This is a genomic window from Cognatishimia maritima, assembly GCF_900129685.1.
GTDB classification, from domain to species: Bacteria; Pseudomonadota; Alphaproteobacteria; order Rhodobacterales; family Rhodobacteraceae; genus Cognatishimia; species Cognatishimia maritima.
On the sequence record NZ_FQWM01000001.1, the window covers coordinates 886791 to 941942 of the forward strand.

A 55152-nucleotide genomic window follows, 5' to 3' on the forward strand; every position below is an offset into this window, starting at 1 on the left:
CGTCGGTTATCCTGAAGATCCCTTTGCCAAGGACGCCTAATTCGCGACCAGTGATGCCAATCTGATCGGCCGCTGGAATACGCCAAATTGACGTTTGCCGTAATCCACAGCAACTTACTTGATTTCACAGACGCGAGCCGTCTAATTGCGGTTATGGCCAAGCTCTACTTTCAATACTCGACAATGAATGCCGGCAAGTCGACGGTCCTCTTGCAAGCCGCGCACAATTACCGCGAACGCGGCATGACGCCTTTCTTGTTGACCGCGCAATTGGATGATCGGGCCGGTGAAGGGCGCATTGCTTCTCGGATTGGGATATCGGACGAAGCGCAGACCTTCACGGCTGATGAAGATCTGTTTGCGGTGCTAGAGGACCGAATGGCCCAAGGTAACGTCGCCTGTGTTTTTATCGACGAGGCACAGTTTTTGACCAAAGACCAAGTCTGGCAGTTGGCCCGCGCAGTGGATGACCTGAATGTGCCTGTCATGTGCTATGGGCTGCGGGTCGACTTTCGCGGCGAACTGTTTCCCGGTTCCTCTGCCCTATTGGCGCTCGCCGATGAAATGCGTGAGGTCCGCACCATCTGTCATTGCGGCAAAAAGGCCACCATGGTCGTGCGACATGATGCGGGCGGCAAAGCGCTGCAAGATGGCGCGCAAGTGCAGATTGGTGGCAACGAAACCTATGTGTCGCTCTGCCGTCGCCATTGGCGCGAGGAGATGGGGCAATAACCCCATATTCTGCAGTCTATTGCCGCTGACGCTAGCATCAACCACATTTATTGCTTAAGTTTCATGTGCACGACCAGTGAAGGAACTGCGCATGAAGTTTTCGTTCTTGTCAGAATACCAAATTCGCAAAGCCGAACATGAGGGCCAGCTAGACAACCTAAAGGGCGCGGGCAAACCACTCCCGGCGTCTGGTGATGGCGATTTTGCGGAGAGCGTGGGTTTTCGCATTATGGCGGAGGCTGGCGCGCTGCCAAAAGAGATCGAACTGAAGCGCGAAGAAGAAGCACAATTGAAGGTGCTTCAGGGCACAACCAACCCTGACGCGCGCAAAGCAGAGATGCAGAAGCTGGCGGATATCCAACTTCGCCGCGCCATCCAAGAAGAAGCGCGGCGCAAGTATTATTCGCAAGGCTAGCCGGTCACCTAGACCCCATTTGGCAGAGGTTCACCAGCAGCAAAGGCTCTGAGGTTTTCAACCGCCATCAAACCCATGTCGGTCCGCACTTCCAGCGCTGCCGTGCCAAGGTGCGGCAGCAACGTCACGTTTTCCAAGGCGATAAGTTCTAGCGGCACATCAGGTTCGTTCTCATAAACGTCTAGCCCAGCGCCGCCGATTTCGCCTTGCTGCAACGCTGTGATCAAAGCCGCTTCATCCACAATCTCACCGCGCGCAATGTTGATGAGAATCGCATGCGGCTGCATGGCTGAAAAGACCTCTGCATTGATCAGATGGTACGTTTCTTCCCCGCCGGGAAGCGCGACAACCAGCACATCCACTTGGCCTGCAAGTTCAGTCAACGTGGCCACCTGTTCAGCCGGGAAGTCCATCTCTTTGGTCGAGCGGTTGACGTATTTGATCGTCATGTCGAACCCAAAATGCGCGCGTTTTGCAATGGCCTGACCAATGCGCCCCATACCGACGATGCCCAGTGTTTTTCCGGTCATATGCAAGCTGAGGAACTGGATCGGATGCCAACCACGCCATTCGCCACGTCGCACCAAGCGCTCCCCCTCGCCGGCACGGCGGCAGGTCATCAACATCAGCATCAGCGCGATATCCGCAGTTGCGTCGGTGACAGCACCCGGTGTGTTGGAGACCTGCAGACCAGCCGCATGCGCCGCCTCTACGTCGATATGATTGTAGCCAACACCAAAGTTTGCGAGCACTTTCGCGCGTGGGTTCGGCACATCGGCAAAAATCTCTGCCGAATAGTGATCCCCCAAGGTTGGCAATACAGCATCGAAGTCGCGCAGGCTCGCGCGCATTTCATCGGCGCTCATCTTGCTTTTGTCTTGACGGACCGTGACGGCAAATAGCTCTTGAGCCGCCGCGATGACGGGATCAGGTAAAGGTCGGGTAATCAGTAGCGATTTCAATACAGGCGCCCTCCTATTGGCACGTCTTTGTCAGAGGTCAGCAAAACAACCTCTCCGTCCTCATCAGGCAATCCAAGCACAAGAATTTCGGACATGAATTTCCCGATCTGGCGCGGTGGAAAGTTCACCACAGCGATGACCTGTTTTCCAATCACGCTTTCGGGCGTGTAATGTTTTGTGATCTGGGCCGAAGATTTCTTGACCCCCAGTTCACCCCCAAAATCGACCCAAAGTTTGATCGCCGGTTTGCGCGCCTCAGGATAGGGCTGCGCGTCGACGATCTTGCCGGTGCGGATGTCGACCTTCAGGAAATCCTCAAACATGATCTCAGCCATTGGCCAACTCCTTCGACCGGTTGGTTGCCGCCGCGACGGTTCGACTGATCAGATCGGGCAAACCCTGCGTTTCGTTCATCAGCACCTCAAGACCTGCCTGCGTTGTGCCGTTGGGACTGGTGACATTGACGCGCAACTGGCTGGGGCTTTCTGTGGCGGCCTCCGCCAGTGCCCCGGACCCGGCGACCGTTGCTTTGGCCAAGGCCATCGCCAAGTCTGCGGATAGCCCCTGCGCTTCGCCTGCTTTGGCAAGGCATTCAATCATATGGAACACATAGGCCGGGCCAGACCCCGACAGGCCGGTGACAGCATCCATCTGACTTTCGTCCTCCAAACGCACCACCTGCCCGACGGAGCAAAGCAATTGCTCTGCCAGATCAAGGTCGGCATCTGTGGCTTTCGCATTCCCGATGATCGCGGTGATCCCTTTCCCCACAGCTGCAGGTGTGTTTGGCATGGCGCGGATGATGGGTGTCTCTGACCCAAGAATATCCTGATAGGTCGAGATCGAGATGCCCGCCGCAACGGACAAGAAAACTGTAGTGCCATTGCCCATGGCCTTTAGGACCGGCAGCGCGTCGCCCATCATCTGCGGTTTGACCGCAATCAAGACAATTGCCGGGGCTGCAGGCAAATCGGCATTCAGATGCACTCCACTGCCATTCACCCAATCAGACGGATAAGGATCCTGCACATAAACAGATTTTGCAGGCAAACCATCGTTCAACCAACCCTCAAGCATGGCTGATCCCATCTTGCCGCATCCCAGCAATACGAGGCCTTTGTCGGCCAAATAGGTCATATCCATTTGCGGCTCCTTCTACTTGGGTCGCACTTTGGCGTGAAACGGCAAAGGCGTCGAGGGCTGAATCCGCCCATTTTGATCCCAATCAAGGCTGCTCGCGCAATATCTTGTAAGATACTTATTCAAGGGAGGGAGAACACGATGCTGAAAATTACACAGAACGGGCCAAACCGGATTGATATCGACCTCAATGGGCAGATCGACGCCGTGAATATGCGCGTCGCGCTGGATGAGATCATGGCGCTTTCGGAAGGTATGGAAAACGGGACGATGCTTTACCGTATCCCCGAATTCACTATGCCGACTCTGGCGGCCATTGGGGTCGAGATGACCTATCTGCCGCGTCTTTTTGTGTTGCTTGGAAAGTTTGACCGCTGCGCGGTCCTGACAGACGCCGCTTGGCTAAAGAAAGCGGCCGAAATCGAAGGCGCGCTTATTCCAGGCATCGACATCAAAAGCTTCGATCTGAACGAAGAAGAGGCCGCTGAAAAGTGGCTATCTGACGGAGACTGAAGGACAAGATTGAAGGGCGGCATCCCCGCCCTACTCAAATCCGAAACTTTGGCTTACGCCCGGCCGTAGGCCTCTGCGATGGCGACCTGCATGGAGTCTTCGACTGTGCGGCCGCCCCAAGTCGCAAGCTGCATTGCTGGATAGAACCGTTCCGCGCTTGTGATCGCGACGTTGATCATCGTATCGATTTGATCAGGGCTTGCCACCTGCCCGCCTGCCAAAACCAACCCGTAGCGATAGATCATCAGTTTCTGTTCGTTCCAGAAGGTGAACCCGCCCGCCCAGCATTGGTCATTGATGCTGTTCAGAACCTCATATAGTTCTGCCATCTTGTCCGCCGGGGGTTCCATCTCAAAGGAGCAAACCATTTTCAGGGTTTCATCAAACCCTGACCAGGCCAGCGTGATGGAATAGGTCCGCCACTGCCCATCAACGGCCATCGCGATTTGGTCATCCGCGATCCGATCAAAGGTCCAATCGTGGTGTTCCGCAATATGCTCTACGATATCAATAGGATGAATTTCTTCTTCAAGAAACTGCTCTGAAATTGCCATAGCGCCACCTCTTTCTTGGTTTGCGCCAGGACGTGGCAGCGTCATCTAGCGCTTGGTGCCTGCTCGAAAGGGTGTGTTTTTTTCGACCCCTCTCACTAGATATGGTAGGTGGCTAGGACCGCACTAGTAAAGTGAAATATTTGTGGATAACGCAATTTGTTGTGGATTGTTTCATGTGGAAACGCAAATTGTCGTGTTATTATGCAAAATATTGTACCTTCAAAGAAAAAGGGCCGCGCTCATCGGCACAGCCCTAGTTCAATTCATATGTCCTAGGGGACGATACGAAGGTTCACTTCCCCTCAAGCGCTTCAATGCGCGCCTTGAGCGCTTCGTTTTCTTCGCGGGCTTTTTGCGCCATGGCGCGCACGGCGTCGAATTCTTCTCGGGTGACGAAATCACGATCCGCCAGCCAACGATCCATCAAGGATTTCATGGCATTTTCCGCCTCATCCTTTGCGCCCTGCGCGACGCCCATGGCGTTGGTCATCAGTTGGGACATGTCGTCCATGAACTTATTGCGTGTCTGCATCTTTCACACTCCGCCTAGGTGTCATTCCAATTGCCCCTATATGGGGACAAAAGGCGTCGGCCTCAAGGTTGACTTCCCCCCAGCGCCAAAGGCACAGAGGCAGTTATGCAGGCCATGATCCAATTCCCCGAAATATCGCCCGAGATTTTCTCGGTCTCTTTTGCCGGTTTCGAATTCGCGCTGCGCTGGTACGCGCTGGCCTATATCGTGGGCATCCTCTTGGCGTGGCAGATTTCTCGCCGCGCGCTTGAGACGGCGCGTTTGTGGCCCGCGCGTGGTGCCCCGATGGATCGTCTTCAGCTGGAGGATTTCCTGACCTGGGCCATTGCGGGCGTTATTCTCGGCGGTCGTCTTGGCTTTGTGCTGTTTTACCAGCCTGATTATTACCTCGCCAATCCACAGGACATCCTGAAAATCTGGCAAGGTGGGATGGCGTTTCATGGCGGGATGTTGGGCGTGGTGATTGCGGGTTGGATCTTTGCCGCCCGATATGGTCTGCCAAAATTGTCGATCGCAGACGTCGTTGTGCTTGGCGTGCCCGTTGGGCTTTTGCTGGGGCGGATTGCCAACTTCATAAACGCTGAACTTTGGGGGCGGCCCACAGATTTGCCTTGGGGCGTCGCCTTCCCCGGATTCGATGCTCAAGCTTGCGGACAAATTGCCGGACTTTGTGCGCGTCATCCCAGCCAGCTTTATGAGGCGCTGCTTGAAGGCGCGGTCCTGCTGACGGTGATGCTCTGGCTTGCGTGGCGCAAAGACGCTTTGAAGGCACCCGGCACCATCACCGGTGTGTTTTTTACGGGCTATGGCACGGCCCGCTTTTTGGTAGAGTTCGTGCGCCAGCCTGACCCGCAGTTTGTCTCTGAAGGCAATCCACTGGGTCTTGCCCTACATCTAGGCGGCTACGGATTGACCATGGGGCAGATTCTAAGTCTACCGATGGTGCTTGTGGGCTTGTGGCTGATCCGGCGGGCTGCAAAGGTAGCCGCATGAGCCTGAAAGACATCTTGATCGAACGAATCCGCACCATCGGACCAATGCGGGTTTCTGACTATATGTCTGAATGCCTGCTGCATCCACAGTATGGCTATTACACAACCCGCGATCCGCTTGGGGCCAAGGGCGATTTCACCACGGCACCTGAGATGACACAGATGTTTGGCGAATTGCTGGGGCTGTCGCTGGCACAGGCCTGGATGGATCAAGGCGCGCCCTCACCGTTCATACTAGCAGAGGTCGGGCCAGGGCGAGGCACTCTGATGTCGGACCTTTTGCGTGCAACCCGCCAGGCGCCCGGCTTTCACGACGCGATGGAGCTTCATCTGATCGAAGCGTCACCGACTTTGCGTGCAAAACAGCGCGAACTGCTGGGCGACGCCACATGGCATGATCATGTGTCGACCCTGCCAGACGGGCCATTGTTTCTGATTGCGAATGAGTTTTTCGATGCACTGCCCGTGCGGCAATTCATCCGCGAGGGCGATCTGTGGCGCGAACGGCTTGTTGGCTTTGAAAACGCCCAGATGTGTTTCGGGCTTGGCGCTGCTGTTGATCAACCGATGCTGCGCCATCGGCTTGAAGACACCGAAGACGGCCATCTGGTCGAAATTTGCGAAGCTACCCCCCCGATTGTGCAAGAAATCGGTGCGCGTATTCAAAAGCATGGCGGCGCGGCGCTTGTGATAGATTATGGCGATTGGCGCTCGCAAGGGGATACGATTCAGGCCGTGCGTGGCCACAAAGAAGTGGACATGCTGGACTTTCCGGGGGACGCCGACCTGACAGCGCATGTGGATTTCGAGCTGATCTGCGCGGCGGCACCCTGCCGATTTTCGCGCGTGACCCCTCAGGGCGTGTTCCTGGAACGGCTTGGCATCACCACCCGCGCGCAGGTCCTTGCGGAACTGATGGAGCCCGTGCAGATCGAAGAACACGTTGCCGCGCATCGGCGCTTGACCCACCCCGAAGAAATGGGAAATCTGTTCAAAGTGGTCGCCCTCTATCCCGAGGGACAAAACCCACCACCCGGAGTGGACGCATGAGCCTAGAAATCCTGACAACCGCAAGCCTAGAGCCCGTAAAGCACGGGTTCCTGACGCGCAAAGGCGGGGCGTCGTCCGGAGTGTTTGCCGGGCTAAATTGCGGCCTTGGCAGCAGCGACCAATCTGAAATGGTGACCATCAATCGCGACCGAGTCGCGGCAGCGTTTGGTGTCAGATCGCTTGCACGCGTGCATCAGGTACATTCCGCAGATGTTGCCAAAGTCACTGGTCCAATATCCGAGGCGGTGAAAGCAGACGCCATGGTCACCAAGACCGAAGGCGTCGCGCTTTCGATCCTGACAGCGGACTGCCAGCCCGTGCTGTTCGCAGATCGCATGAATGGTGTGATCGGCGCAGCCCATGCCGGATGGCGCGGTGCGCTGGATGGCGTTTTGGAAAACACGGTTGAAGCGATGATTGAACTGGGGGCCGAACGCGAAGATATCTTTGCCGCCATTGGCCCAACCATCAGCCAGCGCGCCTATGAGGTTGGACCAGAGTTTCTGGAAACCTTCCTGTCAGATGACTACGACAATGCCCGGTTTTTTGCGCAGGGCCGTGGCGACCGATATCACTTTGACCTGCCCGGCTTTGGCCTGCATCGCCTGCGCGAGGCAGGCATAGGTGGCGCGGAATGGATACGCCATTGCACCTACAGCGATCCCGGCCGTTTCTTTTCCTATCGCCGTTCAACCCACAATCAAGAGGCCGACTATGGCCGCCTGATATCCGTGATCCGGCTTTAACGCCGCGCTATTACCACCGCAAATCCGCATAAAAATTGGATTCTCGCCGCACCGCCGCCCCAATTCAGAGTCAGATTGTTCAGGAACAGAGAACAATCCCGGTCGGGCGAGTCGGAGAATCACAATGTGTAAACAACGCTTTTTGCAATCGATCCTGAAAACCTCAGAATCCCCAGAGGTGGTTCTACCCTGGGCGAAGAAACGTCTGAACGTTTCAGGCAAACCCGTAACACTGAAGCCCGCCCTACCAGCCCGCAAAATCGCCTAGGCGACACCCCAGAATTTCCCCCGGAGTTCACACTCCTACCTCCCCCAGAACTCCCCGCTTGGTTGACCCAGCGGGGATTTTTTTTGCACCAGACTTAGGCTGCGCGCGCGCCAAGGTCGGACACGGTTGAAAGCCAGCGCACAACGTCACCTTGTTTTGGGTGGCTGGCCTGCGCAAAAGACGTGATCTTGGTCTTAAGGCCAATGAATCCAAGCACTTGGCGGCGCAGCTGCCATTTCAGCGCGTTCTTCAGGAAAAAGCGGAAATACCAGCCCGGCGAATCTGATGTTAATAGCACGCGGGCTGTGCGCCCACCAAACATTGGCTTGGGCAATTTGCCCCGCGTATCAAACATCTGACCCGGCAGGAAACTGCGGTCAATCAACCCTTTCAGCTTGGCGGGCAGCCCACCCCACCACATTGGCGTCGCAAGAACCAGATGTTCCGACCACTCCAAATTTTCGACAAAGGTCTGCAAATCCGGCTCAAGCGGTTTGATCTGCTTGTAGCTGCCAAACTCAAAATCCATATCAAACGTCATATCTCGAAGATGCATCAAGCGGACCTCGTGCCCCTCTTCTTTTGCTTTCTTGGCATAGGTCTCCGCCAAACTGCGCGTAAGTGACGATTCTGCGGGGTGCCCATCCAGCACAAAAATTCTCTTGGTCGACATGTGACCTCCATCAATAAATTGACCATGGTCACTTTCTTAATCAACAAAATTGACCATGGTCAATAACGAATTTGACCGCGGTCAAGAAAAATGGCACGAAGGGCTATGGTCAAAACTCAGAAACGAACGCTGAAAACGCGCGCGAAATTGCTGGAAGCCTCTGAAAACATTGTTCGATCAGGCGGATACGAAAACCTGCGCGTTGAACAGGTGGTGGCGCAGGCAGGTGTCGCGAAGGGCACGTTCTTTGCACATTTCAAGGACAAAGATTCGCTGATGGAGGCCTTGATCGGGCCGCGACTGCATGAGTTTCTCGATGAAATCGAACGGCGCAATGCCCCCGCATCGGTCGATGATCTCCTCAACGCGCTGCGCCCGATCATCCAGTTTGCGATGTCTGAACGTTATGTCTTTGACGTCATCTTGCGCCACTCAGGCGCAGCCGCAAAAGCAGAGATCGACCCAATCGCCGGAGCAATCAATCGCATGGGCGAGGTTCTGGCTGTTTGGTTGGCCAACGCCCCATTCCGCAAGGACATATCCCCAGCCCTGCTAGCGGATGGTATCGGGGCTTTTTTGTTTCAGGCGCTGGCATTGCATTTCTGCGCAATCCACAACGCACAAAGCATCGACGAGCGCATGCGCATTTATCTAAACGCATGGCTCCTGCCGTCCAACTGAACTAGGAATTATGCGCTGCGGTTGATCCGGTCTTCCAAGACGTCAAAGGGAACACCCGGTTCGTCCTTGGCGTCGCGGATCACAAGCGAGGTTTTCACGCTTGCCACATGCTCCGCTTTCAGCAGGTCTTCGGTCAGGAAACGCTGGAACGTAGACAGATCAGGCGCGACGCATTTCAGGATGAAATCCACCTCGCCGTTCAGCATGTGACACTCCCGAACCAAAGACCATTCGCGGCAGCGGGCCTCGAACGCCGAAAGGTCTGCTTCGGCTTGGCTGTTCAGGCCAACCATGGCGAAAACCTGAACTTCAAACCCCAACTCGCGTGAGTCGACATCGGCATGATAGCCCCGAATATAGCCAGATTCCTCAAGCGTGCGCACACGGCGCAAGCATGGCGGTGCAGAGATCCCGACCCGCTTGGCCAGCTCAACATTTGTCATCCGGCCATCCGCCTGCAGCTCTGAAAGGATTTTTCGGTCAATGGGATCGAGCCGCGTGCCAGCCATTCAAATTCTCCGTAAAATTTGCAGTTCTTATAACAGCACGGTGAATTTGCGCAATAATATTTCACGTGACGCTACGATCATTGCCCAGACATGCGCATTTCTTCATCGCGCCCAGTGCATAGCGGCCATGTCAGGGGTTTTCGATCCCTGCAACGATGGCTATATCCCTTGCCTAACGCGACATCGCAAGCATGGGTGGGATATATGGGCGAGACGAAACACACGAAGGTTCTGATCATTGGATCGGGGCCAGCTGGCTATACTGCGGGCGTTTATGCAAGCCGCGCGATGCTGGAACCCATTCTGGTGCAAGGCATTGAACCGGGCGGTCAATTGACGACCACAACCGAAGTGGAAAATTACCCGGGCTTCACAGAGGTGCAAGGCCCCGACCTGATGATCAAAATGCAGGAACACGCGCAAGCGATGGGCTGTGAAATCATCGGCGACATCATCACCGAACTCGACACCTCTCGCCGCCCCTTCGTTGCCAAAGGCGACAGCGGCACGACCTACACGGCAGATGCGGTGATCCTTGCGACCGGTGCCCGCGCCAAATGGCTGGGCATGGAAAGCGAAGAGAAGTTCAAGGGCTTTGGCGTGTCTGCCTGCGCGACCTGCGATGGCTTCTTTTATCGCGGCCAAGAGATCGTGGTGATCGGGGGCGGCAATACCGCCGTCGAAGAAGCGCTGTTCCTGACAAACTTCGCGTCGAAGGTGACATTGATCCACCGTCGGGACGAATTGCGCGCGGAGAAAATCCTGCAAGATCGCCTGTTCAAGAACGAGAAGATCGAAACGCTTTGGTTCCACGAGTTGGAAGAGGTCATCGGCACCGAAAGCCCTTTGGGCGTGACGGGTGTGAAGGTCAAACACACGAAAACCGGTGAGATCAACGAAATCCCTTGTGCTGGTGTGTTTGTGGCGATCGGCCACGCACCTGCAACGGAATTGGTCAAAGACGTGTTGGAAACCCACAACGGCGGCTATGTCAAAGTCGAAGCAGGCAGCACACGCACGTCGATCCCCGGCATTTTTGCTGCGGGTGACCTGACCGATCACGTCTATCGTCAGGCAGTCACTTCGGCAGGCATGGGCTGTATGGCGGCGTTAGACGCAGAAAAGTTCCTCGCCGAACAAGAATAGTCAGACATAAGTCTCGCAGAAAGCCTCCCATCTGGGAGGCTTTTTTCGTTTCGGGTGGCCCGCATGCAACACCGGTCCTTTTCGCGCAGTCAAAGCATTTTTCGTCTTTATTGAGACCACCTCTTGTGAAATATGTTCACGCGTGAACAAACTTTGAGTCAAACCCAATGTCCGCTCCAAACGGAAAAACCGGAACCGCCGAAGAGGACACCCTCTTTCGCCTCCTGCGCCAGCTTGACACGGCGCCGGATGCGTCCCAGCGCGCGACGGCAGAGGCCATTGGCGTTTCCCTCGGACGGTTGAACGCCCTTCTGCGCAATGCGACCGATAGCGGCCTCGTGAAAGTCAGCGACAAAGACAGCAGCGACAAACGCCAACGCTACGCCTATGCGCTGACTCCAAAAGGCGCGGCCACCAAAGTCAAACTCACAGACGCTTTTCTCGCCCGAAAATTTGCCGAATATGACGCCCTGCACGCAGAGCTGACAGGCACGGCTTCGGGCCTCAATCCTTTGAAATCAAGGACCAAACTAATGCAAAGCAACTTTGCCCCTATTCCCGAACTCTTTGTGTCTTACGAAAGCGCACAGAAGCTGAAAGTCGAGGCCGCGGACCTGACCAGCCACGACCTGACCCCGCGCCAGATTTGTGATCTGGAGCTGCTGATGAACGGCGGCTTCAACCCGCTCAAGGGCTTCTTGAGTGAAGAAGACTACAACGGCGTCGTTGAAAACATGCGTCTGGCGGATGGCTCGCTTTGGCCGATGCCCATCACTTTGGATGTGTCCGAAGATTTCGCCGAGTCCGTTGAAATTGGTCAGGACATCGCCCTGCGCGACCAAGAGGGCGTGATCCTTGCGACCATGACCGTGACAGACCGCTGGGAGCCGAACAAAGCGCGCGAAGCCGAGAAGGTTTTTGGCGCAGACGACGATGCGCATCCGGCCGTGAACTACCTGCACAACCAAGCCGGCAAGATCTACCTCGGCGGTCCCGTTGTTGGTATCCAGCAGCCAGTGCACTACGATTTCAAAGCGCGTCGCGACACGCCGAACGAGCTACGTGCCTATTTCCGCAAAATGGGCTGGCACAAGGTTGTTGCCTTCCAAACGCGCAACCCTCTGCACCGCGCGCACCAGGAACTGACCTTCCGCGCAGCCCGCGAGGCCGAAGCAAACCTGCTGATCCACCCGGTTGTCGGCATGACCAAACCGGGCGACGTGGATCACTTTACGCGCGTGCGCTGCTATGAGGCCGTGCTGGATCAATATCCTGCCTCCACCACCAACATGTCCTTGCTGAACCTTGCCATGCGCATGGCAGGTCCACGTGAAGCGGTGTGGCACGGTCTGATCCGCAAAAACCACGGCTGTACCCACTTTATTGTTGGTCGCGACCACGCCGGACCGGGCAAGAACTCCGCAGGAGAAGATTTCTACGGCCCATATGACGCGCAAGACCTATTCCGCACGCATGAAGAAGAAATCGGCCTTAAAATGGTCGACTTCAAACACATGGTTTACGTGCAAGAACGCGCGCAATACGAACCAAATGATGAGATCGAAGATCGCGACAACGTCACGATCCTGAACATCTCTGGCACCGAATTGCGCCGCCGCTTGGCCGAAGGTCTGGAAATTCCTGAATGGTTCTCCTTCCCAGAGGTTGTGGCCGAACTGCGCAAGACAAAACCTCCGCGTTCCAAGCAGGGTTTCACTGTCTTCTTCACCGGCTTCTCTGGCTCTGGCAAATCCACCATCGCGAACGCCTTGATGGTCAAGCTGATGGAAATGGGTGGCCGCCCGGTGACGCTGCTGGATGGCGATATTGTGCGGAAGAACCTGTCGTCTGAGCTCGGCTTCTCCAAAGAGCACCGCGACCTCAACATCCGTCGCATCGGCTATGTGGCGTCTGAGATCACAAAGAACGGCGGCATCGCCATCTGTGCGCCCATCGCGCCTTATGCCACAACCCGCCGCGCCGTGCGTGAAGACATCGAACAGTTCGGTGCTTTTGTCGAAGTGCACGTCGCAACCAGCATCGAAGAATGTGAACGCCGTGACCGCAAGGGGCTTTACAAGCTGGCGCGCGAAGGCAAGATCAAGGAATTCACTGGAATTTCAGATCCTTACAATGTGCCTGAGAACCCAGAGCTGCGCCTAGAGACCGAAAACACAGAGGTCGATCACTGCGCGCACCAGGTGATCCTGAAGCTGGAAAGCATGGGTCTGATCAAGGCGTAGGCCTTCAACCCAAACAAAAGAAAAAACGCGACTCATTGGGCCGCGTTTTTTGTTTAACCTAGAGCTGAGGACCATCCCGGGACGGTCGGGGTCTGGTCGCCATTGCCGACCTGAAGAACCGTATCTAGTGCACTGTCACCGGCGCATAGTCATTCTGCCGCGCCAAGGCGAATGCCAAACCGCGATCCTTCACCAGCGCCAGGCGCTCTCCGTCTGAGGCAGCGTGAACCGCGTAAAGGTGATCCACACCCTCTACCTCGGCCTTCAGATCATCAGGCAGGTCCGCCACATCCACTTCGCGGATGTAAACCATGCGCTCGTCGGTCAGCGCGTCAATGTTTACCTTGCTGTTCATGGCTTACCCCTTTTTGATTTGAATGGTTTGAACCACGGTCTCGGGCCGGGAGCGCGTGAGATCGACGTGCAAAAGCCCGTTCTCCATCGCAGCTTCGCCAACTTCGACCCCATCCGCCAGCACAAATGAACGTTGGAACTGACGCGCAGCGATTCCCCGGTGCAGGAACACACGGTCCGCACTATCGTCGCCCTGACGGCCCCGGATCACCAATTGGCGGTCTTCCACAGTGATTGACAGATCTTCTTCGGCAAAGCCTGCGACCGCCAAGGTGATGCGGTAGGAAAAATCCGAGGTTTGTTCAATGTTAAAAGGGGGATAGCCTTCGTTTCCAGTCTTCGCTGTGCGCTCCAAAAGGCGCTCCAGCTGCTCAAAACCCAGCATGTGGGGGTATGACCCCAAAGTCATCTTGCTCATCGACACGTCCTTTACGTAAAGCGACAGTGAATAAGGCGGGCCCCGTTATGGCGACCCGTTCGCGAATAATATGGGCACCGTGTCAAACAAGCGCAAGGGCTTTGCTCTGACCCTGGGACAGGCTATCGTTGGACAAAACCACTACCGACGGGACCCCCATGAACGCTAAAGACGACTTGTCCATGAAAACCGATGACGTTTTGCGCGTCGAACTTGCGGTTTTCAGGCAGGAGCACCGTGATCTGGACGACGCGATCACCGCCCTGGTCGAACGCGGCACCGGCGATCAGCTGACCATTCAGCGGCTGAAAAAGCAGAAACTGCGGCTGAAAGACAAAATCGCCTATATCGAGGACCGTTTGACCCCAGACATCATTGCCTAAAGGGGCAATCTGGGTATAGTGCGCGCTCCTTTATTCGAGGCGGACATGACTGACATCAAAGTAGGAATTATCATGGGGAGCCAATCCGACTGGCCCACCATGAAAGAAGCGGCTGACGTGCTGGATGAACTGGGCGTGCCCTACGAGAAGAAAATCGTCTCCGCCCACCGCACCCCTGACCGCCTTTGGGACTATGGCAAGACCGCTGCCGAACGTGGCCTGCAGGTGATCATCGCCGGGGCTGGCGGCGCTGCGCATTTGCCGGGTATGATGGCGTCTAAGACGCGCGTGCCTGTCGTTGGTATCCCGGTGCAAACACGTGCCCTGTCTGGTGTGGATAGCCTTTATTCGATCCTGCAAATGCCACGTGGTTTTCCAGTAGCCACCATGGCCATCGGCGCCGCCGGCGCCAAGAACGGCGGCCTGATGGCAGCAGGCATTCTGGCGCTGCAAGATCCCGCACTGGCAAAACGTCTGGATGACTGGCGCGCGGCGCTTTCGGCCTCTATTGCGGATGAACCTGTTGATGACTGACGCACTTCCCCTTGGCAGCATCATCGGCATTCTTGGTGGCGGGCAACTGGGCCGCATGCTTTCTGTCGCAGCATCCCGGCTTGGCTATAAAACTCACATTTTTGAACCCGGCGCAAACCCACCCGCCGGACAGGTTGCTGATCAGGTCACAACTGCCGTCTACGAAGATGAGGCCGCCCTGCTGGCCTTTGCGCAGTCGGTCGATGTGATCACCTATGAGTTCGAAAACATCCCGACCGCCGCGCTGGATATCTTAGAGGCGCACCGCTCCATCCGTCCGGGCCGCGAGGCGCTGCGGGTCAGCCAAGACCGGATCACCGAAAAAGAATTCCTGTCTGAACTGGGGCTCGAAGTTGCCCCCTTTGCTGCGGTGCAAACGGCTGATGACCTTCATGCGGCACTTGAAAAGATCGGCACCCCTTCGATCCTGAAAACCCGCCGGTTTGGGTATGACGGCAAGGGGCAGGCGCGGATCAACTCCGCTGCAGATGCTGCGGCGGCTTTGTCCGACATGGCGGGCTCGCCTTCGGTGCTTGAAGGATTTGTGAAATTCAGCCACGAGATCTCTGTCATCGCCGCGCGCGGCCTGAATGGCGAGGTCGCCTGCTTTGATCCGGGCGAAAACGTGCATGTCGGGGGCATTCTGCGCACGACAACCGTTCCGGCCACCCTGCCCGCGCGGCTGCGCATGGATGCAGTCTTTATCGCTTCCCGCATCTTGAATGCGCTGGAATACGTCGGCGTTATGGGCGTAGAGCTTTTTGTCACCGGCAATACGCTTGTCGTGAACGAGATCGCGCCGCGTGTGCACAACTCTGGCCATTGGACGCAAAACGGCTGCGCCGTCGATCAGTTTGAACAGCACATCCGCGCCGTGGTTGGCCTCCCGCTGGGCGATGGCAAGCGGCATTCCGATGTTGTGATGGAGAACTTGATTGGCGACGACATGGACAAGGTGCCCGCGCTTCTGCAGGAACCCCATGTTGCCCTGCACCTGTATGGCAAAGCTGAAACCAAGTCTGGGCGCAAGATGGGCCATTTCAACCGCGTCGCGCCAAGCGCCTAACAGCGCAAAGCGGCGGGGTCGCTGGCGGTCACTCTTGATACGCCCTTTCCCCGCCGCGCCGCAAACGCGCAATATTTGGTTAGCCCAGCAAGCGCTCTGCCACGCCACCCGTTAAATGTGAAAAACGACCCGCGACCATCGTCGCTTCGATCCGGCGCGACTTTGGATCAAGAATGACCAGATCTGCGCGCTTGCCATCGCTCAGATCACCGCGATCCCTCAAGCCCAGCAAAGACGCGGGTCCGCTAGACACCAAGACCCATGCCTTTTCAAGCGGCAGGATCTGGTCATCCACCAAACGGAGCACCGCCTGTTTTAGCGCGGGATAGTGGTAATCAGACGCCAAGGCATCGCAGAGACCTTCAGTGATCACCTCTGCCGCCGAAACCTTGCCGGAATGCGACCCGCCGCGCACGACATTGGGCGCGCCCAGAATGACATGGCCTGTGTTCTCTTTCGTTGCGCGCGCTGTTTCCAGCGTCTCCGGGAACTCCGCAAGACCGATCCCCATCGCCTGAAATCCCGCCCGCATGTCAGGCGTCGCATCATCATGGCTACCAAGCCGCACGCCACGCGCAGCCAAATCCTGGGCAAGCTGTTTCAAGGCCTCGGGCACACGGTCCGCTTGTGCGTGCAGCCGCTTCAGCAGGTCCAGATGCGCCTCGGGGCTCCGCCCACTTTTCAGCGCCTGCCCGGTATGACGCGGCGGGCGTTTGCCCTTGTTCAAAGCGTCATGCGGCAGGTGATCGTTGAAAACCACATAGGGCACATCAAACGCCTCGACCAAGGCGGCGAAACTCGCATAGTCCTCAAGCAGATGCGTCTCAAACCGCAGTTGCACCAGCGTGTCAGTCAACATTTCAGCCGAGCGATGCGCCGCAAGGAAACGTCGCGCAAACTCTGGCCCGCGCATGCCGCCCTCCCAGCTATAAAACTGCGCTAAAGTCGCCGTCGCAATGCCGTTCGCCGCCAATTCCGCATCCACAGACATCAGCCCCTGCCCAAGGTCCCTCAACGCCCCCCGACGCGGCGCGAGGTGGCGTTCAAACCCATCGCCGTGGATGTCGACAAAGGCAGGCAGAACCCAATAGCCAGAGAGGTCCACAGCGCGCCCATCGGCCTGCGCATTCAACTTAGACCCCGCCACGCCCAAAGAACGCTGCTCAAAGCCGGTCGCCCCAAGCACTTCAGCATTTTCAAACCGAATTTGCATGCTGACCTCCTACTGATCAGCCGTTGCTGATAAAAGAGTTCACTGCCGTTGCAAAGAAAAAACGGCCCCGAAAGGAGCCGTTTCTAAGGTCATTTCAATCGGGCCTTACCCACACTTGCTGTGGCCACAGCTGCGGCAGGTCATGCAGCCTTCGACCATTTGCAGGTCGTATTGGCCGCAGGATGGGCACGCCTTGCCGCGCGGGCTTTCGTTCACCACCATAGCTTCGGAATGCGGATCTGCTTTCAGACCCATACCTTCACCTGCAATAAAGCCGGTCGCCACCATGTGCTTTTCAATAACGCCGCCGATGGCTGCCAGAATAGACGGGATGTATTTCCCTTCCATCCACGCGCCACCGCGCGGGTCAAATACAGCTTTCAGTTCCTCGACCACAAAGCTCACATCGCCACCACGACGGAAGACCGCGGAAATCATGCGGGTCAGCGCGAGGGTCCAAGCATAGTGCTCCATGTTTTTGGAGTTGATGAAGACCTCAAACGGACGCCGGTGTCCGTTGATCACCACATCATTCACCGTCAGGTAAATTGCATGTTCAGAATCTGGCCACTTCAGCTTGTAGGTCGCGCCTTCTAGGGATTGCGGGCGATCCAGTGGGTCGGACATATAGATGACCTCACCCGTATCCGCCACGTGATCCGCTGGCTTCTCGCCCGGCGCATCTTCGGACTTTTCTGACACGGTCAGAACCGACCCAGTGATCTCATTCGGGCGGTAGGTCGTGCAGCCTTTGCAGCCGGTGTCCCAAGCCTGCATGTAGACGTCCTTGAAGGCATCAAACGAGATGTCTTCTGGGCAGTTGATGGTTTTGGAGATCGAACTGTCGATCCATTTCTGCGCCGCCGCCTGCATGCGCACGTGATCTGTTGGCGCAAGGGTCTGAGCGTTGACGAAATAGTCTGGCAATTCTTTGTCGCCAAACTTGTCACGCCACAGCTTCACGGCGTAGTCGACAACCTCTTCTTCGGTACGAGAGCCGTCTTTTTGCAGTACCTTACGGGTATAAGCGTAAGCAAAGACCGGCTCGATCCCAGAAGACACGTTGCCCGCGTACAAGGAAATGGTGCCGGTTGGCGCGATGGACGTCAGCAACGCATTGCGGATGCCGTGTTCACGGATTTCAGCCTTCAGGTCCTCATCCAGATACTGAACCATGCCGCCATCAACGTATTTGTCTGCGTCAAAGAGCGGAAAGGCCCCCTTTTCTTTCGCGAGGTCGACCGACGCCTTGTAAGACGCATGCGCGATGGCTTTCATCCACGCTTCGGTTTGTGCCGCCGCTTCTTCGGTGCCGTATTTCAGGCCGAGCATCAGCAGCGCATCCGCCAAACCGGTCACGCCAAGACCAATGCGGCGCTTGGCTTGGGCTTCCTGCGCTTGCTCTGGCAGTGGGAAGTTGGACGCATCCACTACGTTGTCCATCATGCGGACAGCGGTTTGCACCAGTTCCGTCAGCGCGGCTTCGTTCAGCTCTGCGGCCTTTTCGAATGGGTCGGTGACCAGACGAGCAAGGTTAATCGAGCCAAGCAGACAAGCGCCATAAGGCGGCAAAGGCTGTTCGCCGCAGGGGTTTGTCGCGGCGATCTGCTCTACGTAGTTCAGGTTGTTCGCCTTGTTGATGCGATCGATAAAAATCACACCCGGTTCAGCCTGATCATAGGTGTTCTGCATGATCTTGTTCCAAAGATCACGCGCGTTCACTGTCTGAAAAACCCTGTCGCCAAAGGTCAGTTCCCAAGGGCCATCTGCCTTAACGGCTTCCATGAAAGCATCGGTCACTAGAACCGACATATTGAACATGCGCAGGCGCGCAGGGTCGGATTTTGCTGTGATGAACTGCTCGATATCCGGGTGATCGCAGCGCATGGTCGCCATCATCGCACCGCGGCGCGAACCGGCGGACATGATAGTGCGGCACATAGCGTCCCAGACATCCATGAAGGACAGCGGACCAGAAGCATCCGCCGCGACGCCTTTCACATCTGCGCCACGCGGGCGAATGGTGGAAAAGTCATAACCAATGCCACCACCCTGCTGCATGGTCAGCGCGGCCTCTTTCAGCATGTCGAAAATACCCGCCATGCTGTCAGGGATGGTGCCCATGACGAAACAGTTGAACAGCGTCACTTTGCGCGCGGTGCCTGCACCTGCGGTGATGCGACCGGCGGGGAGATATTTGAAATCCTCCAGAGCGGCATAGAATTTATCTTCCCACTCTTCCGGCTTCTTTTCAACTTTCGCCAGATCACGCGCGATGCGGCGCCAGCTGTCTTCGACCGTCTGGTCAATCGGTGTCCCGTCCGCCTCTTTGAAACGGTATTTCATATCCCAGATGGATTCGGCGATAGGGGCAGCAAAGCGACTCATCATTTCCCTCAGTGTTTTGGCTTATTATTAAGGTTTGGCAGGACTTGCGGGGCTTGAAAGCCCCGGGCAGGCCTCTATTCTTATTCAACATCCAGAAAGACACAAGAGAAAACACCATCAATTGTGTCAAAAACGAACTAAGGCACCATATATGGTAACCCCATCCTTGCATCTTGTGAAGCTGAGCGTCGGTACAGAAACTGTCGATGGGCTGCAAGATTGGCAAAAAATCAAGCGATCTGAGGCACCTGACGGCTGCTCGCGCCATGTCACACGGATGTGGCCGCGCCGCGAGGCAGAGATTCTCGCTGGTGGCTCAATGTACTGGGTGATTAAGGGATCAATCCAGGCGCGGCAACGGATTGTTGGGCTGGAAGAAGTCATCGGCGGCGATGGCATTCGTCGATGCGCGATTGTTTTAGCCCCAGAACTGATCCGCACGCAAACCGCTTTGCGCCGCCCGTTTCAGGGGTGGCGCTACCTGAAGGTCGAAGATGCGCCGCCAGACCTGCCCAAAACTCGCAAAAGCGAAGAGCCGCTGCCAACTGAACTTGCCGCCGCCCTGGCAGAGATCGGCGTGATCTAACGCGCCTTCAAGACTTGATCAAATAGGCTGAACCCTAGACAGGTTCGACCGAAGCCAATAGCAACAAGAGATGATCGCGCTTGGGCCATTCACACATACGGAACTCATCATTCTGGCAGGGGCGGCGTTCTTGGCTTCGCTCGTCAGGGGGTTCTCGGGCTTTGGGTCTGGCCTCATTTATGTGCCCATCGCGGCGCAGGTCCTGACACCGTTCCAAACCTTAACCACGATGGTCATCTTCGACCTACTGGGGCCGATCCCCTTGATCCGCCCTGCCTTTCGAGATTGCGACAAACAGGATTTGATGCGCCTACTGGCCGGTCTTGTGGTTGCCTTGCCAATTGGGCTTTTCACACTGACGCTCGTCGCGCCAGAGGTGTTTCGCTATGCGGTGTCGCTGATTGCCTTTTTCATGTTGGTCTGCCTGATCTTTGGGCTGCGCTATCGCGGTACTCTGTCACCTCCTTTGATCTACGGAACAGGCGGGCTTTCGGGATTTTGCCAGGGCGTCGCTGGATTGCCCGGGCCGCCAGTGATCTTGCTATATATGGCCAGCACCTTGCCCGCCCAGAGCATCCGCGCGAATACATTCCTGTTTCTCTTTGCGACGGATGTTGTGTTGCTTCCGATGCTTGCCGTTTTTGGTCGGCTTGATAGTTCGACCATCCTGCTTGGGATCGCCTTGATCCTGCCAACCCTCACAGGCAGCTTGATCGGCGCGCGCATATTCAACCCGCGCTATGAAAAGATCTACCGTAGCGTGGCCTACACAGTGATAGCCCTTTCTGCTTTGTCGGGGTTGCCGCTGCTGGACTGATACGCATATCGCAATCCCTTTCAGCGCCCACGAGATCACGACGGCCCAAATGTCGCGCTTGCGTCGCATCGGGTGCGAATTCCCCCGCCCAGAGGTTGCATTGCTTTGCCATCTGGCATGGCCGTGTTACAGCGTGCCCAACGTCACGAATCTGTCATCTTGCGAACGGGGAAACGCGCAAATGCCAAGCACCATGGAACCGAAACTTATCACAGGTAATGCCAACCAGCCTCTGGCCAAAGCCATTGCGCGGCGCATGACCATTCACCGGAACCTTGGGCTGGTTGACGCACGCGTCGAACGGTTCAACGATGGTGAAATTTTTGTCGAAGTCTTTGAAAACGTGCGCGGCGAAGACATGTTTATCATTCAGCCGACGTCCAATCCGGCGAATGACAATTTGATGGAACTTCTGATCATGGCCGACGCATTGCGTCGGTCTTCTGCGAAGCGCATCACCGCAGTGATCCCTTACTTCGGATACGCCCGTCAGGACCGCCGCGCCAAGGCGCGCACGCCGATTTCCGCCAAGCTGGTGGCCAATATGCTGGTCGAAGCGGGTGTCGAACGGGTTCTGACCATGGACCTGCACGCCGCGCAGATTCAGGGCTTCTTTGATATCCCGGTCGACAACCTTTATGCCTCGCCGATCTTTGCACTGGATATTCTGCACCAGTTCAAAGGCAATATGGATGACCTGATGGTTGTCTCCCCCGACGTGGGTGGCGTGGCCCGTGCACGAGAGCTGGCAAAACGCATCAACGCGCCATTGTCGATCGTGGATAAACGCCGCGAGAAGCCCGGCGAAGTGGCTGAGATGACGGTGATTGGAGATGTCTCCGGCAAGAAATGTATCATCGTGGATGATATCTGCGACACCGCAGGCACGCTCTGCAAAGCGGCCGAAGTGCTGATGGAGCACGGCGCAACCGAGGTACATTCTTATATCACCCACGGTGTCCTGTCTGGCCCTGCGGTTGAACGCATCACCAATTCCGTGATGAAAAGCCTTGTCATCACCGACTCGATCCAGCCGACTGGCCCCGTCAGCGAAGCACCAAACATCCGCATTTTGCCAACAGCTCCGATGTTCGCTCATGCGATTATGAACATCTGGAATGGTGCCTCGGTCTCCTCTCTGTTTGAAACAGAGACCTTGGAAGGCTCGTACGAAGGCCTGCTCAAGTAAGCAAAAGACGCAGCCATTGGGCGGACCGACCGCCCGATGGGTCCGCCTATTGCCAATTTTCCCGGCAGCTAGATAGATTTCTTTGCCGATTGTGATCCCGCTGCCGCAAGATACATCTAATACTTATGTTAAGAGTGCTTTCCGTCGCACAACCTGCTACCTTTGCGGTGTGTGTGACGGAAAATTCTTATGATCGAATGCATGGGCATAGAGCAAATGCAGTTCTTCGCGAGCATCCTCGGGGACATTGTGTCCATCTTTGGGGCGCATGAAGAGCTGATAGTGATTGAAGCAGAGGTCAGCACCGTTCATTGGGAGCGGCAAGACGACATCTATTGTATGGCACCCACGACGCCGCCGGCGATCGAAATGCCCAGCTAGCAACGCGAACATCTGCTATGAACCTACAGGACCTTGTCGAATGCGTTCTTGTCACTGATCCAAGTATCGATCAGGGCGACTACACTGTGTTATTTTCTGGCAGCAAGTCTGGCGCATTGAATGCGGGTATCCTGTTGTTCACCACCACTCCCCTGCCCAAGTCTATTATCGAGCGGATTGAATATCGGCTTGTCAGCATCCTCATGCTTTTGGTGGATATCGAACGACAGGCGACAAACCCCGATGGGCAGCAGGATTTTCAGGTGCGACTTGCGGCCGATTTCAAAGCGAAAGCGGACAAAAGCACGCGTGAGCTGATCGCAGCTTTGGAAACCCGCGGTATACACAATGGCCTCGCGAAAGAATTGGTGTTGGGGCAGCAGCGCACAGTGTAACTTAGTTGGTGCACTGTAATCATTTTCCAAAATTCCACTCAATTACAGAGTCTTGCGCAAGAATGCGGGTCACAAGAATGCGCCTTTCCTGAGTGTCCATTTTCACCAACCAAAGAAATTTTTGATCCAGCGGCTTTCGGCCCCCGTACCCTCAATACCACCCGACGCGGTGGTTTCGATTTTTTGAGGGAATAACCGAAAGGACAGAACCATGAACCGCCGCTTTGCAGTTAAGACACTTGCCGCCCTATCCGTTGCCGCATTTGCCGCCGCCTGTGCGCCCATGATCGAAGACGGGGACGACATTGTAGACATTGCTGCTTCCAATGATGACTTCTCCACACTTGTCGCAGCCGTTCAGGCCGCCGGGCTTGTGGAAACGCTGAAAAGCGACGGCCCGTTCACCGTCTTCGCACCGACCAATGCTGCCTTTGCTGCGCTTCCGGCAGGCACAGTCGAAACCCTGCTGAAGCCCGAAAACAAAGACCAACTGGTGTCGATCCTGACCTATCACGTTGTACCGGGCGCTGTGACGTCTGACCAATTGGCGGGCAAGCGCATGTCCGTGACCACCGTACAAGGCTCTGACGTGCATGTGGACGGGCGCAATGGGGTGAAAGTCGACGGTGCCACCGTGACCACAGCAGACATCATGGCCACCAATGGTGTGATCCACGTGATTGACACCGTGATCCTGCCTTAAGCCATCCAAATCGTAGATCAACAAATACAAAGGCCCCGTTGTTACGGGGCCTTTTGCCTGAGCAAAGGTGTCGCGACCTGAAAGTTAGGGCACATCCCAACTGTCTTCGTCGTCAATCTCTCCGATGGCGGTCCAGCTTAACCTAACACGCGCGACCTGTGTGTCCTGCCAGGTGCGAAACACCAGATCAAATCCCTGTTCGCTGATCTTTTCCGCTGCGAGGTCCGCACGAATGTTGGTGGCGTTGGAGATGTCCCAAAGCGACAGCCCCACCTGCACAACGGGTACGGTCAGAAACGGTTCTGAGAACTTGATCCGCTTGCGTCGCTCCCGAGGGCCAGAACCGACCCACATATCCCCGCCGTTCTCGAAATCAGAGAAAAGCAATTCCTCTCCCTGATCGACACCCAATGATTGGCTTCGGAATTTTCGCATGATCCATCCTCTGATCTATGCGGAACAGTACAACCGTCACGGGAAGACATCAAAACGAAAACAGGCCCCGCAGCGCTGCAGGGCCTGCCAAAATCATTGAACACAGATCAGACGTTCAGGGCCGCGCGCAGCGCTTCCATGTCTGCCAAATTCTTGGCAGCCGCGTCTTTGTTTTCTGCAGCAGCGGTGTCCGCTGCGTCTTTCGCTGTGGCGATCAAAGCGTCGATATCTTCCGCAGTGATGTCCGCCGTTGCGATGGCTTTCTCTGCCAGAACAGAGGTGCCTTCGGCGTTGATTTCCGCGAAGCCGCCGGTCACCGCATAGCTCGCGGTGCCGTCTGGACCTTCCACGGTCAGAACGCCTGGACGCAGGGTGGTGATGGTTGGCGCGTGATCTGGCATTGCCGTCATATCGCCATCCGCACCCGGAATCTGCACAGAGGTCGCTTGCAGTGATGCGAGCGCACGTTCTGGGCTGACCAGATCGAATTGCATGGTTTGAGCCATTGGGGCCTCCTTTCAGGGAACCCCCGCATTCACACGCGGGGGCAGTCCGTTCTTAGGCGGCTTCCGCAGCCATTTTCTCGGCTTTTGCGAGCACTTCGTCGATGCCGCCAACCATGTAGAAGGCGCCTTCTGGCAAGTGGTCGTATTCGCCAGCCACAACGGCTTTGAACGAAGAAATCGTGTCTTCCAGAGGCACCTGAACACCGTCAGAACCGGTGAAGACCTTCGCAACGTCAAACGGCTGAGACAAGAAACGCTGGATCTTACGCGCACGCGCAACAGTCAGCTTATCTTCTTCAGACAGTTCGTCCATACCGAGGATCGCGATGATGTCTTGCAGGGACTTGTAGCGCTGCAGGATCTGCTGAACGTCGGATGCCACTTTGTAGTGCTCTTCGCCAACGACCGCGGGGTCCATCAGACGAGAAGAGGAATCGAGCGGGTCAACCGCTGGGTAGATGCCCAGCTCAGAGATCGCACGGTTCAGAACGGTTGTCGCATCCAAGTGCGCAAAGGTTGTCGCTGGCGCAGGGTCGGTAAGGTCGTCCGCTGGAACGTAAACCGCTTGGATCGAGGTGATCGAGCCGTTCTTAGTGGATGTAATACGTTCCTGCATCGCACCCATGTCTGTCGCCAGTGTAGGCTGGTAGCCCACCGCGGAAGGAATACGACCCAGAAGCGCGGACACCTCGGAACCCGCTTGTGTAAAGCGGAAGATGTTGTCCACGAAGAACAGAACGTCGGTACCGGATTGGTCACGGAACTGTTCTGCCAGGGTCAGACCTGTCAGAGCAACACGCGCACGCGCACCTGGAGGTTCGTTCATCTGACCGTACACCAAAGCCACCTGAGATTCTTCCAGGTTGTCAGGCTTAATAACGTTGGATTCGATCATCTCGTGGTACAGGTCGTTCCCTTCACGCGTACGTTCGCCAACACCCGCAAAAACGGAGAAGCCAGAGTGTACTTTTGCGATGTTGTTGATCAGTTCCATGATCAGAACTGTTTTACCAACACCCGCACCACCGAACAGACCAATTTTACCACCCTTCGCGTAAGGCGCGAGAAGGTCGATAACTTTGATGCCTGTGACCAGAACTTCAGATTCCGTGGATTGCTCTGCGAACTCAGGCGCAGGCTGGTGGATCGCACGTGTCTCAGTCGCGTTGATTGGCGCGCCTTCGTCCACTGGTTCACCCACAACGTTCAGGATGCGGCCCAGAGTTGCGTTGCCCACTGGAACCGTGATCGGTGCACCAGTGTCAGACACTGGAGCGCCACGTACGAGACCTTCGGTCGCGTCCATCGCGATACAGCGAACTGTGTTTTCGCCGAGGTGCTGGGATACTTCCAGAACCAGTTTCTTACCGTTGTTTTCGGTGTTCAGCGCGTTCAGAATTTCCGGCAGGGAATCTTCGAACTGCACGTCCACAACGGCGCCAATCACCTGTGTGATTTTGCCTTTTGCGTTTGCCATGTTTCGTCTCCGGTCTTAGAGCGCCTCAGCGCCCGAGATAATTTCAATAAGCTCGTTGGTAATGACGGCCTGACGTGAGCGGTTGAACTCGATTGTCAGTTTGTCGATCATTTCGCCCGCGTTCCGGGTTGCGTTGTCCATTGCAGACATCCGTGCACCTTGTTCGGAAGCGCCGTTTTCCAGCAGAGCAGCAAAGATTTGCGTTGCGACGCCGCGCGGCAGCAGATCAGCCAAGATGGCCTCTTCGCTTGGCTCGTAGTCGTAAAGCGTCGTTGCGCCCTCATCCTCGGCTGCGTCAAACGCGGCAGGGATGATTTGCTGTGCCGTTGGGATCTGGGTCACAACGTTTTGGAACTTCGCGTAAAAGATCGTTGCGACATCAAATTCACCGTTGTCAAAGCGTGCCAGCAGATCACGTGCAATGTCTTGCGCGTTCTCATAGCCGATCCGTTTCACTTCGGTCAGGTCCACATGGCCAATGAAATGCTCGCCCAGATCACGTTTGATCGCATCGCGACCTTTCTTGCCGACGGTCAAGATCTTAACGGTCTTGCCTGCTGCAATCAGGTCTTCAGCTTTCGCACGCGCCAGCTTGGCGATGTTCGAGTTAAAGCCGCCGCAAAGGCCACGTTCAGCCGTCATCACCACCAAGAGATGGGTCTGATCGCTGCCGGTGCCTGACAGAAGCTTAGGTGCAGAGTCCGAACCACCGACAGAGGCCGCCAACCCACCCAGAACGGCATTGAACCGTTCTGTGTAGGGCCGAGCCGACTCTGCAGCGTCCTGAGCGCGGCGAAGTTTCGCCGCGGCCACCATCTGCATGGCTTTTGTGATCTTCCGAGTGTTCTTCACACTCTCGATCCGGTTTTTGAGGTCCTTCAGACTAGGCATTGTCCGAACCCCTTATGCGAAGTCAGCTGCGAATTCGTCGAGCGCTGCTTTCACTTTGTCTGCGGCTTCACCTTTGATCTTTGGATCTTCGTCGGTGATCCACTTCAGCAGGTCCGCGTGCTTGCCACGCAGGTGCGCCAGCAGGCCAGCTTCGTAACGGCCAACGTCTTTGACCGCGACTTTGTCGAGGTAGCCGTTGGTGCCTGCGAAGATGATGCAGACGATCTCAGAGTTGGTCAGTGGCGAATACTGAGGCTGTTTCATCAACTCAGTCAGACGTGCACCACGGTTCAGCAACTGTTGGGTCGCTGCGTCGAGGTCAGAACCGAACTGCGCAAAGGCCGCCATTTCGCGGTACTGCGCGAGGGACAGTTTCACCGGACCCGCAACCGAAGACATCGCTTTGGTTTGCGCCGAGGAACCAACACGGGAAACCGACAGACCGGTGTTCACCGCTGGGCGGATACCTTGGTAGAACAGTTCAGTTTCCAAGAAGATCTGACCGTCGGTGATCGAAATCACGTTGGTTGGAATAAACGCGGAAACGTCACCACCTTGGGTTTCGATGACTGGCAGAGCGGTCAAAGAGCCTGCGCCGAAGTCTTCGTTCAGTTTCGCGGAACGTTCCAGCAGACGGGAGTGCAGATAGAAAACGTCACCTGGGTACGCTTCGCGGCCTGGTGGGCGACGCAGCAGCAGGGACATCTGACGATAAGCAACCGCTTGTTTGGACAGGTCATCATAGATGATCAGAGCGTGTTTGCCGTTGTCACGGAAGTATTCCGCCATCGCAGTCGCCGCATAAGGTGCGAGGAACTGCATTGGTGCTGGGTCAGACGCGGTCGCTGCCACAACGATGGAATAATCAATCGCGCCGGATTCTTCCAGTTTCTTCACCAGCTGCGCAACAGTAGAACGCTTCTGGCCAACCGCAACGTAGATACAGAACAGCTTTTTGCTGTCGTCGTCGCCTGCGGCTTCGTTGTAAGATTTCTGGTTCAGGATGGCGTCCAGGGCAATCGCGGTTTTACCGGTCTGACGGTCACCAATGATCAATTCCCGCTGGCCACGGCCAATTGGGATCATCGCGTCAACGGACTTCAGGCCGGTCGCCATTGGTTCGTGAACGGATTTACGAGGGATAATGCCCGGCGCTTTCACGTCCGCAACGCCGCGCTTTGCCGCGTTGATTGGGCCTTTGCCATCCACTGGGTTGCCCAGACCGTCAACAACACGACCCAGTAGTTCTGGACCAATTGGCACGTCCACGATGGAGTTGGTGCGCTTAACTGTGTCGCCTTCTTTGATGTCCCGGTCGGACCCGAAGATAACAACACCGACGTTGTCGCTTTCCAGGTTCAGGGCCATGCCCATGATGCCACCTGGGAATTCGACCATCTCACCGGCTTGGACGTTGTCCAGACCGTAGACGCGGGCAATACCGTCACCTACGGAAAGAACGCGGCCCACTTCGGCCACTTCGGCTTCCTGACCAAAATTCTTGATCTGGTCTTTCAGGATTGCCGAGATTTCGGCTGCTTGGATACCCATTTATCCGACCTCTTTCATTGCATTCTGAAGGGAGTTGAGCTTGGAGCGGATCGACGTGTCGATCATCTTCGAGCCCACCTTAACGACAAGACCGCCTACCAAAGACTGGTCGACGGTCGCATTGATTTTCACATCTTGGCCAACACGCGCTTTCAGCGTCTTCGCCAGTTTGTCTGCTTGGGTTTTGGTCAGCGCCTTGGCAGAGATCACCTCTGCGGTCACTTCGCCTTTATCCTCAGCGATCAGGGCGCGCAGACGCTCGATCAGATGAGGCAGGACAAACAGGCGACGATTGTCGGCCATCAGACCCAGAGTGTTCTTCAGCACATCAGACAGACCCATTTTGGTCGCGACTGCAGAAATCGCCGCCGCTTGGTCTGAACGAGAGACAACAGGGGAATTGATCAGCTCACGCAGATCAGCGCTGTCATCCAATGCGGTGCTTAGTGCATCAAGGCCACTCTCTAGCTCAGAGACAGCCTTGGACTCTTTCGCGATCTCAAAGACCGCTGTGGCATAGCGTGCAGCAATGCCTTGCGAAATCGAAGCTGGTTCGGACACGTCCACCCTTCCGATATTTAGGCCCCAGATTACCGACGCGGCCGGTTTCCAGGGACGTTGCTGGTCTCGAAACAAATCAAAACCGTAAATTTCAGGCGGGGTGTAGCAGAGGTGCCCTTAGCTATCAATAACGTTTGATAGAAAGCTGATTGGGTAAAAAACCCGTGTTTATAAGGCCTTGCCCCCCTTGCGACCCTTTAACCCACATTTGGGATGAATTTTTTGCACCCAAATCCAACATTTCGGCGATTCCTTCGGTCTCACTATTTGGAAAAAGCGATAATTTAGGGGGATAACCCTGACCTTTTCTCAGATCGGGGCGACGTCTGCCTTGCCCGCCAAAATCTCAAGCGGCTTGCGCACGGTTTCCCCCAATCCCCCTGTCGGCGCGGGCGTCCGTTTGCTGGCTTCGACCATCAAAACACCGCCTGAAATAACCGGCGAAAGGGCCCGCCCCGTGCTTTCCCAGAATTGAGCAGTCCGCCGCCAAAAGCGCTTATGACTCGGTGGCTGAAACAGGGTGGTGCGGCTGCGTTCGGGCATGAAGCCATGTTTGCGCAACTGCGCCTCAAGCTGTCCGGTGGAATAAGGGCGTCCATAACCGAAAGGCGTCGTATCACTGCGCGACCACATTCCGGCCCGATGCGGCACAATAAACAGCGCGCGACCACCGGGGCCAAGCACGCGATAGGCTTCCTCTAAAAGGTCCGAAGGCCGTTCACAGTTCTCAAGCCCATGCATCATGACTAGGCGATCGACGCGCCCGGTTTCCATGGGCCAGAGGGTTTCTTCGCAAAGAACCGAGACATTGGGCTGCCCCATGGGCCAGGGCATCACCCCCTGTGGTGCCGGCATCAATCCAACCACGCGCCGGGCCTCTGGCAGATAGGGGCGCAACAGTGGCACAGCAAAGCCAAAGCCCACCATGGTCTGCCCCTTAGCTTCGGGCCAAAGGCCACGCACCTCATCGCGGACAGCCTTCTGCGCCGCCCGCCCCAGCATGCTCCGGTAATAGAAATTGCGCAGGTCTTTGACGTCGAGGTGCATCTTACCGCAAAAAATGGCTCATTCGCTGTGACATTAACATAGTGGCATTCTATGTCGATGAAACTATCATGTAAAAAACATGGATCATCTGAGGGGAAGAGACATGCCATTACAGATTATTACCGTCCCTTGCCGGACGGACAATTATGCTTACATCCTGCACGCCCCGCTCACCGGGTTGACCGCGGTGGTCGACGCGCCCGAGGCGACACCAATCATCGACACGTTAAATGAACGCGGCTGGCAGCTTGATTTCATTCTGATCACCCACCATCACAACGATCATATCGATGCCGTGGCAGAATTGCGCAGCAAATATGGGGCCACTGTCATCGGAGCCGAAGCAGACGCCCATCGCCTGCCCGATCTGGACCTGCGCGTTCACAACGGAGACACGTTCTCGCTTGGGAACGTTAAGGTGAACGTCATTGACGTACCCGGACACACGCTTGGCCATATCGCCTTTCACATCCCATCGGTCAAAGCGCTGTTTACCGCCGACAGCTTGATGGCACTTGGCTGCGGTCGGCTGTTTGAAGGCACGCCTGCCCAGATGTTGACAAGCCTGCGCACACTGGCCGCGCTGCCCGGTGACACACAGGTCTACTCAGGCCACGAATACGCCACCACCAACGCGGCCTTCGCGCTGACGGTCGAACCGGGCAACCGCAATCTGCAAGCCCGCGCCCAGAAAATCAAAGAAGCGCGCGACAGGGGGGAGCCGACGGTGCCTTCCCTGCTGTCAGAGGAAAAAAAGACGAACCCCTTTCTTCGCGCTGATAGTGCGGAGATTCGGCAGGTATTGGGGATGGAAGATGCCCCCGCGCTGGAGGTCTTTACCGAGGTGCGGCAAAGACGCAATTCATTCTGAATTATCCAATAAACGTCAGGTGTTATTGCCAATCGCCCTGTGATCTGTCAGGCTAAAGGTCAGTACGATAGGTTGATGTCGCCCCTGCGCCACCGCCGCTTTTCTGACAGCCAGAATTTTGACCGTTTGTCGCAAAAGTCACAATTTTGACGTCAAATGTGAGCGGAAATTAACAGAAAAGCCTTGAAGCTCGTCGCAGATCGACCAAACTTTAAAGTATCAGGCATTGGTTTCCATGGGGCTACCCTTGGTGCCGCAGTTGGAAGGAGTACGAGCAGTGCCTTCATTTTCGAAAACACTGGAACACGCGATCCACACCGCGTTGGCGCACGCCAACGAACGACGGCATGAATTCGCAACGCTGGAACATTTGCTTCTCGCCCTACTGGACGAACCTGATGCCGTGCGTGTGATGCGCGCCTGCAGCGTTGATCTAGGCGAGTTGCGCCAGACACTGTTGGAATTCATCGAAGAAGATCTCTCAAACCTTGTTGTGGATGTCGAAGGCTCCGAAGCCGTTCCCACGGCCGCCTTCCAGCGCGTCATTCAGCGTGCAGCGATCCACGTGCAATCCTCTGGCCGCACCGAAGTCACCGGTGCAAACGTGCTGGTCGCGATCTTTGCCGAACGCGAAAGCAACGCCGTCTACTTCCTGCAAGAACAGGACATGACGCGCTATGACGCGGTCAACTACATCGCGCATGGCGTCGCCAAAGACCCGGCCTACGGCGAAACTCGCCCGGTCACCGGCGCGGATGACGAGGACGAAGAAGAGGCCGTGAACGCGGCCCCAAAAGCCAGCGAAGACGACAAGAAAGAAAGCGCGCTTGCCAAATACTGCGTTGACCTCAACGCCAAGGCCGACGCGGGCGATGTTGACCCGCTGATTGGCCGCGACCATGAGGTTGAGCGCTGTATCCAAGTGCTGTGCCGTCGCCGCAAAAACAACCCGCTTTTGGTGGGCGATCCCGGCGTTGGCAAAACCGCCATAGCGGAAGGTCTGGCCTATCGCATTGTGAACGGCGAAACACCCGAGGTGCTGTCCCAAACCACAATCTACTCGCTCGACATGGGCGCGTTGCTTGCAGGCACCCGCTATCGCGGCGATTTTGAAGAACGCCTGAAAGCTGTGGTGACCGAACTCGAAGATCACCCGGACGCCGTGCTGTTTATTGATGAGATCCACACCGTGATTGGTGCCGGCGCGACCTCTGGTGGCGCGATGGATGCCTCTAACTTGCTGAAACCTGCACTGCAGGGCGGCAAGCTGCGGACCATGGGGTCCACGACCTACAAAGAATTCCGTCAGCATTTCGAAAAAGACCGCGCCCTGTCGCGTCGTTTCCAAAAGATCGATGTGAACGAGCCGTCAGTGCCGGACACGATCAAGATCCTGAAAGGTCTGAAGGAATACTTCGAAGAGCATCACGATGTGAAATACACCGCCGATGCGATCAAAACCGCCGTGGAACTGTCCGCGCGCTACATCAATGACCGCAAGCTGCCCGACAAGGCCATCGACGTGATCGACGAAGCAGGCGCTGCGCAGCATCTCGTGGTCGCCTCCAAGCGCCGTAAAACCATCGGCACGAAAGAGATCGAAGCCGTGGTCGCCAAAATCGCGCGCATCCCGCCCAAGAACGTCTCCAAAGACGATGCCGAGGTGCTGAAAGACCTAGAGAAAACGCTGAAACGCGTGGTCTTTGGTCAGAACAACGCCATTGAGGCGCTGTCGTCGGCAATCAAGCTGGCGCGGGCCGGTCTGCGCGAACCTGAAAAGCCCATCGGCAACTATCTTTTTGCCGGTCCAACCGGTGTCGGTAAAACCGAGGTCGCAAAGCAACTCGCCAGCACGCTGGGAGTGGAACTGCTCCGCTTTGACATGTCCGAATACATGGAGAAACACGCGGTTTCCCGTCTGATCGGTGCCCCTCCGGGCTATGTCGGTTTTGACCAAGGTGGTCAGTTGACCGATGGCGTGGATCAGCATCCGCATTGTGTGCTGCTTCTGGATGAGATCGAGAAGGCGCACCCGGATGTCTACAACATCCTCTTGCAGGTAATGGACCATGGGTCGTTGACGGATCACAACGGGCGCACTGTTGATTTCCGCAATGTGATCCTGATCATGACCTCAAACGCAGGGGCTGCCGAACTGGCAAAAGCCGCGATTGGCTTTGGCCGGGAGCGTCGCGAAGGCGAAGATACCGCCGCCATCGAACGCACCTTCACGCCGGAGTTCCGCAACCGTCTGGATGCTGTGATTTCCTTCGCGCCGTTGGGCAAAGAGGTGATCCTGCAAGTGGTCGAAAAGTTCGTACTGCAGCTTGAGGCCCAGTTGATGGACCGTAACGTGCACATCGAACTGACCCGCAAAGCTGCTGAATGGCTGGCGGACAAAGGCTATGACGACAAGATGGGCGCACGCCCATTGGGTCGCGTCATTCAGGAGCACATCAAGAAACCACTGGCCGAGGAGTTGCTCTTTGGCAAACTGGCCAAAGGTGGCGTTGTGAAGGTCACTGTGAAAGACGGCGAGTTGGCGTTGAAGATCGACGGGCCAGACAAGCCACAGATCACCGGCAAAAAGAAACCGCCGCTTCTGACCGCGGATTAACTTTCACTACTTAAACAAAGAACCCCGCCAACTGGCGGGGTTTTCTTTTATGTTAACGAGACTCGACCACCGCTACGACCTGTGTCCTCGCAATCGGAACGTCTGAAGCTTATTGAGTCGCTTACCAGCAAGCTCCACAATCTCCAGAGAATGGATTCTTCCAGTTAATGGAAAAGCCGCAATTTCTGATGGGTCTAATTTTTCCAAAACTGCTCTGTCTTCGTTGGTCGCAATGGTCATGTGAGCGCGATATGGGTGGTCTGGATGCAGTTCGTCCCGATGTGGTCCGTCATAGAGTTGTTTATGCAATTTACTTAATGCCTGCCCACCCATAGAGGCGAGTAGAAGTAGCTTATATGTTCCATCAAAGGGATCGTGTATGACTTCATATTCGGAGAACTTTGTAACAAACTCTGATGCGTGCTCAGCCACATTTTCACAGAGCGACAATAATTTCGATCTTTGCACGTACCTCAAACCGAAGACCAAAGTGACATGTGGTGGAACGAGTTTTGCCCTTTCCGGTTCATAAGATGACCGGAACCGGGCAATCTTGGTAGCGACCCCAGTTTCAAATTCTGGATATGTCAGCACATAAAGCATGTCCGAACGGTGTGCGATCTCGCTCTATAGTTCAATAGCTTTTGTCCATCGCGGCCGAAGCCGTTCAAAACGTAATTACCCTCTTTGAAACCCTACGAATGGTTCCAATCATTCGGATCATCCGAATTGTTCGGGCTTAGCCCAATGATGTCGCCCTTGGTGGAACAACCCAGTCCCAACACGGTGCGGTTGGCATAAGAGAAATAGGCGGTGACTTGGTTGATCTCTAAGATTTCGCCATCTTCAAACCCGACATCACGGAGCGCCTGAATATCGGCTTCATTCATCGCGGAAGGAGTTTGCGTCAGCTTCTGCGCATAGCGCATCGCTTGTTTCTGCGCGTCATCCACCGGGACTGCATCGATATCCCCCGCCTTGATCGCCGCACCGATGGCCGCTGACCGGGCATCATCTCCCAAAAGCCGGGTCATTCCGGCAAAGTGATGATCCACGCAATAGGCGCAATTGTTCAGGTGGCTCACCCAAACGCCCAAAACCTCTAGGAACCATTTGGGCACGGTATTGCCAGAATGGTGCAGCACATATTTGTAGATCGCCATGTGCCCTTCCATTGTGTGCGGACGCAACGAATGGGCCATCATAATGTTGTCGACATTGTTGCCGGGGCCGGTGACGCGCTCATATAGCATCTTCAGCTTGCCGGTCGCCTTTTCAAATGGAATGGTTTCAATCCAACTCATGGCTATCCTCTGTTTGGGCATCCCTATGCGCGGCAGGTTTCCCGCCGCCAGACACCTATTTTTCAGTGAATTTCAATTCAATCCGGCGGTTCCGCGCGCGGGCCTCGGGTGTATTGGCCGGGTCAATCGGCTGATATTCCCCAAACCCGTTCGCCGACAGCCGAGAAGGCGGCAATCCCAGATCGTTGGCCATGAACCGCACCACCGAAAGGGCGCGCGCTTGGCTCAGTTCCCAGTTGTCGGCAAACTGCGCGCCGTTCACGAGGGGAATATTGTCAGTATGCCCATCAACCTGCAGCACCCAGTTGATTTCTGCCGGGATTTCATCCGCGACATCCAACAAAAGCTGCGCAATCGCCGCGATCTGCAAACGCCCTTCAAGGCTGAGGTCCGCGCCACCGGGCGGAAAGAGCACCTCTGAACTGAACACAAAGCGGTCGCCCACAATCCGCACGCCCTCGCGATTGCCCAACAATTCGCGCATGCGGCCAAAGAACTCAGAGCGGTACCGCTCTAGGTCCTGCGCCTCACTAGCCAACCTTGCTGCCTCGGCTTCCAGCCGCTTCCGCTCTGCCTCTTCAAGTTCGCGCCGCCGCTTTTCTTCGGCAGCCGCGCGCGCCAAGGCGGCATTGAGGTCAGACCCCAAGGTCGACAATTGCACCTGCGCGGCGGCATCGCGCGCCTTGCTGTCATCCAGCAGCGATTGCAATTCACCCAACTGCTGGCGCAGCGCAGCAACCTGTTGATTAAGCAAGGCAGTCTGCTTTTCGGCCTCGGTCGCCTCTGACCGGCTTGCCGCCAGCGCCTCATTCGCGATCGCCAGCAGGCGCGCGCGTTCTTCAGCCTCTGTCAATTGCTCCGCCGCTGCGGCCTCTGCCGCGCGTTTGGCCGCCAGTGCCCCCGCAAGTTGCCGCGCCACCTCGTCACGGTCGGTGGCCAGCGTATCCGCCTCCAGCTTCGCGGCCAAAGCGGCGGCAAGCTGCGCCTTCAAAGCCTCCAGTTCCACCTCAGAGCGGGTCACTTCTGCCCCACGCTCTGCGGCCGCGCGTTCTGCCTCGGCCAGTTGTGCCGCCAAGGCCTCTAGTCGCGCCTGCGTTTCGGCCTCCCCGACTTCTGCGTTTTCCAAAGCCAAAGCCGCAGTGGCAAGGTCATTGGTCAGGTTCTGCTCTGCCACAAGCGCCGCTGCCAATTTCAGATCAAGGTCTTCCTGCGCGGCCTCAGCCGCGGCCAGCAAGGTCAGAGTCTCCTCGGCGCGCTTGCGTTGTTCTTCCAGCGCCAGCGTCATCGATGTCAATTCTGCTGAGGCATTTTCCAGCCGCTCTCGCAGCGCTTCGGCGGCGGCGGCTTCGGCAAGGCGCGCCAGTTCTTCTTCGCTCAAACGCGCCTCAAGGTCATTCACCTGCGCCGCTAGGGCCGCGTTGGTTTCCGCATCCTCGGCGGCTTTGGCGCGCATCTCGGCGATCATCACGTCCAGCGCCTCACGTTGCGCCGCCGCCAGACGCGCGGCTTCGGCCTGTGCGTCAATCTCTGTGCGGGCTTGCGCCAAAGCGAGGTTCAATGCCTCTTGCTCGGTCAGCAGCGCATCGCGTTCACTTTCAACAGCCGCAAGGTTGCCCAAAACCGTATCGCGTTCCGCAATTAAAGCGGCGACCTGAGCCTCAAAGCTTGTGATTTCCGTCTGCGCCGCTGCCAGCGCAGCCGCCGTATCATCACGTTGCTGCGTCAGCGACGCGATGAGCGCAGATTGGCGATCTGCCAGCGCCTCGGCATCCGAAAGCGTCGCCCGCAGCGTCCCCACTTGGACCTGCAAGGCATCGCCACGATCCCGCTCCAGACCCAAGGCATCCGCCAGCGCGGCGACTTCCGCCGATAGCGCGTCCAGCTTGCTTGCCTGACCTGAAATCGTTTCCCGCAGCACAAATTGCACCACCATAAAAATGGTCAGCACAAACATCAGAACCAGCAAAAGCCCGGTCATCGCATCGACGAACCCCGGCCAGATCGAGGCTTGGAACCGCTGTCCTGTCCTGCGAGAGAGCGCCATGGTCAGCCCTCCTGCGACCCGTCAGGCTTGGTCTGGTTGAACCGGCGACGGCGTGGGGGCTGCTGGTCACCCAGCTTGCTGATCGCTTGCGTTAACGCCGACAGGTCGCTGCGCAATTCTGCCATGGAATCCTGCCGACCGGCAGAAATCTCTTCCAAGATACGCAGCATCTGAACATCAATCGAGCGCAGGCGCATGCGGCTTTCCGCATCAATACCACCGCCACTGCCACCGGCATCTTTCAGAACCGCAATCAGTTCCGCTTGCCCTTCGACAAGCCGGTCCATCGCCTCACCAGAGACCCCGCCGCTGCCCATGCGTTCGGTCATCACCTGCACAGCCTGCGCAAGGTCGCCGACCTGTGTTTCCACCCGTGCGCGGCTGGTTTCAGCCTTGGTGAACATCACCTGCAGCTGGTCCATTTGTTCGGCCATATGGTCCAGCACTTCGCCCAAAACATTGGTTTCCAGACCCTGTTCACCATCCGCGCCGGTAAAGCCCAAACGCGTGATCGAACTAAGCCATTCTTCAAGTTCGCGGTAGAAACGGTTCTGCCCGTGGCTGGCAAAAAGCTCTAGCAGACCCACAACCAGCGACCCGGCCAAGCCCAACAAGGACGAGGCAAAGGCCACGCCCATACCATTCAATTGGCTTTCCAGACCGGTCATCAGACGGCCAAACACCTCGATCCCGCCTTCACCCTCTGCTGGGGCCAAGCTGCGGATCGTTTCAACAACTGCCGGAACCGTGGTTGCCAACCCATAGAAGGTGCCCAGCAAGCCAAGGAAGATCAGCATATTCACGATATAGCGCGTGATCTCGCGCGCTTCGTCGATCCGTGTGGCAACTGAATCCAAAATCGACCGCGCCGAGGTGGCGCTGATCTGCCCGCGCGCGCCCCGCGACCGAAGCAAAGACGCCAAAGGCACCAAAAGTTGCGGAGGCTGAAGTTGTTCAAACCCTTCGACCCGCCCCGCGAAAGCCTTGATCCAACGCGTCGAACTGATCAGCGAAAATACCTGCGCGAAACACGCCAGCACGCCGATGGCAAAGACGAAAACGATAAAGCCGTTCAGATAGGGATTTGCCTCAAACACCGGGAAAACACGCGGCAAGGCAATATAGGTCAGCCCCCCGGTCAGCCCGAGGACGATCAACATCGAAAAAATCTGTCTCACCGGCTGTGAGAAATGCGGCTCGGCCTCTCGGTCTGGCAGCTCCATTTGGCCAGCTCCTGACGCTGTTATTATCTGTGCCTCACCCTAAGCGGCCAACGGTGCTGTGCCAAGAAGTATTAGGGTTTAGGCAGTCAAATCCCGCACCCGTGCCGACAGCCAATCCAGTTCCGCATCCTTGATCCCCAATTCGGCCAAATGCGCAGCAGTATTATAGAGGTATTCGGTGTTTGGCCCACGCCCACCCACAGCGGTCGAGATCACACGCGCCTGCTCTTCAAGATCAAGATGGATGTACTGCACGTGATGCGGATCAATCACATAGGTCACCGCCGTTATCTCGCGCCCGTCTTGCAGGGTCACAGGGAGTTCGCGTTCAAGATAGGCAGATGACACCAATTCCCGCTCTCGCAGCTCGGCCAGTGCCGCGTCCTCGGTGCCGGGTTTCACCCGCAGCGCCAGGCCGTTGCAGCACGCATTTTCAGCGGCGTCCAACGCGAGAACCAAGCCGGGGTGGTCTTCGGTGCCCCGGTGATGGATCGAAGACATACAAAAACTGCGGTGCCAGCCGTGCAGCTTGGCAACCGCTTGTTCTGCGACGTCAAAGCCGGGGTTCCACAAAAGTGACCCATATCCAAACACCCAAAGCGACATCTTGTTTCCACGCTGGTCTATTGTTCTAAGCGCGTTTAAACACCAAAGCGCGTGAACTGCAACGAGGCCAAACCCATGAGACGTCTGCTGATTGCCATCCTAGTCGTGGCCCTTGGCTGGTTTGCCTATTGGTTCATCGTCGCCCGCGCTGCGCAATCGGGCTATGAGGCATGGTTTGACGCGCGCCGCGCCGAGGGCTGGCAGGCCGAGTATTCTGAATTGCATCTGCGCGGCTTCCCGAACCGGATCGACACGACGATTGACGACATTCGCTTGGCTGACCCGGAAACCGGTCTGGCCTGGACAGCACCTTTCTTTCAGATCTTTGCACTGAGCTATCGTCCGAACCACCTGATTGCCGTCTGGCCAAACCAACAGACCTTGTCGTCGCCCTTTCAGAGCATCGACATAACCAGCGACCAAATGCGGGCCTCGGCGGTTTTTGCGCCGGACACGCGCCTTGCGATCCGTCGCGCCAATTTCGCGGCCGAAAATCTGCAACTGACATCTGACGCGGCATGGCGCACCGCCGCCGCATCGCTGCAAGTGGCGCTGCGCCGCACAGATGACGACCTAGAGGCGCAAAGCACGCGCTACCTGATCGCCCTGCAAGGCATCGGCGTTGCCCCACCCGCCGCACTGCGCACCCCCGCCCTGCCCGAAACCCTCAGCGCGCTTGATCTGGATGTAACGGCTGGCTTTGACCGCCCATGGGACCGTCGCGCGCTTGAAGAGCGCCGTCCGCAGCCAACCTTGCTTGCAATCCGCACTGCGAAGGCAGAATGGGGGCCGATGCAAATCCAGATTGCAGGGGAAGTGGTGGCCGACGATGTCGGCTATATGCAGGGCGAACTCATTCTGCGCGCCAAAGAATGGCAGGCCATGGTCGCCATGGCGCGGGACAGCGGGCAGATTGATCCGTTTGTCATCGACGGCGTCGAACAGGCGCTCAGGTTGTTTTCATCGCTCTCGGGACCGGGCGAGGATATCGACTTGACGCTGACGTTTAAGAACGGGCGCACCTATGCTGGTCTTTTGCCGATTGGCCCCGCACCGCTGATGGTGCTGCGCTAACGGCAATAGGCACCGCTGCGATGCCGTGCAGTGTCGAAATGGAAATGATCCTTGTGAAAGCGATCTGAATTCGGCCCCAGAACAGTCCCGAACGGGCCGCAGGCGGCTTTGTGCATCTTTTTCAGGATACGGCCATAACGGCCCCTGCCCCAATCCTCCAAGACCGAAATCTTATCGCCGTTTTCCAGATGAAACCCCGAGATATCAATCGCCCGGCCTTTGCCATGCTCTGAAATCTTCGCACCTTTGCGATGATTGCGGGTGCGACAGGAATACCCCGCCGCCACCTGCAGGCGCGCAACCCCGCCGCCGGTGCGCCCAACCGCACGGTCCATGCCGCCCTCAACCCATGTTTTCAGCGCTCGTGCGGTGTCACATTCCACGGTCACTGGTCGGGTCAAAACCACGCCACTGACAGAATAAAGCTTTACCGCGTCTTTGATCCCGCAACCGGGCAAAGCCCCCGGCACGCGGCCGACCTCGACCCCTTGCAAATCGCGATCCCGGCAGATGCGGCCAATCTTTTGACCCTGCGGCGTATAGACCGCGCGCTTGCTTTCAGTGCGTTTCGGTTTGGGCGCTGGGATAATCGCCGCCTGCCGAACCACCACCGTCTCTTTCACAGGACTGCTGCGGCGCACCGTTGCAAACCGCGAAGGCCGCGCCACAGGGCGCAGGCTGCGGCTTGGCGCGAAACTGGAAATGGCCACCGGGAACACATCGATGCGGGCAACTGGTCTTAACGAAGTTTCCGGCGCTCTGGCCTCTGCCAGCGTTGCGGCTAACAGCAAGGAAAGATATGTCAGCGCCCGCCGCACTATTGCGCCTTACCACGACCAAAGTCGGGCGCGTCTGTATCTTGCCCCGCTTCAATGATCCCCCGCCGAATGGCGCGCGTGCGGGTGAAATAGGCATGCAGATGATCGCCATCCCCGCGCCGAATGGCGCGCTGTAGGGCAAACAACTCTTCAGTAAAGCGACCTAGAATTTCCAATGTCGCGTCTTTGTTGTTCAGAAATACGTCGCGCCACATGGTCGGGTCACTCGCGGCAATCCGGGTAAAATCCCGAAAACCCGACGCCGAGTATTTGATCACTTCGCTTTCCGACACCCGTCGCAGGTCGTCCGCCACACCCACCATCGTATAGGCAATCAAGTGCGGCGTATGCGAGGTCACAGCCAGCACCAGATCATGGTGGTCGGCATCCATCTCTTCCACCATCGAGCCAAGGCCACGCCAGAACGCGGCAAGGTCATCCGCTGCTTTGCGGTCGGTGGTGTCATCGGTGATCAACAGGCACCAGCGGTTGTCAAATAGCTCGGCAAATCCCGATTCAGGCCCGGAATGTTCGGTCCCTGCCAATGGGTGCGCCGGGACGAAATGAATGTCATCACTAAGGTGCGGGGTCACATCGCTGATCACCTGCCGCTTGACGGACCCAACATCCGTCAGCGTCGCGCCGGGTTTCAGTGCCGGTGCCAAATCAGCCGCAACCGCGCCCATCACGCCAACCGGCACACAAAGAACAACAAGGTCCGCGTCTTTGACGGCGTCCTTCGCGGTGTCATAGACCTTATCGCATAGCCCAATCCGACGCGCCGTCTCGCGAGTTTCTTCTGACCGCGCATAGCCCGTGACCTCACCCGCCAATCCGGCGCGTTTGATGGCCCAGAACATCGACGAGGCAATCAGCCCCAAACCGATCAAAGCAACGCGGTCATAGATCTGGCTCATACCGCTAGCTCCTTAAAGCTTTTGACCGCATGGGCCACACGGCGACAGCCAGACTCATCCCCAACCGTGATCCGCAGGCAATTCGGCAGCCCATAGCCCGCCACCTTGCGCACAATGATCCCTTGCTTTTTCAAGAAGGCATCACAGGCGCTGGCCTCTGCCTCTGACGCGAACCGCGCCAGAATGAAATTCGCGCAGGAGGTATCAGAGGGCACGCCCAGCTCCATCAAAGCCTCAGCCAGCCAAGCCCGCAGACGCGCATTGTCCTTGCGACAGCGATCCACAAATTCAGTGTCACGCACTGCGGCCTCAGCCACCGCCAATTGCATGTTCGACAAGTTGAATGGCCCGCGCACACGGTTCAGGACATCAATGATCTCTTTGGGCGCATAGCCCCAGCCAACGCGCAACCCGCCCAGCCCGTAAATCTTGGAAAACGTACGGGTCATAATCACATTGTCGCGCGCATCGACCAGCCCCGCACCGCCGTCAAACCCCTCAACGAACTCGGTATAGGCCCCGTCATGCACCAACAGGCACCCCTCCGGCAGACCATCCGCCAGACGTGCGACTTCGTTGCCGCCCACCATAGTGCCGGTCGGATTTCCGGGGTTGGCGATAAAAACGATCTTGGTCTTGTCGGTGCAGGCCTTCAGGATGGCATCAACATCCACAACACGCTCCCGCTCCGGCACCACCACGGGAGTCGCCCCGCAGGCGTGCACGAGGATCGGATACATCGAAAACCCGTGTTCGGTATAGATGATCTCATCCCCTGGCCCGGCAAAACACTGTGCGATGAGGTGCAGCACCTCATCGGAGCCAACGCCACAGATGATCTGCTCTGCCTTGAGGTCATGCACCTCGGCAATGGCCGCGCGCAGATCCGCATGATCTGTTGACGGATACCGATGCATGTTCAGCCCGGACTTGCGATAGGCCTCTTTTGCGGCATCGCCCGCGCCATAGGGGTTTTCGTTTGACGACAGTTTCACAATGTCGCTCACGCCCTCGACGGTCGATTGCCCGCCCTCATAAAGCGCGATTTCCATAATACCCGGCTGAACTTGGATCTTGGTCATGTCGGTTCCTTCACTTCGCCCTCGTTCTACTGGGCTTGCTGACCGGTGAAAATGCCAATTCGTGCGCCGCCCCCCGAGACCCGCCGGGGTTGCGGCAAAGATATAACACCTGCCCAAGTTTTCCACTCGGCAGGCGCATGTCCGCCTGACTGTCCGGCCAGAGCGCAAATCTGTCCGACCCACGAAAGCCGACCCACAGATGCGCCCCTAAAGTCGATCAAAACGTTAGGGGCCTCATGGAACTTGATCACCGATACAACGCCGCCGCGCCAATCTGGAGTCAAATGCTGGAACAACACCGTTTCCCAGCCGCCTACCGGCACCTCGCCAGCTTTGCGCCAACGGACCGCGCCCTGCGTATGGTGGATGTCGGTGCGGGCAGCGGCGATTTCTCCACGGCCTATTGCGCCATGCGGCAACGCCCTGTCGATCACGTGCTGCTGGACCGCGCTGACAACATGCTGGCCGAAGCGCAAAGAGCCCATCCTCAGGCGCAGACAATCTGCGAAGACCTTGCAGCACATAGCCCTGCAAAACCCTACGACGTGACGCTTTGCGCCCATGTGATTGAACATTGCCCCGATCCCTTTGCAGCCATGTCCCACCTCGCGCGGATCACGGCACCAGGTGGGACGCTGTTGCTGGCCATCTCGAAACCGCATTTCTGTCAGGTCTTTATCTGGCTCAAATGGCGTCACCGCTGGTTCTCCACAGCTGACATCACCGCCATGGGCGCTTCGGCGGGGCTGACCCTGCGCGCTGTCGTCCCCTTTCCCACCGGCGTGCCCTCGCGCGTGTCGCAGGGATATGTCTTTGAAAAACCATAAGGATCACCATCATGCTTATCGCCCACGTCGAATTCCGCGTTCAGCCCGAAGACCGCGACGCAGCGCTGTCCCTGCTCTTGCAAGAGGCACAGAAGGTGCGCGCCATGGCAGGCAATCAAAAGTTTCAGGCCTTCCTCAACCCCGAACAGGCAGACACGCTGGAAATCGTACACGAATGGGACAACGAGGATGGCTTTGCGACCTATCTCGCCTCCGAAAACTTTGCCGCCATCGGAGCAGCCTTGGGGCCAAAGATGACGGCCCCGCCGGTCTCCAAACGATTTACGGCCACGCCTCTCGCGCAATAGCAGCAAGCCCGCTACAGTCATCCCATGACCCTGCCCCCGGCTTATGCCTTTGTGAAAGACTTTGACCCGGAACCCAGCAAAACGCTGGTGATGGATCGTCATTACCTGCTTTACGCGGCCAAGGGCGCGATGCGGCTTGAGGCCGAGGGCCGCGGCTGGACATTGCCCCCCGCCCGCGCCGCGCTGATCCATGCGGGACGAGAGATCACAGTGGCCATGCCCCAGCGCCTGTCGGCCTGTTCGGTGCTGTTTGACACGGGCTTTGTCGCCGCGCCCAAGGCCAGCCTCTCGGTCTTTGAAATGACCCCGCTGGCACGCGAATTGGTCTTGGCCTGCCGCACCTACGGCCCGGATGCGACGCTGGATGACTATGGCATGCAGCTTTTTCAGCTTCTGGCCGTGACCACATGGAAACTCGCGGAAACGCCTTCGCGCGCGGGGCTACCTTCGGGCAAAAGCGACGCTGTGCGCAAGGCCTTGGCCCTGACCGAAACCCAACTGGCGGGCGAGCCCAGCTTTGAGATGATCGCCACGCAGGTCGCCCTCAGCCCCCGCACCCTTGCGCGCCGTTTTTCTGAAGAACTCGGCATGACCTGGCGCCAAGCCCTCCGCCGCCTGCGCATGAACCACGCCATCGAAGCCCTCGCCGACCCGCAGCGCCAGATCACAGAGATCGCCTTTTCGGTGGGCTATAACTCGCTCTCAGCCTTCAACACCGCGTTCCGAGATTTCACCGGGCTGACCCCGACGGAATTCAGGGGGAGTTTTGGGGGATGAGGGGGGCCACAAAGTGCGGCTGGCCGATCATTTCTACTGGGTAAAGTTATATTTCAAGTTTTGAGGAACTAATGAAAAAATTTAGTTGCAGGTCATATCATTTGCGCGCGCATCGCGACCTACGGTCTTAAGGCGTTGAGAGCATTACTGCGTGAAACTACACCTGTGCGATTTTGAGAAATGCTCTATTTTGTTTTTTTGTATGAGGCTTCGTTTTGAATGACTGAGATATCTGGGCAATATGCATGGCCCACGTAGTTTCTGATATTGTTTCTACAAGTGGCCATTCGATTATCGCGTGAAATAACGAGTAGGCAGCCGCTCACATTTGCCAAAGCAAAGATATGAAGGTCGTCGCACTCAGGTGGTACGTCGCCAATTATTGTTTGAATCCTGTCGTTGAGTTGCTTCTCTGCATCATCAACTTTTTCTTGGCAAACGACAATGACTTGGTTCCTATCACGCAGGTTGTTCAAGAGTTCAGTTAGCTTTGTCTTGGCCTTTGCCTCCTCTAGCGCTTTAGTTCCTCCGATTACTAACTTGACTCGAGTATTAGAGAGTAAGTCTTTGAAAAAATAGGCCGGATAATTTGCGTGCTTGGGATCAATGTCCACGCAGGTGTCAAGAATATATTCGGGCATTAAAGCAACTCAAACTTTTCAATACTTTCTTTTACAAAAAAGCTCCTAAAGTTTTCTGGGGGATCTACAAACGAGCCGTTTTCATCAATCTCAATTTCATGGGCGCTGTTTTCACCTTGCGTCGTCTTGTCGAAATAGATCACTTGAGATCTTAAATCTCGGTCACCCTTTTTTAGAGCCATTCTGAAACGATCAATTATGAAATCGCTGTGAGTTTCAACAACTAGGGCGCTACCGTCTAGCGTCGCATTGTGGAACACATCACCTAGTGCAGCTTGGGCTTTTGGATGCAGATGTAACTCAGGCTGCTGAATCAAAAATGAGGTGCCTGATGGGTAGAATGAAATGTCGGTAATAATTGGGAGCACTTGACCAACGCCGAAACCCAATTCGTCCACATAGAAATATTTGTCTGCCTTTCGGACTTGGAGAACAAAGGGCTTATCTTTCACTTTGGTCTTAATAGTATTTACAACTATCTCATCGAAAAGACCGCTTACGCGACCAAATTCATTGATTGACTCCGCCAATTCAGGGTTACCAGTCAGTACGTCACGCAGCATAAATGGAGTATGCTCACCAGTACTGCTAAACTGGCTCTTAGATCCATGATGCAGTCTTCTTGTCTTAGCACGCATAGGCCCATGCGTCAGGCAACCGAGAGGGGGATAACTTACTGCTGTTACTCGCGGCTTTCCCTTCTCGTTGCGCACTGCAGCATTCAATGCCTCCAACCATATCCAATTGTCCGGCTGACTTTCCCATTCAACATCATGGTGCTGATTAAAGCGGTCCGATGAATTGTTGTGAATGTGCTCTATGGCGGATCCATTTTCGGCATGACTGGCGCTGGTGTCATACTTGAATGCATCGTAGCGGTACGAAATTCTATCCTTGCCTCGCTTGAGCCTTAAGACCGTACCGTCGTGCACGATTGTTACATTTGACACACGGAGTTCATCTCTAACAGCCTTGTACGTGATAAGTCGCGCACGAATTCTCAGGTCTTGGTCCGGCTTCGTCCTTTCTTTTATTAGAAACCCAATGGTTGTTTCTTTAGAACCACTAATTCGAGAGCAAACGTCAAAAACAGATTCGATCCCATCGACTGCATCCAAGATGTCAAGAAATAGCATGTGTTGGCGAGAATCAATTAGCTCGATCAATTGCAGAAAACTAGACTTGCCAGTGCTGTTCTCGCCTACCAAGAAATTACATGAGCGCAAGTTGTGCCAACCATTAGGCAGGCCCTTGAAATCTTTTGAGAAAAGTGCGTACTTCTCAAGCCGCCTGTTTACCATAATTGCTCTTCCTGCTCAAAATATAGCGTCTACGTGCTGACACTACACTTTATGCGGTAGTGGTTGCAACAAACCTTTGAATTGGATTTTGCTTGTTCTTTGTTGCCTTACCGACCGGTTTGAATCGCGCTCTTGTCTGATTTTCAGTCATAAACTCATTCTGCCGCGCTAACTTCTTCAACACGGCATGGCTATCTCTACCTTGTAGTAGACGGGTTCCCCGGGAAGATTTCTGAAGGGTAGTTAGGATAGTTAGTATGTGAAGCTTTGCTAACTTAGCACTTTACACCCGGCACTGCTCGAGTTGATCACAAGCGCACTACAGCGCGTCCAAAAAACAAAAAAAACCGCGCTGGTCTCCCAGCGCGGTTTCTCAAATTCTTTAAATGTCGGCGAAGATTAGTTCTTCGCGTAGAATTCAACAACCAGGTTTGGTTCCATGATGACAGGGTATGGCACGTCGGACAGGCCCGGAGTGCGCACGAAAGTCGCTGTCATTTTGGAGTGATCCGCGTCGATGTAGTCAGGCACATCGCGCTCTGCCAGTTGAACGGCTTCCAGCAGAACGGCCAGTTGCTTGGAACGATCACGCACCTCGATCACGTCGCCTTCTTTGACGCGGTAGGATGGGATGTTCACTTTCTTGCCGTTCACACGGACGTGACCGTGGTTCACGAACTGACGGGCTGCGAATACGGTTGGCACGAATTTCGCGCGGTAAACAACCGCGTCCAGACGGCGCTCCAGCAGACCGATCAGGTTTTCACCGGTGTCGCCTTTGACACGCTCGGCTTCACCGTAGATGCGGCGGAATTGCTTTTCGGTCAGGTCGCCGTAGTAGCCTTTGAGTTTCTGCTTTGCGCGCAGCTGCAGACCGAAGTCTGACATTTTGCCTTTGCGGCGCTGACCGTGCTGGCCTGGGCCATATTCGCGACGGTTCAGTGGGGACTTTGGACGGCCCCAGATGTTTTCGCCCATGCGGCGATCAATTTTGTACTTGGCAGACGTGCGTTTGGTCACGGCTGTTCTCCTTCATGTTAAGTGCTTCGCGACTTGATCCGAAAACCGGTTCCCACTTTTCGGGTCGCAAACGCAGGTTCGAAGGGCGTTGTCCTCTTTCCGGTTATTGCCGGAATGACAGGAATCCCCTTGCGGGGGCCACCAACACCAATGAAATGGCGCTTATAGAGGGGAATGTAGGGGAGTCAACGCGGAAACCGCTGCAGGTGCTCAAATCTCAGCCGCGTTTAAGCAGCCTCATATCGCAGGATCGCGGCCTCGGACGCCGTCAACTGCCGCCGCACGTGATCGCCGTAGATATAAGGGCGCTCAGCAAGGTCTGGATTGAGCGCCAAAAGCCGCGCGCGATCGGTATCATCCAGCGCTGACATGGCGGCGTCTGCCGGATGGAAGCTTTCGGTCTCCACGCCATTGGCAAAGATGATCTCATGCCGGGGCAGCATCAGGTGCATATAGGTCACCTCGCGCACACGAAAATCCTGCAACACCGTGCGTCCGTTTTCCAGTTGCCGTGCCGACACCAGAACTTCGGGCGTGTTAAACAGCGCCCGCGCGACTTCCCCCCGCACCAAAATGCGGTGCTCGGGCGATACGACAAGTTCGGTCTGGGGATAATCTGGCCCCAAGGCCCCTGCCCGAATGCGGATCGGGCGCAGTTTCGGCATCGCAAAGAGCCGCGCGCCAGTCATTTTGCGCGCGCCCAGCCACTCTATGGGCTGCGGGCCGCTGTCCTTTGTGGTGACCAGATCACCCTCTTGCAGCGCATCAATCGGCACCGGACCGCCAGGTGTCTCAATCAATGTGCCGGGGGTGAAACAAATCACCCGCGCCGCCAGCGGATCCTGAGGGTCAGCCGCGGCTTTGTCCAAGGCATGATGAATCACCCAAAGCTCTGCGTTCTTGGGCGGGATTTGGTCGACAAACATCAACAGCGACGTGCCGTTTTCAACCGGAATGACAGTGACAGTATAGCTTTGCTGCCCATCGGAGACGACAAAGGTGCTGTCCTGCAGAGGTTCTTCGACCTCGATCTCATCAACGGCATTGGTCCCGCTCATGGCCGCGCCAACAAGCTTGCGCACCATGCGGGCCGCCTTGCGCCGCAAGATCAGTTCGTTTTCGCCACGCTCTAGTCGCAACAGTTCGGTTGGGCCATCGACCCGCACCGCGTCTCCATGCCATGACCACACCGCGCCTTTTTGTATAGCGCTTATGGGTGCAGCCCCAAGACCGTCTACTTCAGTTTGCGACCAGGAGATGACGAACGTGCCCAGAAAGCCCGTTCCCATTTGCCTGTGTCCTGCCTCATATTCTTATTAGCAGCCAACGTAGCAAAAGTGATTCGCTCTGGGAAGCCCCTATCGAATCTCGGATTGATACCAGTGGCTTAAAAGCCAGAAGTCATGTGGGCAGAACCGGCGCTCCGGGTCAGAACCGCAGCTTGATGCGCACGGCCCCAACCACTTGCCCTTCGCCTTGTTCGGCAAACTCCGGGCTCAGCCACGTTGCGCCATAATAGACGCTGGCCTTCTCTCCCTGCCAATTCAGCCCCAACCGATAGCGTTCTCGGGTTTCTTCCAAAGTCACGGTGGAGGCCGGCAGGTAGATGCTGCTGTCCACGTGGGCGATATCTGCCCCAGCGATCAGCGACCAACCGGGCCGGTTGTTGCGGATGGTCTGGTAGCGTTGGCCCGACACAGGATCGCGCACCAGCATTTCATCCTGCCCAAATTGTCCAATCACAAGGTCAAACCCCGTGCGTATCAGCGTTTCATCCCCAACGCGCGCCTCCACAAAGGGGCGCAGCGCAGCATTGCCGCCAAGGTCAAAGGTATACCCCACTTCAGCCACGCCGGTCAGCACGACCTTGTCACCAATCTGGTTGTCAAAAACAGCGTCGGCAGGGTCTCGCAGACCAATCAGATCGTGGAACCCCGATTGCAAATCAGCAAGTCCGGTGCTTGGCCCGACCAAGGTCACGTCGGCCCCTAAGGAAAATTCAACGCCTTGCTGCTGCCAATGCGTATGCGCCCCGATGGACAGCGCCCCGGCATAGCGCCGGTCGTCTGCGTCAAAGACTTGCAAATTATCTGGCGCAATCACCTGCCCCAAGATGCGCAACTCAATCACATCGCCAAAGGCATCTGGCTGATTACTCTGCCCAACCTGCCCAAAGACGTGACTGCCCACAATCGACCCCGAACGCCAGCGATCCTGCCCATCCCCAAGGAAGTCATTCACAACCAAACGGCCATAGCCAATTTGCTCTGCGGTTGCCGTGGTCGGCTGCCCGGCGATCATAACGCCGCAGCAAAGGGCCATAACGCCCGCGAAATTCGTTTTCATCTAGAACCTGTATTGCGTGCTCGGGATTCTGTTTAGAGCAGAGACTACTTGCTTTCCGCGGAGGTGAAACCATCTCGGACAGGAAATGTCGTAACGTGACCATCGGGTGACAGTTTGGGTCACCACAGCCGCCGCGCCTAAAACAGTCCCGCTTCCTTCGCGATCATCGCGGCATGGGTTCGGTTCTTGGCGTCAAGTTTGCGGCAGAGCGTGCGCACATGCAGCTTGATCGTGACTTCTTGCAAGTTCAATTCGCGGGCGATTTCTTTATTGGCCAGCCCACGACATAGCCCGTTCAAGACCTCGGCCTCTCGGCGGCTTAGCTGCTGGGCGAGAGGATTGTCATCCACCTGACCGGCCAAGTGCGAAACGGGCACATAGGTTTCCCCCGCTGCCATGAAACGCACGGCATTCACCAAGCTTTGCGCGGTCATGGTTTTTGGCAGATAGCCAATTGCCCCCTGTTCAATCGCATCCTGCGCCACATTGGGCGGCGCATTCCCGGACAGGATCGCAACGCCTTTGGCAACCCCGGCGTCGATGGCCTGTTCAAGCCCCGTCAGCCCCAGCATGCCGGGCATGTTGTAGTCTAGAAGCAACAGATCAAATGGCCCTTCAGCCTGACCAATATCCAGCGCCTCCTGAAGGGTGCTGGCGAGGTGCACATCTTTCTCACCCGCGTTCTTCAGGTAGGCCGCAAGCGTATCGCGCACCAACCCGTGGTCATCTGCAATCAATATCCGCATCTCTAAACCGCTTATCCTTAAATGCGATCGGTTGAAGCCGACTGTCTCCATCGCAACTCAGTTTCAAACTAAACTGCTGTTCGATTTCGATTTTCCCAAAGAGCCTCTAAATCTAAAGTTGAGTATATCGTGCAAAGGAGACAGATTTCCACAGAAAAGCAATACTCCCCTAGTCTTTCGCATAGGTGCTTTTTACAAAGAAACATGCTCAAAGTTGTTCGGGGCGCGCATTAAACACGTTTGATTAGAAAAAATGGTTCCTAGAATGAACTTACACAAAGCACTGATGGCCTTTGGCCTGCTTCTTTTGCCACTTTCCACTATGGCCAATGGGCTTGATACCCCGGCAGGCCCCATAATCCTAACCGTGAGCGGAGAGATTTCGGTCACAAACACAGATGATAAAGCTGCCTTTGACCGTAGGCTTCTCGCACAACTGCCACCGACCACAATTGAAACCTCCACCATCTGGACGGAGGGGGTGCAGACGTTTACCGGCGTCTCGCTCCACGCCTTGCTGGACGAACTTGATGCCCACGGCCAAGAGATTCGCGCCCATGCCGTGAATGACTATATGGTGACGATTCCCATTGAAGACGCCAAAGAAGGCGGCGCGATTGTCGCTTATTTGCGCAATGGCGAGATTATGTCACTTCGCGACAAAGGGCCCTTGTGGATTGTCTATCCATTTGACTCTGATCAAGACTTTCGAACCGAAACCATCTATGCTCGCAGCATCTGGCAATTGGATCGCCTTGAGGTTGTGAAGTAGTCTCTGGGCACCGCAAGGTGAGGCCAAGAGGGTATGCGTTTTTCGGATGGGTTCAGAACAGCCGCATTTATTTTGCTGCTGTTATTGGCGCTGCTGCAGATTGGCTCAATGCTGGCCAACATCCTACGGCAGATCGACACGCTGTCTGACGCCAGGGCGGACAACCAAATCTGGACGCTGGCACAAGCCGAGGTCGACTATCGCCGACTGACAACGGTTCTATACAGCGCTGACGCTGTTGATGATCTGACAGAGGTCCGCAACCGCTTCGATATCTTTTACAGCCGCATTCAAACCCTGCAAGAAAGTGACCGCTACACGTCTTTCCTGTCGCGCGACGGCTTTCGCGAGCAATTCGAAGCGATCCGCAGCTATCTGGATGCTGCCCTGCCCTATATTGATGGCAGCGACACAGAGCTGTTCCGTGATCTTCCGATGCTTGCCAGCTTCACCCGCGATGTCGAAGATCAGGTCCGGCAGTTGGCTCTGACGGGGTTGAACGACGCGGCGATCCAAACGCAGTCGATCCGCGATGAGACCCGCACACTGTTGCGCCAACTTGCCAGCGCGACCATGCTCTTGATCATCGGCTTGCTGATGGTCCTCTTTGTGACGCGAATTTACTATCGCGAGACGCGGGAAGCGTCCAAGGCGATCCGCATTTCCCGCGCACGCATCGCCACGATGATTGAAACGGCTCTCGATGGTATTCTGGTGACCGACCCAGACGGTTTTCTGCTAGAAAGCAACCGGGCCGCGCAGACCATGTTTGGGCTGGAAGATGCCGTCGACGACCTTCTGCATCTGAGCGGCTTGATCCGCAATCCCGAGGGGCCCGAGTCTTACAACAACCCTGCGGCTTCCGGGCTGGTTGGACAAGGTCGGAAACTGGCGACCGGTTTGCGTCTGGATGGCACAGAGTTCGCAGCAGAGGTCTCATTAATGCAGACCACCACCGAAGCACAGGATGACATTTTTGTCGCCTATGTGCGCGATATCACCGCGCGCCTGAAAGCCGAGGCCGACTTGCTGCAAGCCCGTGATCAAGCCGAAGAAGGCGAACGCACCAAGGCCAATCTCTTGGCGGTCATGAGCCACGAAATCCGCACCCCCCTGAACGGCGTGATCGGTGCTGCCGACCTTCTAGAGGCCACACCGCTGACCGATAAACAGGCAAGCTACGTCGCCGCCATGCGCACCTCTGGCGACGTCTTGATGCGCCACATCAATGACGTTTTGGAAATGTCACGGCTGGATGCAGGATCTGAGTTGCGCGAGCCCCAACCCCTGAACCTACGCAAGATCGTGACAGATACTGTCGATAGCCAACGTGCCGTGGCATCGCGCCTGAATACTACGCTCAAGGTCCAAGTGGCCGAGGATGTACCGCATCTGGTCGCAGGCGAGTTGCAGGGACTGCAACAATGTCTGCTGAACCTGATCAGCAACGCAATCAAATTTGCCCCGAGCGGGCAGGTTTCGGCTGAGGTGGACCTGTTTGGCAAAGACGACCTGATCGAGTTCCGCGTCTCAGACGACGGCATGGGCATCCCGGAAGATGAACTGCCAAAGGTGTTTGACGACTTCTTTGCAGGGGATGCCAGCTTCGCCCGGCAAAGACAGGGCACCGGTCTTGGCCTTGGCATCACCCAACGCATTGTGCGTGCGATGGGCGGGGAAATCGGGGCCGAAAGTATCCTTGGCGAAGGCAGCCTGTTTTGGTTCCGCGTTCCACTGCCCGAGGTCAGCACATCACAGAAAGAGATGCCCCTGCGCCCCTTGCCCGCCGATCATATGCAGTCGTTCAATATACTGCTTGTCGAAGACAATGAAATCAATCGCATGATCACCGGCGACATGCTGCGCAATGCTGGCCATCAAGTGACCGAAGCGACGGACGGCGCACAGGGCGTTGCCACTGCCGAGGCCAAAAAATTCGACCTAATTTTGATGGACATTAGCATGCCCGGCATGGATGGGATCACCGCCGCGCGCACCATTCGCGACGGCAAAGGCGCATCCCAAGAGTCGGTGATCATTGCTCTGACCGCGCAGGTGCTGCCCCCCGATGCAGATGAGATCACCCAAGCCGGCATTCAGGATGTGCTGCACAAACCGGTCAGCTCGCAGGCATTGATTGCGGCCATCACAGGCGCTGTGCAACGCGCCGATTCAACGACGCAAGAACCAGAAGCGCGCCCAGCTGGTCGGCTTGATCCTGCTGTTTTGAAAGATGTCGTCGACAATATCGGCCTGTCCGATCTGCGCCAACACCATCAGGAATTCGCACGCGACATTGCGCCTCTGCTTGAAAGCCTCACATCGCCATCCACTTTGACAGAAAACGACCGCAGCTTGGCGCACAAACTCTCTGGCGCGGCGGCGGTCCTTGGCATGTGCCAAATGCACGAAGCGCTCGCGCGTTTGGAAAACACCCTGTCAGACCCAAACTCCGCCATGGACGCAGCCCTCGCGCATGAGATTGCAGACATCTGGCAGGACACTGAAACCGAGTTTTTGACATTTCTTTCTGACTCCGTGCCAAAGACCCCTTGACCCTCCAGTGACTGGAACCTTTATGTAGACGAGGCACTCGGAAGGAAATGAACGATGGCCACGGATACACTGACCCTAGAAATCGAAGGTATGACCTGCGCAGGCTGTGCCTCGCGCGTTGAAAAAGCTTTGGCGAAAGTTCCCGGAACGGACAGCGCCTATGTCAACTTTGCGATCGGCAAAGCCTATTTGACCGGGGCCACGATCCCCGAGGCAGATGCCATTTCCGCCGTCAAATCGGCAGGCTATTCCGCCCATCTGCCAGATAAGTCCGGTTCACAAACAGTCCAACAGAAACCGGCCCATGCCGCCCGCAATCGCGCCCTATTGGCCATCGCGTTGGCGCTGCCGGTATTTTTGATGGAAATGGGCGGGCATTTGGTGCCTGCCTTCCACCACTGGCAGGTGATGACCTTTGGGCAGATGCCAGTCTGGGCGGTGCAATTTATCCTGACAACGCTGGTGCTTTTCGGCCCCGGCATTCGGTTTTTCCGCACGGGTCTGCCGCTGCTGTTCAAAGGCCAGCCGAATATGGACACGCTCGTTGCGCTTGGCAGCCTTGCCGCTTGGGCCTATTCGAGCCTCGTTCTATTCATGCCTGCATTGTTCCCGGAAGGCGCGCGCAACGTCTATTTCGAGGCCGCCGCCGTCATCGTTGCCCTTATTCTTCTGGGCCGCTGGCTCGAAGATCGCGCCCGCGCGCAGGCGGGATCCGCGATTGAGTTGCTGCTGGGCCAAATGCCAGACACGGCCACGATCCTTCAGAAAGGTGAACAGCGCGAGGTCCCGGTTGCAGCTTTGGCTGTTGGTGACATTGTGATCCTGAAACCTGGCGAACGCGCGCCAGTGGACGGAGAGATTGTTGAGGGCAGTTCTGACATCGATGAATCCATGCTGACCGGCGAACCCCTGCCGGTGGCCAAAACCATCGGTGATCGCGTGTCAGGCGGCACCACCAACGGCTCCGGCGCGCTGAACATCCGCGCAACAGACATTGGGGAAAACACCCTGCTAGCCCGCATCGTCAATACAGTGGAACAGGCACAGGCCACACGCCTGCCAATCCAATCCATGGCGGATCGGGTTGTCTCGATCTTTGTGCCGATCGTGATTGCCATTGCGCTTGCGACCTTCGCCGCATGGTATGTCCTCGGCCCAGAACCCACGCTGACCCACGCCTTGATCGCGGCGGTATCGGTTCTGATCATTGCCTGCCCCTGTGCCATGGGGTTGGCCACACCCACCTCGATC

General features: G+C 56.5%; 61 protein-coding genes (2 of these 61 running past the window's edge). 29 read left to right on the forward strand and 32 right to left on the reverse strand.

Annotated features, from left to right (window positions below):
- The 3 genes from truA to BUA39_RS04640 all read left to right on the forward strand — a co-directional run.
- A protein-coding gene (truA, locus tag BUA39_RS04630) for a tRNA pseudouridine(38-40) synthase TruA (RefSeq protein ID WP_072791387.1) crosses the window boundary here: on the forward strand, window positions 1-40 show its 3' end. It extends 734 nt beyond the left edge of the window; the window shows 40 of its 774 coding nt (coding positions 735-774); its start codon lies beyond the left edge, outside the window; the stop codon is at window positions 38-40.
- A gap of 113 nt (window positions 41-153) precedes the next feature.
- On the forward strand, window positions 154-732 hold the full coding sequence (locus BUA39_RS04635) for a thymidine kinase (RefSeq protein ID WP_072791388.1): 579 nt from the start codon (window positions 154-156) through the stop codon (window positions 730-732).
- Window positions 733-823: 91 nt separating this feature from the next.
- Window positions 824-1147, forward strand: coding sequence for a DnaJ family domain-containing protein (locus BUA39_RS04640; protein ID WP_072791390.1), 324 nt, complete (start codon window positions 824-826; stop codon window positions 1145-1147).
- 8 nt (window positions 1148-1155) lie between these two features.
- On the opposite strand, the gene BUA39_RS04645 is transcribed toward BUA39_RS04640, so the two are convergent.
- From BUA39_RS04645 to proC, 3 genes are read right to left on the reverse strand one after another with little or no spacing between them, the layout of a single operon-like run.
- Complete coding sequence (locus BUA39_RS04645) at window positions 1156-2109, reverse strand: 2-hydroxyacid dehydrogenase (RefSeq protein WP_072791391.1); 954 nt, start codon at window positions 2107-2109, stop codon at window positions 1156-1158.
- Complete coding sequence (locus BUA39_RS04650) at window positions 2106-2444, reverse strand: tRNA-binding protein (RefSeq protein WP_072791393.1); 339 nt, start codon at window positions 2442-2444, stop codon at window positions 2106-2108. Before BUA39_RS04650 ends, BUA39_RS04645 begins: the two co-directional genes overlap by 4 nt.
- Window positions 2437-3252 carry a pyrroline-5-carboxylate reductase gene (proC, locus tag BUA39_RS04655; RefSeq protein WP_072791395.1) on the reverse strand — a complete coding sequence of 272 codons (816 nt, stop codon included), beginning with the start codon at window positions 3250-3252 and terminating at the stop codon, window positions 2437-2439. The genes BUA39_RS04650 and proC overlap by 8 nt, the downstream gene beginning before the upstream one ends.
- A 138-nt stretch (window positions 3253-3390) precedes the next feature.
- Here proC and BUA39_RS04660 point away from each other — a divergent pair, with 138 nt between their 5' ends.
- On the forward strand, window positions 3391-3762 hold the full coding sequence (locus BUA39_RS04660; RefSeq protein ID WP_072791396.1) for a SpoIIAA family protein: 372 nt from the start codon (window positions 3391-3393) through the stop codon (window positions 3760-3762).
- A gap of 53 nt (window positions 3763-3815) precedes the next feature.
- Here BUA39_RS04660 and BUA39_RS04665 read toward each other — a convergent pair whose 3' ends face one another.
- Window positions 3816-4316: a type III secretion system chaperone family protein gene (locus BUA39_RS04665; RefSeq protein ID WP_072791748.1), complete on the reverse strand. Its 501-nt coding sequence runs from the start codon at window positions 4314-4316 to the stop codon at window positions 3816-3818.
- Window positions 4317-4608: 292 nt separating this feature from the next.
- Window positions 4609-4848, reverse strand: a complete 240-nt coding sequence (locus tag BUA39_RS04670) for an accessory factor UbiK family protein (RefSeq protein WP_058239539.1) — start codon at window positions 4846-4848, stop codon at window positions 4609-4611.
- 105 nt (window positions 4849-4953) lie between these two features.
- Here BUA39_RS04670 and lgt point away from each other — a divergent pair, with 105 nt between their 5' ends.
- The 4 genes from lgt to BUA39_RS16775 all read left to right on the forward strand — a co-directional run bounded on the left by lgt (window position 4954) and on the right by BUA39_RS16775 (window position 7904).
- Window positions 4954-5841, forward strand: coding sequence for a prolipoprotein diacylglyceryl transferase (gene lgt, locus BUA39_RS04675; protein ID WP_072791398.1), 888 nt, complete (start codon window positions 4954-4956; stop codon window positions 5839-5841).
- Window positions 5838-6890, forward strand: a complete 1053-nt coding sequence (locus BUA39_RS04680) for a class I SAM-dependent methyltransferase (RefSeq protein ID WP_072791400.1) — start codon at window positions 5838-5840, stop codon at window positions 6888-6890. Before lgt ends, BUA39_RS04680 begins: the two co-directional genes overlap by 4 nt.
- A complete protein-coding gene (pgeF, locus tag BUA39_RS04685; RefSeq protein ID WP_072791401.1) occupies window positions 6887-7636 on the forward strand; it encodes a peptidoglycan editing factor PgeF in 750 nt (249 codons plus the stop codon). The genes BUA39_RS04680 and pgeF overlap by 4 nt, the downstream gene beginning before the upstream one ends.
- 124 nt (window positions 7637-7760) lie before the next feature.
- Window positions 7761-7904 carry a hypothetical protein gene (locus BUA39_RS16775; RefSeq protein ID WP_165610480.1) on the forward strand — a complete coding sequence of 48 codons (144 nt, stop codon included), beginning with the start codon at window positions 7761-7763 and terminating at the stop codon, window positions 7902-7904.
- A 94-nt stretch (window positions 7905-7998) separates the two neighbouring features.
- Here the strand turns inward: BUA39_RS16775 and BUA39_RS04690 are convergent, their stop codons facing one another.
- Window positions 7999-8577, reverse strand: coding sequence for an NAD(P)H-dependent oxidoreductase (locus BUA39_RS04690; protein WP_072791403.1), 579 nt, complete (start codon window positions 8575-8577; stop codon window positions 7999-8001).
- A gap of 105 nt (window positions 8578-8682) precedes the next feature.
- Here BUA39_RS04690 and BUA39_RS04695 point away from each other — a divergent pair, with 105 nt between their 5' ends.
- Window positions 8683-9258: a TetR/AcrR family transcriptional regulator gene (locus tag BUA39_RS04695; RefSeq protein ID WP_110721809.1), complete on the forward strand. Its 576-nt coding sequence runs from the start codon at window positions 8683-8685 to the stop codon at window positions 9256-9258.
- Window positions 9259-9266: 8 nt separating this feature from the next.
- Here BUA39_RS04695 and BUA39_RS04700 read toward each other — a convergent pair whose 3' ends face one another.
- Window positions 9267-9767 (reverse strand): Lrp/AsnC family transcriptional regulator, encoded by a 501-nt coding sequence (locus tag BUA39_RS04700; protein WP_072791406.1) that lies wholly within the window; start codon window positions 9765-9767, stop codon window positions 9267-9269.
- A gap of 204 nt (window positions 9768-9971) precedes the next feature.
- On the opposite strand from BUA39_RS04700, the gene trxB reads away from it, so the two are divergent.
- Both trxB and BUA39_RS04710 read left to right on the forward strand, forming a co-directional pair.
- On the forward strand, window positions 9972-10913 hold the full coding sequence (trxB, locus tag BUA39_RS04705) for a thioredoxin-disulfide reductase (protein WP_072791407.1): 942 nt from the start codon (window positions 9972-9974) through the stop codon (window positions 10911-10913).
- A gap of 167 nt (window positions 10914-11080) precedes the next feature.
- Window positions 11081-13156, forward strand: coding sequence for a bifunctional sulfate adenylyltransferase/adenylylsulfate kinase (locus tag BUA39_RS04710; RefSeq protein WP_072791409.1), 2076 nt, complete (start codon window positions 11081-11083; stop codon window positions 13154-13156).
- A 124-nt stretch (window positions 13157-13280) separates the two neighbouring features.
- Here the strand turns inward: BUA39_RS04710 and BUA39_RS04715 are convergent, their stop codons facing one another.
- Window positions 13281-13511, reverse strand: coding sequence for a DUF1150 family protein (locus BUA39_RS04715; protein WP_072791411.1), 231 nt, complete (start codon window positions 13509-13511; stop codon window positions 13281-13283).
- 3 nt (window positions 13512-13514) lie between these two features.
- Window positions 13515-13928 carry an Hsp20 family protein gene (locus tag BUA39_RS04720; protein WP_072791412.1) on the reverse strand — a complete coding sequence of 138 codons (414 nt, stop codon included), beginning with the start codon at window positions 13926-13928 and terminating at the stop codon, window positions 13515-13517.
- A gap of 158 nt (window positions 13929-14086) precedes the next feature.
- Here BUA39_RS04720 and BUA39_RS04725 point away from each other — a divergent pair, with 158 nt between their 5' ends.
- The 3 genes from BUA39_RS04725 to BUA39_RS04735 are packed head-to-tail and all read left to right on the forward strand — an operon-like array spanning window position 14087 to window position 15911.
- Window positions 14087-14311 (forward strand): YdcH family protein, encoded by a 225-nt coding sequence (locus BUA39_RS04725; RefSeq protein ID WP_072791414.1) that lies wholly within the window; start codon window positions 14087-14089, stop codon window positions 14309-14311.
- A gap of 45 nt (window positions 14312-14356) precedes the next feature.
- A complete protein-coding gene (purE, locus tag BUA39_RS04730; RefSeq protein WP_072791416.1) occupies window positions 14357-14845 on the forward strand; it encodes a 5-(carboxyamino)imidazole ribonucleotide mutase in 489 nt (162 codons plus the stop codon).
- Window positions 14838-15911: a 5-(carboxyamino)imidazole ribonucleotide synthase gene (locus BUA39_RS04735; RefSeq protein WP_072791750.1), complete on the forward strand. Its 1074-nt coding sequence runs from the start codon at window positions 14838-14840 to the stop codon at window positions 15909-15911. Before purE ends, BUA39_RS04735 begins: the two co-directional genes overlap by 8 nt.
- Before the next feature lie 79 nt (window positions 15912-15990).
- Here the strand turns inward: BUA39_RS04735 and BUA39_RS04740 are convergent, their stop codons facing one another.
- Window positions 15991-17124, reverse strand: a complete 1134-nt coding sequence (locus BUA39_RS04740; RefSeq protein WP_072791418.1) for an alpha-D-ribose 1-methylphosphonate 5-triphosphate diphosphatase — start codon at window positions 17122-17124, stop codon at window positions 15991-15993.
- A gap of 105 nt (window positions 17125-17229) precedes the next feature.
- A complete protein-coding gene (locus tag BUA39_RS04745; protein WP_072791420.1) occupies window positions 17230-19512 on the reverse strand; it encodes an adenosylcobalamin-dependent ribonucleoside-diphosphate reductase in 2283 nt (760 codons plus the stop codon).
- Between the two features lie 151 nt (window positions 19513-19663).
- On the opposite strand from BUA39_RS04745, the gene BUA39_RS04750 reads away from it, so the two are divergent.
- From BUA39_RS04750 to BUA39_RS04775, 6 genes are all read left to right on the forward strand, one after another.
- Window positions 19664-20098 carry a DUF1489 family protein gene (locus tag BUA39_RS04750; protein ID WP_072791421.1) on the forward strand — a complete coding sequence of 145 codons (435 nt, stop codon included), beginning with the start codon at window positions 19664-19666 and terminating at the stop codon, window positions 20096-20098.
- 70 nt (window positions 20099-20168) lie between these two features.
- Complete coding sequence (locus tag BUA39_RS04755) at window positions 20169-20915, forward strand: sulfite exporter TauE/SafE family protein (protein ID WP_072791423.1); 747 nt, start codon at window positions 20169-20171, stop codon at window positions 20913-20915.
- 181 nt (window positions 20916-21096) lie between these two features.
- Entirely contained in the window at window positions 21097-22104 is a 1008-nt protein-coding gene (locus tag BUA39_RS04760) for a ribose-phosphate pyrophosphokinase (RefSeq protein ID WP_072791425.1), read from the forward strand.
- A gap of 189 nt (window positions 22105-22293) precedes the next feature.
- Window positions 22294-22485, forward strand: a complete 192-nt coding sequence (locus BUA39_RS04765; RefSeq protein WP_072791427.1) for a hypothetical protein — start codon at window positions 22294-22296, stop codon at window positions 22483-22485.
- 17 nt (window positions 22486-22502) lie between these two features.
- The gene (locus tag BUA39_RS04770; protein WP_072791428.1) at window positions 22503-22880 is read left to right on the forward strand and encodes a hypothetical protein; all 378 of its coding nucleotides are present in this window, start codon (window positions 22503-22505) and stop codon (window positions 22878-22880) included.
- 211 nt (window positions 22881-23091) lie between these two features.
- Entirely contained in the window at window positions 23092-23583 is a 492-nt protein-coding gene (locus BUA39_RS04775) for a fasciclin domain-containing protein (protein WP_072791430.1), read from the forward strand.
- An 84-nt stretch (window positions 23584-23667) separates the two neighbouring features.
- On the opposite strand, the gene BUA39_RS04780 is transcribed toward BUA39_RS04775, so the two are convergent.
- The 7 genes from BUA39_RS04780 to BUA39_RS04810 all read right to left on the reverse strand — a co-directional run bounded on the left by BUA39_RS04780 (window position 23668) and on the right by BUA39_RS04810 (window position 30051).
- Window positions 23668-24018, reverse strand: coding sequence for an H-type lectin domain-containing protein (locus BUA39_RS04780; protein ID WP_072791432.1), 351 nt, complete (start codon window positions 24016-24018; stop codon window positions 23668-23670).
- Window positions 24019-24125: 107 nt separating this feature from the next.
- Entirely contained in the window at window positions 24126-24524 is a 399-nt protein-coding gene (locus BUA39_RS04785; protein WP_072791433.1) for a F0F1 ATP synthase subunit epsilon, read from the reverse strand.
- Between the two features lie 52 nt (window positions 24525-24576).
- Window positions 24577-26001, reverse strand: coding sequence for a F0F1 ATP synthase subunit beta (gene atpD, locus BUA39_RS04790; RefSeq protein WP_072791435.1), 1425 nt, complete (start codon window positions 25999-26001; stop codon window positions 24577-24579).
- Between the two features lie 15 nt (window positions 26002-26016).
- On the reverse strand, window positions 26017-26892 hold the full coding sequence (locus BUA39_RS04795; protein ID WP_072791437.1) for a F0F1 ATP synthase subunit gamma: 876 nt from the start codon (window positions 26890-26892) through the stop codon (window positions 26017-26019).
- A gap of 12 nt (window positions 26893-26904) precedes the next feature.
- Window positions 26905-28443, reverse strand: coding sequence for a F0F1 ATP synthase subunit alpha (atpA, locus tag BUA39_RS04800; RefSeq protein WP_072791439.1), 1539 nt, complete (start codon window positions 28441-28443; stop codon window positions 26905-26907).
- Window positions 28444-29004 (reverse strand): F0F1 ATP synthase subunit delta, encoded by a 561-nt coding sequence (locus BUA39_RS04805; protein WP_072791440.1) that lies wholly within the window; start codon window positions 29002-29004, stop codon window positions 28444-28446.
- 309 nt (window positions 29005-29313) lie between these two features.
- Entirely contained in the window at window positions 29314-30051 is a 738-nt protein-coding gene (locus BUA39_RS04810; RefSeq protein ID WP_072791442.1) for a class I SAM-dependent methyltransferase, read from the reverse strand.
- 103 nt (window positions 30052-30154) lie between these two features.
- Between BUA39_RS04810 and gloB the strand changes: the two genes are divergently transcribed.
- Together gloB and clpA are read left to right on the forward strand one after the other, a co-directional pair.
- A complete protein-coding gene (gloB, locus tag BUA39_RS04815) occupies window positions 30155-30922 on the forward strand; it encodes a hydroxyacylglutathione hydrolase (RefSeq protein ID WP_072791443.1) in 768 nt (255 codons plus the stop codon).
- A 277-nt stretch (window positions 30923-31199) separates the two neighbouring features.
- Window positions 31200-33539: an ATP-dependent Clp protease ATP-binding subunit ClpA gene (gene clpA, locus BUA39_RS04820; RefSeq protein WP_072791445.1), complete on the forward strand. Its 2340-nt coding sequence runs from the start codon at window positions 31200-31202 to the stop codon at window positions 33537-33539.
- Window positions 33540-33611: 72 nt separating this feature from the next.
- Here the strand turns inward: clpA and BUA39_RS17080 are convergent, their stop codons facing one another.
- The 5 genes from BUA39_RS17080 to BUA39_RS04845 form a co-directional block, all read right to left on the reverse strand.
- A complete protein-coding gene (locus BUA39_RS17080) occupies window positions 33612-34142 on the reverse strand; it encodes a 2'-5' RNA ligase family protein (RefSeq protein WP_072791446.1) in 531 nt (176 codons plus the stop codon).
- Window positions 34143-34234: 92 nt separating this feature from the next.
- Complete coding sequence (locus BUA39_RS04830) at window positions 34235-34843, reverse strand: carboxymuconolactone decarboxylase family protein (RefSeq protein ID WP_072791448.1); 609 nt, start codon at window positions 34841-34843, stop codon at window positions 34235-34237.
- A 55-nt stretch (window positions 34844-34898) separates the two neighbouring features.
- Complete coding sequence (locus BUA39_RS04835) at window positions 34899-36887, reverse strand: peptidoglycan -binding protein (RefSeq protein ID WP_072791449.1); 1989 nt, start codon at window positions 36885-36887, stop codon at window positions 34899-34901.
- A gap of 2 nt (window positions 36888-36889) precedes the next feature.
- Window positions 36890-38110, reverse strand: a complete 1221-nt coding sequence (locus tag BUA39_RS04840; RefSeq protein ID WP_072791451.1) for a biopolymer transporter ExbB — start codon at window positions 38108-38110, stop codon at window positions 36890-36892.
- A 78-nt stretch (window positions 38111-38188) separates the two neighbouring features.
- Complete coding sequence (locus tag BUA39_RS04845) at window positions 38189-38716, reverse strand: gamma-glutamylcyclotransferase (protein WP_072791452.1); 528 nt, start codon at window positions 38714-38716, stop codon at window positions 38189-38191.
- Between the two features lie 75 nt (window positions 38717-38791).
- Between BUA39_RS04845 and BUA39_RS04850 the strand changes: the two genes are divergently transcribed.
- A complete protein-coding gene (locus tag BUA39_RS04850; protein ID WP_072791454.1) occupies window positions 38792-39790 on the forward strand; it encodes a DUF2125 domain-containing protein in 999 nt (332 codons plus the stop codon).
- On the opposite strand, the gene BUA39_RS04855 is transcribed toward BUA39_RS04850, so the two are convergent.
- The 3 genes from BUA39_RS04855 to hisC form a co-directional block, all read right to left on the reverse strand.
- Window positions 39787-40500, reverse strand: coding sequence for an extensin-like domain-containing protein (locus BUA39_RS04855; RefSeq protein ID WP_242648532.1), 714 nt, complete (start codon window positions 40498-40500; stop codon window positions 39787-39789). The two genes, BUA39_RS04850 and BUA39_RS04855, sit on opposite strands and share 4 nt — an antisense overlap.
- A gap of 107 nt (window positions 40501-40607) precedes the next feature.
- On the reverse strand, window positions 40608-41525 hold the full coding sequence (locus BUA39_RS04860) for a prephenate/arogenate dehydrogenase family protein (protein ID WP_072791457.1): 918 nt from the start codon (window positions 41523-41525) through the stop codon (window positions 40608-40610).
- Entirely contained in the window at window positions 41522-42607 is a 1086-nt protein-coding gene (gene hisC, locus BUA39_RS04865) for a histidinol-phosphate transaminase (RefSeq protein WP_072791459.1), read from the reverse strand. The genes BUA39_RS04860 and hisC overlap by 4 nt, the downstream gene beginning before the upstream one ends.
- Window positions 42608-42843: 236 nt before the next feature.
- On the opposite strand from hisC, the gene BUA39_RS04870 reads away from it, so the two are divergent.
- The 3 genes from BUA39_RS04870 to BUA39_RS04880 are packed head-to-tail and all read left to right on the forward strand — an operon-like array spanning window position 42844 to window position 44519.
- Window positions 42844-43434, forward strand: a complete 591-nt coding sequence (locus BUA39_RS04870) for a class I SAM-dependent methyltransferase (protein ID WP_072791460.1) — start codon at window positions 42844-42846, stop codon at window positions 43432-43434.
- Window positions 43435-43445: 11 nt separating this feature from the next.
- Window positions 43446-43742 (forward strand): putative quinol monooxygenase, encoded by a 297-nt coding sequence (locus BUA39_RS04875; RefSeq protein WP_072791462.1) that lies wholly within the window; start codon window positions 43446-43448, stop codon window positions 43740-43742.
- A 24-nt stretch (window positions 43743-43766) separates the two neighbouring features.
- Window positions 43767-44519 (forward strand): AraC family transcriptional regulator, encoded by a 753-nt coding sequence (locus tag BUA39_RS04880; RefSeq protein ID WP_072791463.1) that lies wholly within the window; start codon window positions 43767-43769, stop codon window positions 44517-44519.
- Between the two features lie 185 nt (window positions 44520-44704).
- Here BUA39_RS04880 and BUA39_RS04885 read toward each other — a convergent pair whose 3' ends face one another.
- The 6 genes from BUA39_RS04885 to BUA39_RS04910 form a co-directional block, all read right to left on the reverse strand.
- Entirely contained in the window at window positions 44705-45160 is a 456-nt protein-coding gene (locus BUA39_RS04885) for a hypothetical protein (RefSeq protein WP_072791465.1), read from the reverse strand.
- Window positions 45160-46461 (reverse strand): AAA family ATPase, encoded by a 1302-nt coding sequence (locus BUA39_RS04890; RefSeq protein WP_072791467.1) that lies wholly within the window; start codon window positions 46459-46461, stop codon window positions 45160-45162. The genes BUA39_RS04885 and BUA39_RS04890 overlap by 1 nt, the downstream gene beginning before the upstream one ends.
- A gap of 399 nt (window positions 46462-46860) precedes the next feature.
- Window positions 46861-47481, reverse strand: coding sequence for a 30S ribosomal protein S4 (rpsD, locus tag BUA39_RS04895; RefSeq protein ID WP_072791469.1), 621 nt, complete (start codon window positions 47479-47481; stop codon window positions 46861-46863).
- 227 nt (window positions 47482-47708) lie between these two features.
- Window positions 47709-48770, reverse strand: a complete 1062-nt coding sequence (locus BUA39_RS04900) for a Hint domain-containing protein (protein ID WP_072791471.1) — start codon at window positions 48768-48770, stop codon at window positions 47709-47711.
- 139 nt (window positions 48771-48909) lie between these two features.
- A complete protein-coding gene (locus tag BUA39_RS04905) occupies window positions 48910-49827 on the reverse strand; it encodes a lipid A-modifier LpxR family protein (protein ID WP_072791472.1) in 918 nt (305 codons plus the stop codon).
- A gap of 137 nt (window positions 49828-49964) precedes the next feature.
- The gene (locus BUA39_RS04910; RefSeq protein WP_072791474.1) at window positions 49965-50573 is read right to left on the reverse strand and encodes a response regulator transcription factor; all 609 of its coding nucleotides are present in this window, start codon (window positions 50571-50573) and stop codon (window positions 49965-49967) included.
- A gap of 265 nt (window positions 50574-50838) precedes the next feature.
- Between BUA39_RS04910 and BUA39_RS04915 the strand changes: the two genes are divergently transcribed.
- The 3 genes in view from BUA39_RS04915 to BUA39_RS04925 are tightly spaced (at most 54 nt apart) and all read left to right on the forward strand, a layout consistent with a single transcriptional unit that may run on beyond the window.
- Window positions 50839-51345, forward strand: coding sequence for a putative pterin-binding protein (locus BUA39_RS04915; protein ID WP_072791476.1), 507 nt, complete (start codon window positions 50839-50841; stop codon window positions 51343-51345).
- Between the two features lie 33 nt (window positions 51346-51378).
- Complete coding sequence (locus BUA39_RS04920) at window positions 51379-53901, forward strand: hybrid sensor histidine kinase/response regulator (RefSeq protein ID WP_072791477.1); 2523 nt, start codon at window positions 51379-51381, stop codon at window positions 53899-53901.
- Between the two features lie 54 nt (window positions 53902-53955).
- Window positions 53956-55152, forward strand: partial view of a heavy metal translocating P-type ATPase gene (locus tag BUA39_RS04925; protein ID WP_072791479.1) — the 5' portion only. It continues 1053 nt past the right edge of the window; the window shows 1197 of its 2250 coding nt (coding positions 1-1197); its start codon is at window positions 53956-53958; its stop codon lies off the right edge, out of view.

Bases quoted from the DNA above. Each gene is read 5' to 3' on its own strand.
- BUA39_RS04875 (WP_072791462.1), top strand. From the start codon at position 43,446: ATGCTTATCGCCCACGTCGAATTCCGCGTTCAGCCCGAAGACCGCGAC.
- atpA (WP_072791439.1), bottom strand. From the start codon at position 28,443: ATGGGTATCCAAGCAGCCGAAATCTCGGCAATCCTGAAAGACCAGATC.
- BUA39_RS04725 (WP_072791414.1), top strand. From the start codon at position 14,087: ATGAACGCTAAAGACGACTTGTCCATGAAAACCGATGACGTTTTGCGC.
- BUA39_RS04640 (WP_072791390.1), top strand. From the start codon at position 824: ATGAAGTTTTCGTTCTTGTCAGAATACCAAATTCGCAAAGCCGAACAT.
- BUA39_RS04665 (WP_072791748.1), bottom strand. From the start codon at position 4,316: ATGGCAATTTCAGAGCAGTTTCTTGAAGAAGAAATTCATCCTATTGAT.
- BUA39_RS04885 (WP_072791465.1), bottom strand. From the start codon at position 45,160: ATGCCCGAATATATTCTTGACACCTGCGTGGACATTGATCCCAAGCAC.
- BUA39_RS04775 (WP_072791430.1), top strand. From the start codon at position 23,092: ATGAACCGCCGCTTTGCAGTTAAGACACTTGCCGCCCTATCCGTTGCC.
- purE (WP_072791416.1), top strand. From the start codon at position 14,357: ATGACTGACATCAAAGTAGGAATTATCATGGGGAGCCAATCCGACTGG.
- BUA39_RS04880 (WP_072791463.1), top strand. From the start codon at position 43,767: ATGACCCTGCCCCCGGCTTATGCCTTTGTGAAAGACTTTGACCCGGAA.
- hisC (WP_072791459.1), bottom strand. From the start codon at position 42,607: ATGACCAAGATCCAAGTTCAGCCGGGTATTATGGAAATCGCGCTTTAT.
- gloB (WP_072791443.1), top strand. From the start codon at position 30,155: ATGCCATTACAGATTATTACCGTCCCTTGCCGGACGGACAATTATGCT.
- BUA39_RS04785 (WP_072791433.1), bottom strand. From the start codon at position 24,524: ATGGCTCAAACCATGCAATTCGATCTGGTCAGCCCAGAACGTGCGCTC.
- BUA39_RS04680 (WP_072791400.1), top strand. From the start codon at position 5,838: ATGAGCCTGAAAGACATCTTGATCGAACGAATCCGCACCATCGGACCA.
- BUA39_RS04650 (WP_072791393.1), bottom strand. From the start codon at position 2,444: ATGGCTGAGATCATGTTTGAGGATTTCCTGAAGGTCGACATCCGCACC.
- BUA39_RS04795 (WP_072791437.1), bottom strand. From the start codon at position 26,892: ATGCCTAGTCTGAAGGACCTCAAAAACCGGATCGAGAGTGTGAAGAAC.
- BUA39_RS04835 (WP_072791449.1), bottom strand. From the start codon at position 36,887: ATGGCGCTCTCTCGCAGGACAGGACAGCGGTTCCAAGCCTCGATCTGG.
- BUA39_RS17080 (WP_072791446.1), bottom strand. From the start codon at position 34,142: ATGCTTTATGTGCTGACATATCCAGAATTTGAAACTGGGGTCGCTACC.
- BUA39_RS04870 (WP_072791460.1), top strand. From the start codon at position 42,844: ATGGAACTTGATCACCGATACAACGCCGCCGCGCCAATCTGGAGTCAA.
- proC (WP_072791395.1), bottom strand. From the start codon at position 3,252: ATGGATATGACCTATTTGGCCGACAAAGGCCTCGTATTGCTGGGATGC.
- BUA39_RS04850 (WP_072791454.1), top strand. From the start codon at position 38,792: ATGAGACGTCTGCTGATTGCCATCCTAGTCGTGGCCCTTGGCTGGTTT.
- BUA39_RS04765 (WP_072791427.1), top strand. From the start codon at position 22,294: ATGATCGAATGCATGGGCATAGAGCAAATGCAGTTCTTCGCGAGCATC.
- BUA39_RS04830 (WP_072791448.1), bottom strand. From the start codon at position 34,843: ATGAGTTGGATTGAAACCATTCCATTTGAAAAGGCGACCGGCAAGCTG.
- BUA39_RS04900 (WP_072791471.1), bottom strand. From the start codon at position 48,770: ATGGGAACGGGCTTTCTGGGCACGTTCGTCATCTCCTGGTCGCAAACT.
- BUA39_RS04760 (WP_072791425.1), top strand. From the start codon at position 21,097: ATGCCAAGCACCATGGAACCGAAACTTATCACAGGTAATGCCAACCAG.
- BUA39_RS04710 (WP_072791409.1), top strand. From the start codon at position 11,081: ATGTCCGCTCCAAACGGAAAAACCGGAACCGCCGAAGAGGACACCCTC.
- BUA39_RS04720 (WP_072791412.1), bottom strand. From the start codon at position 13,928: ATGAGCAAGATGACTTTGGGGTCATACCCCCACATGCTGGGTTTTGAG.
- BUA39_RS04905 (WP_072791472.1), bottom strand. From the start codon at position 49,827: ATGAAAACGAATTTCGCGGGCGTTATGGCCCTTTGCTGCGGCGTTATG.
- BUA39_RS04690 (WP_072791403.1), bottom strand. From the start codon at position 8,577: ATGTCGACCAAGAGAATTTTTGTGCTGGATGGGCACCCCGCAGAATCG.
- BUA39_RS04915 (WP_072791476.1), top strand. From the start codon at position 50,839: ATGAACTTACACAAAGCACTGATGGCCTTTGGCCTGCTTCTTTTGCCA.
- BUA39_RS04910 (WP_072791474.1), bottom strand. From the start codon at position 50,573: ATGCGGATATTGATTGCAGATGACCACGGGTTGGTGCGCGATACGCTT.
- BUA39_RS04920 (WP_072791477.1), top strand. From the start codon at position 51,379: ATGCGTTTTTCGGATGGGTTCAGAACAGCCGCATTTATTTTGCTGCTG.
- lgt (WP_072791398.1), top strand. From the start codon at position 4,954: ATGCAGGCCATGATCCAATTCCCCGAAATATCGCCCGAGATTTTCTCG.
- BUA39_RS04715 (WP_072791411.1), bottom strand. From the start codon at position 13,511: ATGAACAGCAAGGTAAACATTGACGCGCTGACCGACGAGCGCATGGTT.
- BUA39_RS04695 (WP_110721809.1), top strand. From the start codon at position 8,683: ATGGTCAAAACTCAGAAACGAACGCTGAAAACGCGCGCGAAATTGCTG.
- BUA39_RS04755 (WP_072791423.1), top strand. From the start codon at position 20,169: ATGATCGCGCTTGGGCCATTCACACATACGGAACTCATCATTCTGGCA.
- atpD (WP_072791435.1), bottom strand. From the start codon at position 26,001: ATGGCAAACGCAAAAGGCAAAATCACACAGGTGATTGGCGCCGTTGTG.
- BUA39_RS04860 (WP_072791457.1), bottom strand. From the start codon at position 41,525: ATGAGCCAGATCTATGACCGCGTTGCTTTGATCGGTTTGGGGCTGATT.
- BUA39_RS04840 (WP_072791451.1), bottom strand. From the start codon at position 38,110: ATGGAGCTGCCAGACCGAGAGGCCGAGCCGCATTTCTCACAGCCGGTG.
- BUA39_RS04700 (WP_072791406.1), bottom strand. From the start codon at position 9,767: ATGGCTGGCACGCGGCTCGATCCCATTGACCGAAAAATCCTTTCAGAG.
- BUA39_RS04745 (WP_072791420.1), bottom strand. From the start codon at position 19,512: ATGAGTCGCTTTGCTGCCCCTATCGCCGAATCCATCTGGGATATGAAA.
- BUA39_RS16775 (WP_165610480.1), top strand. From the start codon at position 7,761: ATGTGTAAACAACGCTTTTTGCAATCGATCCTGAAAACCTCAGAATCC.
- pgeF (WP_072791401.1), top strand. From the start codon at position 6,887: ATGAGCCTAGAAATCCTGACAACCGCAAGCCTAGAGCCCGTAAAGCAC.
- BUA39_RS04735 (WP_072791750.1), top strand. From the start codon at position 14,838: ATGACTGACGCACTTCCCCTTGGCAGCATCATCGGCATTCTTGGTGGC.
- BUA39_RS04810 (WP_072791442.1), bottom strand. From the start codon at position 30,051: ATGCACCTCGACGTCAAAGACCTGCGCAATTTCTATTACCGGAGCATG.
- BUA39_RS04670 (WP_058239539.1), bottom strand. From the start codon at position 4,848: ATGCAGACACGCAATAAGTTCATGGACGACATGTCCCAACTGATGACC.
- BUA39_RS04660 (WP_072791396.1), top strand. From the start codon at position 3,391: ATGCTGAAAATTACACAGAACGGGCCAAACCGGATTGATATCGACCTC.
- BUA39_RS04740 (WP_072791418.1), bottom strand. From the start codon at position 17,124: ATGCAAATTCGGTTTGAAAATGCTGAAGTGCTTGGGGCGACCGGCTTT.
- BUA39_RS04780 (WP_072791432.1), bottom strand. From the start codon at position 24,018: ATGCGAAAATTCCGAAGCCAATCATTGGGTGTCGATCAGGGAGAGGAA.
- BUA39_RS04635 (WP_072791388.1), top strand. From the start codon at position 154: ATGGCCAAGCTCTACTTTCAATACTCGACAATGAATGCCGGCAAGTCG.
- trxB (WP_072791407.1), top strand. From the start codon at position 9,972: ATGGGCGAGACGAAACACACGAAGGTTCTGATCATTGGATCGGGGCCA.
- BUA39_RS04845 (WP_072791452.1), bottom strand. From the start codon at position 38,716: ATGTCGCTTTGGGTGTTTGGATATGGGTCACTTTTGTGGAACCCCGGC.
- BUA39_RS04890 (WP_072791467.1), bottom strand. From the start codon at position 46,461: ATGGTAAACAGGCGGCTTGAGAAGTACGCACTTTTCTCAAAAGATTTC.
- BUA39_RS04750 (WP_072791421.1), top strand. From the start codon at position 19,664: ATGGTAACCCCATCCTTGCATCTTGTGAAGCTGAGCGTCGGTACAGAA.
- BUA39_RS04770 (WP_072791428.1), top strand. From the start codon at position 22,503: ATGAACCTACAGGACCTTGTCGAATGCGTTCTTGTCACTGATCCAAGT.